The sequence below is a fragment of the Elusimicrobiales bacterium genome (assembly GCA_041651175.1).
GTDB lineage: Bacteria > Elusimicrobiota > Elusimicrobia > Elusimicrobiales > Elusimicrobiaceae > JAQTYB01.
Map to the genome: position 1 here is coordinate 1 of JBAZJT010000017.1, position 49,634 is coordinate 49,634.

Here is a 49,634-nt window from a genome sequence, read left to right on the forward strand (position 1 = left end):
AGAATTCTGCGCGAAGCGGAGGAAAAAGACACGGTAAAATCAATCAAAACGGGAGGCATGGCAAAAAATATCCCGACGGAGCCACGACGAGAGATTTCAGGCTCATTATTCAATTAGAAAATGCTGCGCATCCCGGCAAGCGCCTGGAGAAGAAGCGCCGTAAACTGCCGCTCGGACTGCGGGTTCTGGGCCGTTACAAGCTCCCGGTCCCGTACTGCGTGGCTGGTCCACGGCGCGCCGGCGTCAACCAGTCCGCCGGCCCCGGCCAGCGCCTGCGCGGGATAATAGGGCACCTCCCCCTCCAACCCGCCGCCGCTTTCCGCCTGTTTCTCCTCGTCGTTGGAGAACACGGCCATCTTGTAACCGCCATAAATCCATGTCCCGCCGCCAACCGAGGAAAGCAGCGCCGCCGGCCCGTGGCAAATCAGCGCGGTCGGCTTTCCCGCTTTGTGGAAAAGCTTCAGCAGCCGCCCCATATCCTTGTCCCGCGCCAGATCTTCCATAGGCGCATGCCCGCCGGGAACGAACATGGCCTTGAATTTTTCCGCCTCCGCTTTCGTGAAAGAACCCAGCCTGCGCGGTTGTTTAAGCCCCGCGGAAGACGAGGCAAAATTTTTGGCCTGCTGATATTCCTGTTCGGAGGCGAACCATTGCGCGCTGTCGCTAGACTTGTCCATCGCGGGTTCGGCGCCTGTGGGGTTGGCGAAAACCAACTCGTAGCCTGCGGCCTCAAGCGCTTGGGCGGGTCCCGCCAGTTCCGACAAAAAATAGCCGGTTTTATGCTGCTTGCCGTCTTTGAGCGTTATATGGTCGGCCCCGGACATCACGACCAGCACTTTCCCCTTGCTGCCGTCCGCCGCCGAGGCGGCGACCGCAGCCGAACAGATAAAAACGAGCGCCGTAATTTTTTTCATACCCTCCTATTTCCCCAAATGCACGACCAGGCTCTGTGTCATGGTGAAGTCGTTGTTTTTGACGCCGGCGAAAGGCCGGTTTTCATACTCGTCCGTCAGGCTTATCCTGAACGAAAGCTTGTCCGGCCTTATGGCGAACAGGATGAACGTTTCGTTATATATCCGGTAATCCGAAAAATCGGCGGTATCGCCGAAATAGATGAAATCCCCGCCCAGTTCGGCCAGTCCGCCCAGCGGAATCCTGAAATTGATCCGCCCGTTGGCGCGCAGCATGCTCTTGTCCGAGTTGTTGTCGTAGAGCGCATATTCGTAAGCCGGGCCGAACGCCAGCAGGAACTGGCTGAAAACCGCCGGCATGAAATTATGGAAGCACACCCCCGCGCCGCCGGTGTTTCTGCGCTTGAGGTCCAGGAATTTATTCCTGCCGTAAGACGCCCAGCCGTAAATATTGAGCGACGGCTTGACGGAGTAAATATAAAGCGCGTTGGCGCGCGCTTTGTCCAGCTTGGTTTCCCTGTCGAACTCGGTATACATCGCGTCGGCGTCTATGTAGAGCGTGTTTTTCAGGTTATAGCGCAGCCCGCCGTTGACGGAATAGCTGTCCACATTGCCCCGCAGATAGCTGCTGCCCGCGATAATATCCAACGTTTGCTTTTCCGCGCTTGTCCGGTATTCGGGCGGGACTACAAGCTGGTCGTCGGCGCGCATGAACTGCGCCATGCACGGGCCCGGCAGCGCCGAAGCCAGCAATGCCGATACAAGGAACCGTCTCATTACGGATATTGTACTCGGAATAACCAACCCGCGCATGGGCCGAAAGTCCCGCTCAATAATAAATCTCTTCGTTGGAACGGGTGATGGGCGGGAAGAAATCCTCGGGCAGCATCTGGGAGAGGATTTCCAGCGCCGAAGGCGAAATCTCGGATTCCTGGCCGGCTTTTATCTGCGTCAGCCGTTTGATTTCGTCCTTGTATATTATCGCGGCTTCCTTGAAATAGCCGTACAGGTCGGCTGCTCGGTCAAAACGGCCCAGCCGCTCGCAGACTATGCCGAACATGTAATGCACCGCCGGCGCGGCGCGGATATTGAAACGCTCGTTCATCTGCTTGTACTGCTCCCAGGCGGAATCAAAATGCAGAGAGAAGGGCTCGTCGTGATGGTCCCGCATCAGGTAGAGGAACATGTAGAGGTAGTATTCCTTAAGCCATTTCTGCCGCGGCTCGTTGGTGAGGAATTCCACCACCTTCGCATGATGCCTGCCTTTTCGCACCAGCGTCTCCACCACATAAAGCCTGAACTGGGCCGGCACGGCGGAAATATCCAGCGTGTCCAGCCGGGCCGCAGCCTCCTTGGTGGCGATATAGAGGTCCCATTGCGCCTTTTCCCATTTATAAACGGGCAGATGCTCCATCACCCTTTCGGTGAAGTCATTATTATGCCTGGCGGCGTAAGCGCAGGCAAGCTTCATGTAGGCGGGAAGAGGTATATCCGGCGCCCAGACGGCGGCGCCCTTTTTGACGTCCGGGGTGAGCAGCACATTGTCTGCGGCAAGATGGGCGGCGATGAAGGCGCTGGTTTCCGCCTCGCCCCAGGAGAGGAAGGGTATCATGTTGAGTATCTGGAGGGCGTCTATGCTGGCGTCGTAGCCGCCCGCGCCGGCGAAATCCGCGGCGGCGGCGGCGAGCAGTTCGCGTTTTTTGAGATCGTCCAGCTCGCCTATGAAAGTCTTGATAAGCTCAAAGTCGCGCGAGGCGGCCACCTTGCCAAGCAGGCGCGAGGCCAGTTCGGACGCATCCTCCGGCTGGTCGGCCTTGAAGTCAAAATACGCCATCACGGCGTCGCGCGCGGGCTTGGAGGTTACCGCGCCGAAAGCGTTTTCGCGGCGCTGTTCCCTGTCGGCCACGATGCGGCGGTAGCGGCGGAACACGAAAATAATCCCCACCACCGACACCACAAGCACCATGGAAAGCACTATCATATGCGTTACGCCGGCGCGGCGGTCCTTTTCGGCTATCTGCTGCTCCAGAACCACCCGCTCCATGGCGCGACGCACATCCGGCGTGTCCAGCGATTTGCGGGCATTTTCGTATTCGGCCAGTACGGCGGGAGGCGGCGCGCCCTGAGTGGACATTTTGGACGCGCGGCCCATTGACTGCTGGTAGCTGAGTATCCTGGAAACGTAGTCTTTGGCCTCCTGCGCTATGTCGCGGCCCCGGTTTTTGGGCGGCGCCTCGGACTGCGCCAGCGTGAAAGCAGCCACGGCATCGCTTAACCGCCCGAGCTTGAGCAGGCTGAGGCCGATATAATAATTCCACCGCATTTCCTCCGACATCGCGCCGAAAGCCTTCAGCAGGTCCGCCGGCTTGCCGGCTTCGTAGTAGGCCGACGCCAGCCACTGCGAGCATTCGGCATTGCCCGGCGCCGAAGAAAGCGAAGCCGCGAAGCTGTCTATCGCGCCGGCGCCGTCACCGGCGGCCAGCAGCCTTTTGCCGTTTTCAAAGCTCTCGGCGGCCTCGCGGGCGCGCCGTTCCCGCGAGGTTACGAAATAATCCAGTTCCTGAAGATAGCGGGAATACAGTTCCGGCGCGTTTATCTTGCCGGCAGCCGCATGCGTCTGGGCGGCGGCGTTCTTGCCTATCAGGTAGTAATTGACCGCCAGGGAATAATAGGCCCAGCCGGCCTTGCGGCGGTTTTTGCTGCGCAGCACGGGAACAAGGTCCTTGACGGCGGCGGCATATTTTTCGCTGCGCATCAGAATCCAGCCGCGGCCCAGCAGCGCGTCGTCATTGCGGGGGGCGATTTCCACGGCCTTGTTGGCGTCCTCCATGGCATGGTCAAAATCCCTGGAATCGGCATACAGCGAGGCGCGCTTGGCGTAATAAGCCGACAAAGCGCCCATTCCCGCCGGCGCGCTCCAGCCGGCAATGGCGTCGGAGCAGGCCTTTATCTGCACGGCCGGCGGAGCCGGCGCAAAGCAGGGCGAATTCTGCGCCTGCGCCGCGGCGGCAAATGCCAGTATTATCCCGCAGAGTTTCATAGACTTTCAGCTTCCCGCCAGCGGCGGCAGCAGAGTGCTCTCCAGATGCTCGTAGCGGGCTATGGCCTCTCGCACGAATGCCCGCTTCTGGTTGTATGTCCCCGGGAAGAAACTGCCCTTGAAGCCGGCTATTATAAGGTTCCGCAGTTGCCGCCGGCTCAGCCTGGCAGAGGTGGCGACCAGTTCCAGCTCCTTTGAAACCGTGGTGTTGGAAACCAGCCTGTTGTCGGTGCATATGGTAACCGAGAGGCCGGTCTCTATCATCTTGTGGACGGGATGCTCCTCCACGGATTTTATGTCGGGCGTGGTCTGGAGATTGCTGGTTATGCAGGCCTCAAGTCCGATTCTCTGGTTGGCGATATAATTGACCAGATTATCCACATACCGCTGGCGGTCTTTTATGGCGGGATCCTTGATTCTGTCCGCGGCAAACAGGAAAGTGCCGTGGCCTATGCGGTTGGCATGGCATTCGGTGATGGCCTGGAAAATGGATTCGGGACCGTAAGCCTCGCCGGCATGCACCGTTTTCCGTATAAACCGCTTGTGCGCGTACTGGTACGCCTCCCAATGGTCCACCGGCGGGAAACCGGCCTCTTCCCCCGCAAGGTCAAAGCCGACCACGGGCGCGTTTTCATTCTCCACCAGCAGCGTCATCGTGCGCGCCAGTTCCAGGGAGGCGGCTGCGAAAATCTCCTTCTTGCGGGCATGCTCCAGCACGCGCAGGAAATCCGCGAAATAGGGCGACATGCCTTTTGAGAACCGCCTCATCGCGCAGGCTATGATGCCGAAATGAAAAGGCAGGTCCCCGCCGCTTTTGACCGCCTCGGAATTATTATGCGCCTTGGCGGCGGCGCCCAGGCCGCGCGCGACGGCGCGCACCGCCTCGGCGACGGGCAGTTCCATGGCGGTGTGCAGTTGCGGGGCGAAGCGGACCTCCATATAGCGCACGCCGTCGGCTATATTATCCTCCACCAGTTCGGAGGCGACGCGCTCTATGTTCTCGGCCTTCTGCATGACCGCGCAGGTGAAGGCGAAGCCTTTAAGATACTCGCCCAGGTCTTTGTAGGCCGGCTTGAACACCAGTTCCTTGAGGCCGGCCTCCTCGTACGAGGGCAGCTTCACGCCTTCGGTTTTGGCAAGCTCTATAAGCGTTGCCAGCCGCAACGAACCGTCCAGATGAAGATGCAGGTCCGTTTTCGGGATTTTTCTTACGAAATCGGCGGTGATTTTTTCGCGCACATTATCCTCCTGAAATAAACAGCCCGTGCAGCCTGCCCCACGACGCGGCAAGCGCGGCGCATACCGCGGGCGCGGCCAGCGCGCGCAGCGCCCTGTTCCAGAACGGGTAGTTTATGTCCACAACCCGCAGGAAAAAAGCGGACGCCAGTATCATCGCAAACCCCGACACCCACAGGAACGGTGGAACAAGCCTCAGCCCGTTGATACCCAGAAACACCTGGCAGCCCAGCATAAGCAGCGAAGACGCCGTAACCGCGCATGTCATAACCCCGAACGACGCCGCGCCGAATATCCGCGCCGCGCGGAAACAGCCCAAAAAAACGCAAAGCGCGCCTGCGGCCAGCAGCGAGGCCGGCAGCCCGAACACCAGCCATGTAACCGTGTCCATGTTCTCGTCCAGCTTGAACCGGGCGAGGATGACGTGCTCCTTTACCTCCTCCAGCCTGCGGCTGGCAGCGGCGACGGCGCGCTCCCGCGCGCGGACAGCCTCCCCGCGTTTTGCGGCAAGCGACTTGCCGCGCTCTTCCGACTGGATGACAAAATCCACCGCGCCGGAGGACTGGCGGTAAAACTCCTTTTCCTGCTGCGTCATGCCGGCAAAGCGGGACCGGAGCGCGGCGTCCGCCCCCCCGATTTCCGGATTCTCGTCCGCGCCGGCGGGCATATTCCGCCCGGAATAAAGCAGCAAATCCGCCGCGCCCCCCGCACCCGGCATTCTGCTGCCGGCCATGCCCGGCAGATAGGACGACAGCGCCGCCAGCGCTATCATAAGGCACATGCTGACAAAAGCTCCGCGCATATCTATGTGAGGCTCAATAACCGCCGCCGCAAACCACGCGCGACGCCGGCTGTATGAAAGCGAAAAAATGCCCCGGCTTGTCCAGCCCGGTCTTTTTTATTATCAAATCCAGCATATCGCTGGCCTTGTCCGCCGGAACAGCAAGCAGGACCACCTGCTTTTCCGCGTCTATCAGCCTGCCCAGAAAGCCGAGTTTCTGGCGCAAGCCCGTTCCTCTGGCGTAAAAATAGGTGACGCCTTCCGCGCCCAGGGCGAGGGCGGCTTCTACCACCGCAGAGCCGTGCCTGCGCTGCACCACTATGGTTATGACCGCTTTTCCATATTCGCTGGACATGGCTCGCCCTCCCTTTTGCTTGTATTTTTGTATATAAGTGGCAGCAAGGTCAATAGAGCCAGCAGCGCGGCGGCAAAGCCGTATGTCAGATACGGATTGGAATACCGTATCTCAAAGGCCGCAACACCGCGGTCCGCGCAAACCCTCGTCTGCCCCTGCGGCGCGCGGGACAGCCTTACGCCGCCGGAAGCGGAAAAATTCTCCTGAAACAGCCAGTTGGCGATATAACAGCCGCCGGAGGAATCAGCCAGCCGTGCGGATACGGCATTGCCGGAAACGCGCAATCTCCCGGCGGGGAGGCGGGTTTGCTCATTGTAAAACAGCGGCAGGGCCGAGACGTCCTCAAACACCAGCCTCTCGTCCGTGGCGGCAAACAGCTTCAGCCCGTGCCGGGCGAAAAAGCCGGCGTTTTTTGCCAGCGCGGACGGCGGCAGTATATGCCACCGCGCGCCCCACAGCCGCAGCCGGGCCAGTTTCGCCTCGTCAAGCCCGGTCTGCGTTCCGGTATAGGGCGGGTTAAACGTCTCTTCGGAATTGCGCGCCGGGACCAGCGTGTCGTAGCCGGAAAACTGGTTCAGCTCAAAAAGCTGCGCGTAATCAAACAGCAGCCCGGGAATGCCGCGCTCCGCCGCCAATGGCCAGTCCAGCGGCGCCACCCTGCCGCCGGAAAACGCGGAGGCCAGCTCCTCCCGCGCGGGAATTTCATCCGTGTGCAGCCGGAACACCGCCCTGGGGCCCCAGTGATAAAACGCCAGCATGGAAAGGGCGTGGAGCGCAGTCAATGCCCATGCCGCCGTTTTGCGCAGCCGCGCCATGGCACAGGCCGCCAGCAGGAGCAGAAAAAAATCCGCGAAAAAAAGAATTTTGAAATGCCAGCGCAGCCGGTTGAACGGCGGGACCAGAAACTCGTACCAGCCGAACCCGCCCGCCGCCCACAGCAGGCAGAAAGCCGCCATCCCCGCGAAAATCAGCGGCTTCCGGTCTTCCCTGGCGCGGCGCAGCGCGAACGGGATAAGCACAAGCGGAATATATCCCAGAAAAGACAGCTTGTCCATCGCATAACTGCCCAATCCGCCGGAAGGCTGAGGCGAGAACGGCCAAAACAGCCCCTTAAACCACTGCAAAACCCGCAGATTGAAAGTGTTGAACTCCGTAAAGCCGAGAGAATGGGCGCGCTGCGCGCTCTGGCGCATCATATCCCACTGCGGCAGGATGGCGGGCATGGCCAGCATTACTCCCGCCGCCAGCGAAGCGGCCAGCAGCGTCCAGAATTTCCAATCCTTTTTGTCCCCCGCAAAAAACGCGAATATGACCGCGACAACGCAGCCGTAAAGCGGATACTGCGGATGATTCATCAGAAACAGCGCGGCGGTTGAGACGACAATCTCAACCGCCGCCATAAAATCCCTGCGGGCGCGCAGCCGCCACACCCCATGCATCAGCCACGGAAACCAGGCCGACGCCAGCCCGACCAGCCACCACGACGCCCCTGCAAAAACAACGAACGGGCAGAAAATCCAGCTTAACGCGAAAAAAGCGGCGGGCGCGGCCCCCAGCCCCAGCGACGAGGCGAAAACAAATGCCCCCAGCCCGCCAACCAGCAGGTGAAACGCCGCCAGCACATCAATCGCCGCCCAGTAATGGCCGAAAATTTTTTCGCTCGCCCAAACGGAAGCCGCCGCCGGCGGGTACAAAATCCCGCCGCAGCCCGCCGCCGGAATGCCCAGAAACTGATGGAAATTGAACTGCGCTATTTCGCCGCGCGCCGCCGCCCGGTACGCATGAACGTGGCAGGCCAGAAACTGGTCGCGGTTATCGTCCTGAAGGAAATAATACGGCGCGCGGGTTTCCAGCGCGGCCATGAAAACGCAGACCGCAGCCAGCAGCCCCGCGGCGAACGCCGCCAGTCTGCGCGAGGCAACTTCGGCAAAAAGCATCCGCTATTCCGCCCTTAAAGCGTCAGCCGGTTTGAGGTTGGCGGCCACCCAGGCCGGATAAATGGCGAAGGCGAAAGAGGTCAGCGCCGCCGCCAGCACCGACACCAGCGGTATCCAGGGCAGCATATGCCCGTCCATTCCCATCATCGTCTTCACAGGCCCGTTCCACAGCCACCCCAGGGCGGAGCCAAGCACGCCGCCTATCAGCCCCAGCAGCATGGCCTCCACCATGAACTGAAGCATTATGTCCCGGCGGCTGGCGCCTATGGCGCGGCGTATTCCTATTTCCTTGACGCGCGCAAACACCGTCGCCAGGGTAACATTCATTATGCCTATGCCGCCGGCGATGAAAGCCAGCATCCCCAGCGATATTTTAACCAATGCGTCCTGAAAATCGGAGGCGGCGCGTTTTTTTATCTCCTCCATCTGCGGGTCTATGATGAAATAGCTTTCGTCGCCGTAGCGGATTTTAAGAAAGTTCCTCACAAGCCGCAGGGATTCGCCATAAGCCCGCTCGCCGCCGGCGTCTATGTTCAGGGTTTCCACCCTGTCTCTGATAATGCCGTAGCGGGTAAGCGTGGTTATCGGCGCCAGGACTTTGGTGTCGGATTCGCGCATGTTCAGCATCGTGTAGGGGCGCCTGGAATAGGGCAGCTCGTCCAGCACGCCTACGACGGTGAAGGTTATTGCCTCCAGCTTTACCTGCCTGCCCAGCATGTCGTTATGGGAGACAATGGTGTCAAACGCGGCGGCATAATCCCAGCGCTTCCGCGCCGCCTTGCTGGAATCGCTGGACGGCGGCTCCACCGCCTTGTTTATCAGGACGCAGACGCGCATATTGTCGTCCATGTCCCGCTGGTTGATGAAGCGGCCCCGCAGGGTGTAGATAAAATCCCGCTTTATCCAATCCGGCGTAACCCCCAGCGAGCCCACGGCCATCCGCCTGCCGCCGTATTCCAGCGCGGTGTGCCAGTCCCTGCATTCCGGCGAAATCATGTAAAAAGACGGCGCGGCGGCGCGCAGCTTCTGAACGTCCTCATAGGACATTCTGGGCGGCGGGATATATTCATCGGCGTTGGAGAAGGCGCGCGCGTTGTTTTCCGTAACCCGCATGCGCGCCAGGCCGGATATTTTCTCCTGCTGGCGCAGCCGCTCCCGCGTGTAGCAAATGGCGGAAAACGCCTCTATGAAAACCACCGCCCCCACCGCGATGGCCAGAAAGCTCAGCACCGAGCGGGTCTTGTGCAGCATTATTTCCGCCAGGCCGGTTTTCAATGCTATAACAAGCGATTTCACTGTTCCATGACTCCGTCCCTCAGTTTGATATTGCGCGCGGCCATGCCGGAGAGTTCCCTGTCATGCGTTACCATCACTATCGTTATCCCGCCCCGGTTGAGGCCTTTGAGCAGCTCCATAACCTCGCAACTGGAGCGCGAATCCAGATTTCCGGTCGGCTCGTCGGCCAGCAGCAGGCGCGGCGAATTGGCCAGGGCGCGGGCTATAGCCACGCGCTGGCGCTCCCCGCCGGAAAGCTCCAGCGGGCTCTTCCTTTCCTTGCCTTTAAGCCCCACCTCGCGCAGCAATTCGTGCGCGCGGAGCTTCATTTCCCTGCCGGGCATGCCGGCATACATCAGCGGCAGGCACACATTTTCCAGCGCGGACAGCCGGTTCAACAGATGGAAGGCCTGGAACACGAAACCGATTTTGTCGCGCCGCGCGGCGGAGCGTTCCTCGTCCGGCATTGCGGCTGCTGGCCTGCCCTCCAGCAGATATTCCCCCCCGGTAGGCTCGTCCAGCAGGCCCAGAATATTAAGCAATGTGGACTTGCCGCAGCCCGAAGGCCCGGTTACGGCGACGAATTCCCCCGCCGCGATGTCAAAAGAGACTCCGCGCAGCGCGGGCCAGCCGGTTTTGCCGCCCTCGTAAATTTTGGCGAGACGGCTGCAATGAATCACCTTAGCGTCTCCGGCGCGGCGGTAAACAGCCTGTCTCCGGGCTTGAGCGGGCCGGCTATCTCCGCCTCGGTTTCGGAGCGCAGCCCCGGGAAAACCTGTATTTTCTCCGCCTCATAGCCCTCTTTCTGCCGGTGAACATAGCAATTGAGGCCTTCCTGGAAAAGCGTCTCTATGGGAGCCTTGAGCGCGTCTTTTTTAGCCTGTATATTGGCGGTAACCACCGCGCTCATGCCCACGCGCATTTCCTTTACAGGCTTGTCTATGCTGATTACCACGCGGAACACTTTTGACGCGCCTCCCCCGCCCCAGCCGTAGCTGTTTTTTGCTTCGGCCATCGGGGCCACCAGGTCCACCCTGCCGGAAAATTTGCGGCCCGGCAGGGAGCTGAAAGTGATGTCCACCGGCATAGCGGGCTTGAGCTTGTAAATGTCTATCTCGCTGATTTTAAGATTTACCGCCAGCGTGTTCATGTCCACCACGCGGCTGACGCAGTCCGACGCGGCGTTTATGCGCTTGCCGGCGCGGGTTTCGTCGCTGCTGTCGCCGTATCTGCCGACGCAGCGGGTAAGCAGCCCCGCGCGCGGCGCAAGTATCGGCACCGGCACGTACTGATCCGAATCCATGCGCTCGCCGCCCTTGAACATCATTATTTTGTCGCCCTTCTCCACATACTCGCCCTCTTTTTTGGCGACTTCTATGATAAACCCTTTGTTGGGCGGGAAAACATCCACTGAATCGCGCGAGACAAGCTCGCCGGCTTCCTGCATATCCAGTTTGAGATCGCCTCTGGAGACGGTTCTGATAAAATCGTTTATGTCCTGCCGGACGGACATTTTTTTGTAGCGCAGATACCCGAAATACCCGCCCGCGCCGCACAGCGCGATAACCGCCGCCCACACAATGGCTTTTTTCATGGCTGCTCCCATACTTTTTCGCCCAGCAGGGCGCGGCAACCGGCCAGCGCGACAGCCAGGTCGTTTACCGCGGTAATCTGGTTGTTGCTTATGTCCAGAAGCTTGGTCTGCGCGTTGTCCAGATCCAGGAAACCGGCATTGCCCTGGGAATACTCGGACAGATAGTTATCCGTCGTCTCCTGCTGCACCTTCACCTGGAATTCCAGCAGTTTGAGCGATTTGACCTTCAAAGCGATATCCTCCTGCGAGGAAAACACTTTGGTTTTCAGCGCGCGTATGGAATTTTCCACATCCAGTTCCGCGGATTTAAGCGCGGCGCGCTGCGAGCCGATGCTGAAATAATTCTGCGCGCCCATAAACCCGAATGGAAAATTCAGCGACAGCGTCATCCCGTAATTCGGGTTTCCGTCCCAGGAGCCGCCGGGCGTGCCCAGCACCCCCAGCGCGGATTTGTTATAGGAAGCGTCAAGGCTCAGCCGCGGATACTGGGAGCGTATGCCGGACTGCGTTTCCAGCCTTGTTTTATCAAGCGAGTTTTTCTGCCCAAGCAGGCCGAAATTGCCATCCAGCGCTTTTTTCAGATCGCTTGCGGGCAGGGGCAATGCTGTCCTGGCGCTTTCGGAACTGGCCGACACTGCCTGCGCGAAATCCGGTTGGGCGTCAATCAGCTCGTTGAAGGACAGCAGCGATTTGCGCGCGGCGGATTTGGCCTGCTCAAGCGCAAGCTCGCTTTGCAGCTTGTCGCTTTCGCTTTGCGTCTGCTCGTTGCGGCTTTTGGTGCCGGTCTGGTACTGCTCGGTGGTGTCCCTGTGCTGCCGCTCGCGCGAGGAGAGGTTTTTTTCGGCAATTCCTATGCGCTTTTGCGCGGCGTAAAGCGCGTAGAACCGGTTCAGCGCGTCCAGCGCGGCATTCTGTTTTGCCGTCCACAACGCAAGCCGCGCGGCGTCATAATCCAGCTTCGCCCTTTTCAGCTTCACCAGCGGCCCGTTGGCCGAATCGTAGAGGTTCCACGCCGCGCCGAGACCGGAAACCACGTCGGTTTTATTGAAGCGGAAGGCGGTGTTCTGGTTGTCGTAGAGCGAATTGGAGAAATCAAGCGACAGCGACGGCGCCGCCGCGTCCAGCACCGCCGCGCGGTAGGCATTCTCCGCGCCGGCAAACGTCTCCTCGGCGGAACGCACCGCCGGGGAACGCGCGAACACAGCGTCTATATAGGTTTTCGCCGAATACGGCTCCGCCGCGCGGGACGGAACGGCGAAAACAAGAAGCGCCAGCCAGAACAATCGCCGCATAAATCAGAAGTTGATTCTTTCTTTTTCTATCACCAGCGGACGCTTGAGAACGCGGGTGTGTATCACGCCCACATATTCGCCGATGATGCCGATGAAAAAAAGCTGCACGGACGAAAAGAAGAAAAGCCCGATAACAACCGGCGCGGTTCCTACCGAAAACTCGCGCCAGAAAATTATCTTGTAGACGAAGTATATGACAGCCACCGCCAGGCTGCACATTGACAGGATAAACCCTATATATCCCGCCAGCCGCAGCGGCAGCCGCGAATGGCTGGTTATGCCCAGCATGGCCATATCATAGAGCGTGTAAAAATTGTTTTTAGTAACGCCCCCCTGCCGCGCGGGCTGGACGTACTCTATCAGCGCCGGCTCAAAGCCGGTTTCGGCTATAAATCCGCGGAAATAGGGATACGGATCGTCCATCTGCCGGAAAATATCCATAACCCGCCTGTCGTAGAGGCCAAAGCCGGTGAAATTCCGTATCTGCTGCTCTTCCGACAGGTAGTTTATAAGCCGGTAATAAAATTTGCGGACGGCAAACATCAGCGGGTTTTCCCTGCTGGCTTTTTTGACGGCGGCGACTATTTTATACCCCTCTTCCCATTTTTTGAGGAGTTCGGGAATCAGCTCCGGCGGGTCCTGAAAATCGCAGACAAGCCCGATTACCGCATCGCCTTTGGCCTGCCTCAACGCATGACTGGGCGAGCGTATATGCCCGAAATTGCGGGTGTTGAAAATGACCTTTACGTTTTTATCGGCGGCGGCCAGCCGGCGCAGTATGCGCGGGGTAGCGTCCGAGGAGCAGTTGTCTATGAATATATGCTCGTAACAATAGGCGGGAAGCTTTGCCATCTCCTCTTTGACGCGGAGATAGAGCTTTTCCACGTTGTCTTCCTCGTTATAGCAGCCGGTTACAACGCTTATGAGTTTCATCCCGCCCTAATGATAACTTTTTCGCCCGGAGATTGCAAAAAAACGCCCCCGCGCGCGGCGCGGGAGCGTTTTCTCCTTCCTTAGAAACTAGCTAAGCAGCTCGTCGCACTGTCCGGAGCCGCCGGGGCAAGCCGCCGACGTCGGAACAGGCTTAAGCGGCATCGTTACGCTTATCGCGTAAATCCCGTAGCGCGGGGCAACCGTTGTGCTCATCGTGTGCCGCGTCATCGTAAGGGTATACGTCGGCGCGCCGCCGCTTCCCGCCGCCAGCGCGACAGCCGCCGTGAAATACTTCAACGTGATGGAGTTGGTGCTCATGTTCGGATACGAAATGTCCAGCTTGGTGAAATCGTTGCCGTACATCCCGCCGTTGCTGAGATACCGCTCCTGCGCCGATTTGATGGAAGACGCCAGCGCCATCGCCTCGCTGACCCGCGAGCGTTCCACCACCTTGAAATACTGCGGTATCGCTATAGACGCCAGCACGCCCACTATCAGAACCACCACCAGCAGTTCTATAAGGGTAAAACCCAGCCTCGCATTCTTACGCATACTGCCTCCAGACCTGATTTTTGTGAAGAGTCCCCCGCCTGACAAAAGCGAGTGCGCCCGGCGCGGCTCGAACGCGCGGCCTCCCGCTTAAAAGGCGGATGCTCTACCACTGAGCTACGGGCGCATGCTGAATAACTCTGTCAACAGCAGGTTATTATAGCATAAACCCGAAGCCGTAGTAATCCGCCTCTTAACTGAGAAGCTCGTCGCACTGTCCGGAGCCGCCGGGACAGGTCGCCGACGTCGGAACCGGTTTCAGCGGCATTGTTACGCTTATCGCGTAAACCCCGTAGCGCGGGGCAACCGTCGTGCTCAACGTGTGCCGCGTCATCGTCAACGTGTACGAGGGCGAGCCGCCGCTTCCCGCGGCCAAGGTGACAGCCGCCGAGAAGTACTTCAACGTGATGGAGTTGGTGCTCATGTTCGGATACGAAATGTCCAGCTTGGTGAAATCGTTGCTGTACATCCCGCCGTTGCTGAGATACCGCTCCTGCGCCGATTTGATGGAAGACGCCAGCGCCATCGCCTCGCTGACCCGCGAGCGCTCCACCACCTTGAAATACTGCGGTATCGCTATAGACGCCAGCACGCCCACTATCAGAACCACCACCAGCAGTTCTATAAGGGTAAAACCCAGCCTTGCATTCTTGCGCATACTACCTCCGTGTCAGATTATTTCCGCGCTCCGGCCACGCATAAGGCCGTCCGCCAACCCGCGCAACAACACCGCGGATTACGCGTCCGCACGCCCCGGCCCGCGAAGGCAAAGAACATATTTGCCCCGCGCGTGCCGCCGAACGCCGGATAACGCTGGCAGGAAAGTCCAAATCTGTTTGCCGCACGGGCCGACGCCCCGCCAGCGACGCCATCCCGTACTAATAGTATACCATGCCCTACACCGCTATTCCATAGCGCATTTGCAACGGGTTCCAAGCGGCCTGCGCTTGCCGGATATTCACTGCCGACCTTTCCCTTATTATTGCCTCCTGCATAAACCTGAAAATTTCAGTTGGCCGCGGGATTCGGCGAAAAATCGCTTCATACTGCCTTCACAAAATCATCCTTTCGTGCCGTGGGGCACGCGCCAGCCGCATCACAGTACGACATCACTCATTTTTGGAAAAACTGTGGTGTGTTAGTAAACGACGATGAAACCGGAATCAAACCACGAAACACACGAAAAGGGAACAAAAAAAGTTTCCGGGAGTTGTTCCCGCCTTGTTCCAGAGCCTTTTCGTGTGTTTCGTTCAATAGACTTGTCCCCCAATAGGCTTTATGGCAGAAATACAGGGTTTTGGCCCGCAGCGCAGCGGTGTGAGGCGCGCACACTACCGACGGGCGTGTGCAAGCCGAACACCGCGAAGCTGCGGGCAAAAAACCGAAATTTATGCCGTAAATGCTATTGGGGGACAAGTCTAATGGTAGACGCCGTTATTTTTGGCATTTGTTTCTTTACTTGCGCGGTTGTTTCCGGCAATCGGGGCAGCAAAGAATGGCATTGTGGAAAAAATGGGTGATGCCGTGCATTCCGGCGCTTGACAATCGGGACGCGCATCTGCTATAAAGTGAATGGTGATTCACCATTCATGCGGATAAACCCGCCGCACCAGGCTGGGTCCCGCGCGGTTTTTAAGCCGCCGCGGGGCCGGCATTTTGTTGTTTTCCGCGCTTGAAACCGGGGCCTTTTAATAGTAGTATGTGCCTTGATGAAAAGCGGCCTCTTTTTTTCCGTTTTTTTCGCTGCGGTTTCGGCAGCACCGGCACGGGCGCAGGGCATTGCGCTTCCGTCGGGCGGCGGGGTGAGGAACTTTCTCTCCGCGGCGGGAAATATGGAGGTTCCGGCGCCGGCGGCGCGGGAGGCGGGTTTTGCTCCGCGCTCCGGGGACGGGGACTCCGCGTGGAGCATGTCCAGTTTTTCCAGCGCGGCGGACGGGCTGGAGATATCCTATAAATACAGGAAGGGCGGCGGCGCCAAACGGCAGCCGCCGCTGGTGTTTATAGGCGGGCTTTCGCTGCAGGAAGTCTACGAGACGGTTTTTGCCGTGGAGGGCGCGCCCGCGCGGGACGAATACTGCCTGTGGATGCGCGCCCATTCCCCCACCGGCTGGAAATACACCCGCAGCCTTTTTGACTATGACGCGCTGGACATGGCGCGCCTTATCAACATCGCCGCGCGCGAATCCGGCTCCGGCAAGGTGACGCTGGTGCTGCATTCCTACGGCACCATGCTGTTCCAGCGGATGATGCAGCTGGGATACAACGGCGACGTGGCCGCTGCCATAGGCCATCTGAGCGGAACGCGGGTTATATTGTCCAACGGCGTCACCCATAAGAACAACGTGTTTGTCCCGCAGTTATGGGAATCCTATATGATGGCTTCCAATCTGGATAAATTCGTGCTGTGGCTGGACGGCTCGGACGATTACGCGGAATACTGGAAACACGCGGCGGAAACCAATCCAGCCATCGCCATGCCCACCAATTTCAACTATGCCGTATGGCGGGTGCAGCGCCAGAATTCCATCATGGCCGCAACCAAGCAGGGCGCGGACATGTCTATCGCAGACCTTTCGGAACCATGGGATGACCCGGACATAGAGCCTGTGCGCGCCTCGCTGCTGCGCACAGTGCGCCAGAACGCCGTCAATCCCGACTGGCGCGAGGCGCTGCTGCGCCGGTCCTACAACACCTCCCACGCCAATTTTGACGGCAACGATATGGAACTTCTCAAAAACAGCGGCATACGTACCGTATGGGTGGCGACCACCAAGGACCAGCTGCTGCCCTGGGCAAGCACCAAATTCCTTATGCAGCATCTGGGAATGGACGCGCCGAAAGAAACGCCGGAGGCGGGCTCCTCCTTCAAAAACTCCGAAGGCACGGCGGAGATGCGCATTTTCGACGGCGACCATTATTTCCCCCTCAAACACCCCCGCGAATTCCTGAAACTGATATACAGCGACAAGTAGCGCGAGGGTTGCCGCGCCCGTTCCCGGCGCGGCGCCGGGCCGGTTTTGGTATAATTGTAACAGAGCATGATTCAATCCCCCTATGCGGCGCGGGCCGGCGGCGTCAGGCATTATTACGGCCCCTATGCCATGTTTTCCGGCCTGTGGAATTCGCGCCAGCTGCTGCGCCAGTTCGTCCAGCGCGATATTGATTCCCGCTACCGCGGCTCCTGGGCGGGGTTGTTCTGGTCTGTCCTCAACCCGCTTACCATGCTGGCGGTGTATACCTTCGCTTTCGGCTATCTGATGCAGTCCAACCGCGCGCTGATTACGCGCGCGGCCATGGCGCAGACCGCGTTCAACATATTCGCGGGGCTGATAGTTTTCAATTTGTTTGCGGACGCGGTCAACCGTGCACCCTCGCTTTTCACCGCCAACGCCAATTACGTCAAAAAAGTGGTTTTCCCGCTGGATATGCTCTGCTGGATGGCCGTAGGCTCCGCCTTTTTTACCGCGATGATGAGCCTTGCCGCCCTGGCCGTGTTTTATCTCGTGGCGGAAGGACCGCTGCCGGTTACATTCGCGCTGGCGCCGCTTATTCTGCTGCCGTTCGCTTTCATCGCGGCGGGCGTGGTGCTGTTTTTGTCGTCGCTGGGGGTTTATCTGCGCGATGTGAGCCAGACTGTGGGCAATTTCATATCGCTGCTCATATTTTTAAGCCCGGTTTTCTACACCGAGACGCTGCTTCCGCTGCGCATACGGCCCTATTTCCGGCTGAACCCGCTGGTTTTCCCGATAACCGAACTGCGCAAAACCGCGCTGGCCGGGCAATGGCCGGATTGGGGCGGGCTTGCGCTCTACTCGCTGGCCGCCGCGCTGATTGCGTGGGCGGGCTTTGTCTGCTTCCAGAAAATGAGAAAAGGATTTGCCGATGTCCTCTGATACAGCGATACGGGTCTCCAACATCAGCAAGTGCTATCACATCTACGCCCAGCCGCAGGACAGGCTCAAGCAGGCCGTTTATCCGAAACTGCAAAAGCTGTTCGGGCGCGAGCCGAAAAACTGCTTCGCCGAATTCTGGGCCGCGCGGGATATTTCCTTTGAGGTGAAAAAAGGCGAGGTGCTGGGTATCATCGGCAGGAACGGCTCCGGCAAATCCACCATACTGCAGATGATAGCCGGCACCATCACCCCGACGGCGGGCGAAATCTCGGTCAACGGCAGGGTGGCCGCGCTGCTGGAACTGGGCGCGGGATTTAACCCGGAGTTCACCGGGCGCGAAAACGTCTACATGAACGCCGCGCTGATGGGCCTTTCGCGCGAGGAGACCGACGCGCGTTTTGACGCCATCGCCAAATTCGCCGACATAGGCGATTTCATAGAGCGTCCGGTGAAAACCTATTCCAGCGGCATGTATGTGCGGCTGGCGTTCGCGGTGGCCGTCCACGCCGAGCCGGACATTTTCATAGTGGACGAGGCGCTCTCCGTGGGCGATATCGCCTTCCAGAACAAATGCTACCGCAAGTTCAACGAGTTCAGGGAAAAGGGCATCTCCATACTCTTTGTCACCCACGATCTGGGCACCATCATAAAATACTGCGACCATGTGATAGTGATGGAAAAAGGCCGCCAGTACGCCTGCGGCGACGCGCGCGCGATGGCCGACGTCTATAAACAGTTGCTCATGCCCAATGAAAACGCCGCGCCCGCCCCGGACTGCGCGGACCCCGCCGATGGAGCAAAAAACTGTTTTGAAAAAAACCCAGCCTTCCTGGAATACGGCGACAAGCGGGCCGAGATAACGGACTGGGGCATCTTTGACGAGCAGGGCCGCCCCGCCCAGATAATAACCGACCCGCGCCAGAAATGCGAGATTTTCATGCGCATCCGGGCGCGCGAATCAATACCCGGGCTGATAGCCGCCTTTACCATAAAAGACATCAAGGGCGCGGAGGTTACCGGCACAAACACCTGGTACCGCGGCGACGTCATAGACGTTCGCGCGGGCGAGACCGTAGAGGTGCGCTTTCGCCAGAACCTGCCGCTTCAGACCGGGGGCTACACATTGAATTTCGGCTGCACCTCGCATGTGCAGGAGGGGCTGGCGGTGCATCACCGGCTCTATGACCTGCTGCTGCTGCAAGCCTCGTCCCACGAGCAATTTGTGGGCGTTTTCAACCCCGCCAGCGAAATAGAAATCCGCCGCAACTAACCGGAATTCAAGGCCTTCTGCTTCGGCAGGTAAATCTGGAAGACCGGGTTTTTGGTTTCGCCTATGGCCGGCTCATAATTATCCCGGACATACTGTTCAACGAGCGGATGTGTATTTTTGTAGCGCATCTCATCCCGGCCATCCAAAGGATAATCTATCACAAAAACAAATGCAGGGGCGGCCTGCCGTATCCGCCCGATCTCAGCCTTTTGAACTTTTTCTGATGCTGGCGTTATCGCGTATATTTCCCAGACAGGAGATTTGAGCTCGCAGGCCGCATACATGCCCGGCCATGACGGCGTTACAACAAACGGTTTCCCGGCGGCATATTTATCCACGATTTTGCCGAACAGGGCGATATTGGCTGCGGTTGGCCCGTCGAGCAGCAGGTTGTCTTTCCCAACTGCTGCATGCACCCAGTTGCGGTCACGGAAAGCCTGCCAGCCCGGATGCATTGGAAGCATAACGAGAATACTCACCGCCAGCACGCCGGCGTGCAGGATTTGCCGGGTCTCCTCCGGACACTCGGATATAAAAGCATAGGTTCCAAGCAGCAGCGGGAAAATGCCAAGAGCCAGATGCCCCACATCTGCGCGGGAAAACGTTCCTTTGTCTATGTAGGCGGTGTATGTCGGGAAGATGCCCCACATCTGCGCGGGAAAACGCGTAATGCGCATAAGGCACCGCCATAAACGCCGCGCCAAGAAACAAAGGCGTCACCGGGGTTTTATTTATACGCGCCCGAATCGCGCGAACTATACCGAACACGCCGAATGCCGCCATGCCCATAAACAACAGCCCGATAATCGTTCCTCGGATTGACTGGTACAACGGCAATTCGCTGAAAAAAGAAATCCATGGCCACGGTACCGGCAGGGGAATGTTGGTCGTTTTGGTTTCAATAATCAGCCGCACGCTGTCCCGGAAAGCGCCGTAAAAACCGGGCGCGGCCGCCAGAACCGCCAGCATGGGGCAATACCCCGCAACCACTCCGGACAGCCACCATGCAAAATTGGCATACCATCGGACCGCTCCGCCGCCCGCGCTCAAATAGGCCAATAAACACAGACTTCCTATAGCGCCGTAAACGCCATGGTTTCTGCCGAAAAAGGCCGCCAATCCCACCACAATGCCTGTCAAAAAATACCGGGCGGCGGACGGTTGCTCTGCCAAGTATGCAAGCACGGCCACCAGCGATATGGAAATCGTCGTATCAAACAATTTGTGCCGTGGAAACATCCACAACAAAAGAACTGCCGACGCCATAATCCAAAAAACGGAATTCTTGCGCTGCGGAAGGCGCGCCAGCGCAATCATGGCAACAAACAGTCCCACGGCCTGGAAAACAGCCGCAGCCACCCGCAGGGAAACAATTCCGTTATTGCCCGACAGCCGCATAAAAGCCGCGGTCCAATAATAGCGCCCCGGGTCATAGGAGGCGAAATCCCGGATAGGAACCTCCCCTGCAGCAACCCGCTGCGCGCCGTACCAAAGGTATCCTTCGTCGGACAAGTTGACGCCGGTTCTGCCTTGCAGCACAAACAATACAGTCACCAACGCGCACGAAACCAACGCAAAAAACAGCAGTTTTGAGCGCCAGGTGTTCAAATGTGTCATGGAATACCTCCGGTTCGCTAAAATCTCCGTATTCCGCTGTGACCGGCGGTCAACGCCCGGGTTTGCCTTTTACGTCCTGCGAGCGCAGGTATATCTGGGCTTCGTTGACGTATTTGTTGGTGAAACCGTCGCCCTCGGCCTGTTTTGCCACCAGGGCGCGCCGGTAGAGAATGGAGGCGGTTTTCCTGAAAGCCCGTGCGTCCGTCCAGCCCACGCCTTTGGACGCGGGCCAGATAAGCCGGTTCACTTCCTCTATCATTTTCCCGGCGCGGTCTTTGGGAATATCGCGCGCATATAGAGAGGAGATTTCGGCGCATTGCGCCGCATTGTCGCGGCAGAAAATATACCCGCGCAGCGCGGCGCGCACGAGGCGGCGCGCCGCGTCGCGGCCCCCGGAAGAGCCCAGCACGGACTCGGAAGTAAACAAGGCGTCCTGCGGCAGGAACAGCCCGGTGTCGTGAAGTTTGACGGCGGTAACGGCGGGCTCCGTGTCGGCGCGGACAACCCAGTCATAAGTCTGCGAGGATACCGCGTCAAAACGGCCTGAGGAGAACGGCTCGTCCTCCTGTATGCGCAGTATGCCCACATTCGCGCCCGGCGAAAGCCCCGAGCCGGACAAGGCGGAGAAAACCTCGGCCTCGCTGTCGCAATAACGCAGCGCCAGCCGGCGCCCTTTAAGCTCTTTGAGCGATTTAAGGCCGGGGCGCAGCGCGATTACCGCGCCGGAACGTTGGAAAATCTGCGCCACATTCACAAGCGGCTGGCCGCCGTCCCTGGCGATTATTATTTCCGGCAGCCTGTCCACGCCGAACTGCGCCTGGCCGGAAGAGACCATTTGCTCCGGCGAAGGGCCTTCCCCGGCGTGAAACTCCACGTTTAACCCCTCCTGCCTGAACCAGCCCTTCTCCCGCGCGGCGTAAAGCCCCGCAAACCGCGGATGATGGCTGCGGCCCAGTTCCACCGTAATGACGGAAGGCCGCGGCTGGGAGACCGCCTCGTCCTCCTGCCGCTCGCCGGAACAGCCGGACAGCAATGCCGCAAGCGCGGCGGCAATGATGGTTTTTTTCATCCGACCCCCGAAAGCGCGGGAATATATGTAACCGCCAGCAGCGCGCCGACCAGCAGCAGCCAGAAACTGAGCGTCGCGGAATACAGCTTTGACAGCGGCGCGTTAAACCGCCGGCTGGAAAGGAAAAGGTTCAATCCAAGCGGCGGAGTCATGTAGCCGATTTCCAAATTCAGCAGGAAAATTATGCCCAGATGCACCGGGTCTATGCCGTACTGCGCCGCCACCGGCGCGATTACCGGCACCACTATTATGATGGCCGAGAAAATCTCCACCATATTCACCACCAGCAGGAAGCAGTTGAGTATGGCCAGGAACATCGCCTTGCTCTGCACGAAGGAATGCAGCCAGCTAAACAGCCGGGACGGAACCTCCGCGTCAATGAGATAATTGGTAAGCCCCAGCGCGGTCCCCAGCACCACGAATATCGCCCCCACCAGCATCATGCTGCGCGCGGCTATGCCGGGAATGTCGCGGAACAGGCTCAGGTCGCGGCATATAAGCGTTTCAACAACCACGGCGTAGAAGGCCATCACGGTGGCGGCCTCCGTGGCGGTGAACCAGCCGCCGTAAATTCCGCCTATCACAAGGAAGGGCAGCGGGATTTCCCACGCCGCATGGCGCGCGGCGGTTTTAAGCGCGCTCCAGGAAAACGGCTCCCTTTTTATCCCGGCGCTGCGGCCCTGCAGCAGCGCGTAAACCGTCAGAATTGCGATAAGCAGCAGGCCGGGAACCGCCCCCGCCGCGAACAGCTTGTCTATGCTGACTTTGGCCACAAGCCCGTAGAGTATTATCGGCAGGCTGGGCGGGAAAAGCAGCCCCAGGCTGCCGGTGGTGGTCAAAAGCCCCAGCGTGAATTTTTCGCTGTAGCCGTGGCTGCGCAGCATGGGGTAAAGCAGCCCGCCCAGCGCGATGATGGTAACGCCCGATGCGCCCGTAAACGCCGTAAACAGCGCGGTGGAAATCAGCGCGGCGGCGGCCAGCCCGCCCGGCAGCCAGCCAAGCAGCGCGCCGGCCAGCGCAAGCAGCCGGCGCGGCGCGCCGGATTCCGCAAGAACATAGCCCGCGAAGGTAAAAAGCGGTATGGCTATCAGCGCGGGCAGGCTTGCCAGCCGCAGCATCTCCACGATAACCGCGGACATGTTTATTTGCGCCGTGTGGAAAGCGTAAAGCGCGCCCGCGCCGATTATGGCGAAAACCGGCGCGCCCAGCAGCGCCAGCGCCACAATGGCGGCGGCTACCAGAAGCGTCATTGCGGACGCTCCCTGAAAATCCCGGCGACGGAATGCAGCAGCATCAGCCCGAAACCCAGCGGTATGGCAAGCTCCGCAGCCCAGGCAGGAACATTGACGCTGCCGGCGGCGAACGCCGTTGTGCCGGCGGAGAATTCGTCTCTTATGAAAACGCAGCTTGCCGCCAGCAGCGCGGCGCAGGCCAGCGCCGCGAAAACCGCGCCCGACAGTTCAACCGCGCGGCGCGATTTGCCCGGCAGCATTTTGTGCATTATATCCAGCGCGAAATGCTGCCCTTCGCGCGAGGCCAGCGCCGCGCCCGTAAACCCCGCCCACAAAACCATATGGCGCAGCAAAGGGTCCAGCCACAGTATGCTTTGCGAAAATACCAGCCGCAGCAGCAGTTGCAGGAAGGAGAGCGCTATCATCAGCCCCACCAGCAGCGCGACGGCGAATTTCTCGGCTTTGACAAGCCGGGATTCAATCAGGAATATCCGTCCCATCTCTTATATGTTCGCATTTTTTGCCGGGGCAATCAAAATAAGCTGTCCGCGCGGCGCTATTTATGGGATAATATGAGCATGTTAAAACGTCTGATGAAGAAGATCAAGCGCACATTTGCGCCGCAATCCGGTTTTTACGGGCTCGGAATTGCTCCCAAACTGCTGGAAACGCTGGATAAGCTGGGTTTCCACACCCCCACCCCCATACAACGGCAGGCCATACCCGTGGCCTGTTCGGGCAAGGATGTCGCGGGCATAGCCCAGACGGGAACCGGCAAGACCATAGCTTTTGCCATTCCCATGCTGCAAACACTGGCGGCAAAGCCGGGCAAAGGCCTTGTGCTGGTGCCCACGCGCGAGCTGGCATTGCAGGTCAACGCCGTGTTCCGCCAGTTCGCTCCGGCCATGGGGATGAACACCGCCGCCCTGATTGGCGGCGAGCCTATGCCCAAACAGCTGCGCGATCTGGCGCGCAAGCCCAGAGTGCTGATCGCCACCCCGGGCCGCATGCTGGACCATATCGGGCAGGGCAACACCAGCGTAGGCGATGTCTGCGTCCTGGTGCTTGACGAGGCGGACCGCATGCTGGACATGGGGTTCGCGCCGCAGATAGACCGCATTCTGCGCGCCGTTCCCAAAGAGCGGCAAAGCATGTTATTCTCCGCCACATTGCCGATGGAGGTTATGAAAATCGCCTCCAACTACATGCGCCTGCCCGTGCGCGTGGAGGTGGCCCCCTCCGGCAGCGCGGCGGAACAGGTTACCCACGAATTGTTTGTGGTCAGCAAGCCGTCCAAAAACGTTCTTATCGGCAAACTGCTGGACAAATACTCCGGCAGCGTGCTGGTTTTCGTGCGCACCCGGCATAACGCGCGCCGCGTGGCGGAGGCGCTGTTAAACATGCGCCACAGCGCGGCGGAAATCCATTCCGACCTGACGCTGCCGCGCAGGAGAGAATCGCTTGAAGGCTTCAAAACCGGCAAATACCGCATACTGGTCGCCACCGACATCGCCGCGCGCGGCATAGACGTAACCGGCATAGAGCTTGTAATCAACTACGACCTGCCGGAGGACGAGGACAGCTATGTCCACCGCATAGGCCGCACCGGGCGCGCGGGCCGCAACGGCCATGCGATATCGTTTGCCATGCCGGACCAGCGCGACGAGGTTTCCCGCATAGAGCGGCTCATCCGCGCGCCGCTGCCGGTTTCCACCCATCCGAGCGTTCCGGCGGAGAAGTTCAGCGGAGCCAGCCGCGCCCGCTGCCTGGACGTGCCGCCGGGATATGTTCCGCCCAAGTCCATGAGCGCGCCCCCCAGGCCCGGCAAAAACAGCGTAATGAGCAGTTTCTGCCGGGGCCGCCGCCACTGAGCCGTTTTCCATAAAATTGAGCGCTGCGCCGCCGCCCCGCCCGCAAGGCCGGGGCGGCGGCGCGTAATTTCGCGCGTTCCGAAAGTCATGTTTCTTTCCGGCTTTCATGGTGTATAATGCTTCTATGAAAACCGAGAATTTGGGGAAAGACAAACTGTTCCTGTTCGCTTTAAGCACCTGCATCTGGTGCAAAAAACTAAAAATGCTTCTGGACCAGTTGGGCGCGGATTACGACTTCGTGTACGTGGACCAGCTTGACGGCGAGGAAAAGCAAAAGGCCGTGGAAGCCCTTCTGAAACACAATCCCGCCAAATCGTTTCCCACCCTGGTAGCCGGGGGCAAATGCATTATCGGCTATCAGGAAGAGCGCGTGAAGGAGCTTGTCTCAAAGTGCCCCCGGAACAAGTAGACGGCAACGAGGAGCAGGCGCGCCGGCTGGCCGCAAAACTGGCGGGCGACGCCGCCGGCGGCGGCTATTACCTGAACCCTGACGCGGATTTCACACTGGACCTTGCGCGCGGACTGGCGGTCAACCAGCGGCGGTACGGCTATCCCGCCTGCCCCTGCCGCATTGCCGACGGCGTCCGCGAAAAAGACCTGGACATCATCTGCCCCTGCAATTACCGCGACCAGGACATCGCCGAATACGACGCCTGCTACTGCGGGCTTTACGTCTCCAGGGCGGCGGCGCAGGGACGCGCGCCGGTGCGCTCCATACCGGAGCGGCGCCCGGCGGAGCGCGCCGCGGCAAAGCCCGCGCCCGCCGCAGGCGGCGTCAGGGTATGGCGCTGCAAAGTGTGCGGCTACCTGTGCGCGCGGCCCGGCCCGCCGGACGTGTGCCCGGTGTGCAAGGTGCCAAAGGACCGTTTTGAGCAGTTCCATCTGACGGACAAGGAGGGGGTATGACACGCGAGTTGTTCGCTGACAGAAAAGACGCCGCCACCCGGCTGCTTCAGATAATGGCGGCAAACGGCGTGAGGCTGAAAAATCCGATAGTCGCCGCAATCCCCAGGGGCGGCGTCGCCATAGGCTATTACGTGGCCAGAAGCCTCCAGGCCCCGCTGGAGACGCTGGCCGTGAAAAAACTGTCCTCGCCCAACAACCCGGAATTCGGCTTCGGTGCGGTGGCCGGCGGCAGGACGGTGGCGCTAAACACCGCGCTTGTAGAGGAACTGAACATTTCCGCAGACGACGTAAGCCGCGCCATAGACAATGCCGGCGCGGAAGTGCTGCGCATGACCGATATTTACCGCGGCGCGGCGCCGGTTCACGACATCGCCGGGCGCGACGTGGTGGTGGCCGACGACGGCATCGCCACCAGCTACACCATGCTGGCTGCGGTGCGCTGGCTGCGGGGGCGCAATCCGGCCTCCATAACCGCGGTAGCCCCGGTGGCGCATGCCGGCGCGCTCAAGCTGGTGCGCCGCGAGGCCGATGCGGTGTTTGCCGCCGTTACCGAAGACACGGCTTCCCTGGACGTAAGCCGCCGGTACGTCAATTTCTCCCGGCTTGACGATGAGGATGTGCTGGGCTATCTGGAAAAAAGCCGCTGCAACGCGCTTCGCGAAACCGCGGCGGTATAACCGCGCCGTAAAACCATTCCCCGGCCGCCGCCGCGCTTCGCGCGGCGGCGGCCTTTTTCCGCGCGGCAAAATGCTAAACTGATGGCATGAAACTGCATTTTTCCGGCGTGGGCGGCAACGGGATGAGCGCGCTGGCCCAGATGCACGCCATGTCCGGCGACGAGATCTCCGGCTCCGACAGGCTGCTGGACAGGGGCTCCGATAAGCTGCCCATATGGGACTGCCTGTCCGCGCTGGGGGTGAAGTTCACGCCGCAGGACGGCTCCGGCATAAGGGCGGGGCTGGACGCGCTGGTGCTTTCCACCGCCATAGAAAACGACAGCCCCGAAATCGCCCGGGCCCGCGAGCTGGGGGTAAAAACCATCCACCGCGCGGAACTGCTGGCGCGGCATGTGGCGCAATTCAAGACGGCGGCGATAACCGGCACCAGCGGCAAATCCACCACCACGGCGATGGTTTTTGAAATCCTGGAGCATGCCGGCATGTCGCCCTCTCTGATAACCGGCGGGGCGGCGCTGTCGCTGCAAAAGCGCGGGCTGTGGGGAAACGTGTTCCGCGGCAAATCGGATATACTGGTCATAGAAGCCGACGAGAGCGACGGCTCCCTTGTAAGCTACCGCCCGGCCACCGCCGCCATTTTGAACCTCACCAAAGACCACAAGGAAATAGACGTGCTGGCCGGTTATTTCAGGCGGTTCATGGACAACTGCGGCAGAACAGTCGTCAATGCCGACGACCCCGCTCTGGCGGAATTTTCGGCAAAGGCGGCGGCAACCTACGGCTTTGAAAAAGGCGGAATGCGCGCACGCATGACAGGAATGGACGGTTTCTCCTCGCGTTTTGAAATAAACGGCGTGAATTTCGAGCTGAACCATCCGGGGCTGCACAACGCGGCCAATGCGCTGGCGGCCTGCGCGCTTTGCGCCCAGTCCGGCGTGCCGCTGGAGACATGCGCGTCCGCGTTGAAAAGCTTCGGCGGCGTTTCCCGCAGGTTTGAAAGCGCGGGCAGGGCGCGCGGGGTGGAGGTCATAGACGATTTCGCGCATAACCCGGCCAAAATATCGGCCGCGCTGGCGGCGGCGCAGCTGCGCGGCAGGAGGGTGCTGTCTTTTTACCAGCCGCACGGTTTTGCGCCGGTGAGACTGCTCAAACGCGAACTGATAGAGGCTTTCGCCGCCGGGGTCAGAAAAGGCGACATCGTCTGGTTTCCCGACATCTATTACGTTGGAGGCACGGCGGACAAAAGCGTCTCGTCAAAAGAACTGGCCGACGCGCTTTCCGCGCGCGGCACAGACGCCAGATACAATCCCGACAAAAATCGCATAGCCGCCGAGATAGCCGCCGCAGCAGCAGACGGCGACGTGGTCATGGTGATGGGCGCGCGCGACCCGGATTTAAGCGCCTATGCCAAAACCGTGCTTGAGACAGTAGCCTCATCAAATTCTGCCAATTCTTGAAATCCCAAGCGCGGCCAGCGGCGACAGGCACAGCAGCGCTATGACCAGCTGGCTGGCGGGCGCGTCAAAGCGCACAGACAGATACAGCCCCGCCGCCGTGCAGGCCGCCGCTATGCAGGACGATATGAGCATGGCCTTCCCCATTCTCCGCGCCAGCAGCAGCCCCGCGCAGGACGGCGCCACCAGATACGCAAACACCAGCAGCGAGCCCCCCACTTTTGAACCGACAGCCGCCACAACCCCCAGCGCATAGAAAAACGCCAGCTCCCACGCTTTTGTGCGCACCCCCAGCAGCCGGGCCAGGTCCGCGTCCGTAAACACCAGCACAATGCGCGGCAGGAACACAATCAGCGCCAGCAGCGCCGGCAGCAGCACCGCAGCCGACAACGCAAGGTCCGCAGGTTTTGCCACCAGCAGGTTGCCCCACAGCAGGTCCTTGACCTCGTCAAGCCCGAAACTGCTGTAAGAGACCAGCAGTATGCTGCCCGCCCCGGCCAGCGCGAACAGTATGCCCATGACCCCGTCCTGCGATATGCGCCTTGCGCCGGAGGCCAGCGCCAGAATGCTTACGGCCACCGCGGTCGCCGCCACGGCGGCGGACATGGTTATGGCGCCGCCCCATGCTTCGGCGAAAACCGGCATGGAGGCTTCAACATGATGCAGCAGCAGAAGCCCGAAAGCCAGCCCGCAGGCCGCCACCTCCGAAAGCGCCATGCCTACGAAGGTGACGCGCTTGGTTATCACCAGCACGCCAAGCGCGCCGCAAACCGCCGCCAGTATCATGCCGGCGGCCAGCCCCGGGGCGAAAAACTTCCACAATGCGGCCAGTTCAGACATAAGACTCCTTTATTTTCCCCAGCATTGCGCCACGGGCGACGGTTATTTCGCCATGCTCCACCAGCAGGCAGGTGTCGGCATACTTAAACACCGCGCCTATGGCGTGGCAGACAAGCAGCACGCTCATGTTTTTTTCCGAACGCAGGCGGCAGAGATGCTCCAGAATATCCAGCTCGGAGGGTTTGTCCACCTCCGAGGTCGGCTCGTCAAGGCAGATGAGGCTGTGGGAATAGCACAATGCCCTGGCGATAAGAACCTTCTGGCGCATTCCGCCGGAAAGGTCGCGGTAATTCATGTCCCAGCGGCCGTCCAGCCGCACCTCGCGCAGCGCCTGTCTGGCGGTTTCCACGTCCCCGCTGTCCGGCCTTTTGTGCCAGGCCATATGGCCGAACCGCCCCTGCAGCACAACATCGCCCACGGTCAGCGGATATATGGAATCCAGCTTCCAGCCCTGCGGCACGTAGCCGGGAGGATTCCCGCCCAGGTTGAGTTTGACCTCGCCCGCCAGCGGCGGCAGCAGGCCCAGAATGCCCTTGAGCAGCGTGCTTTTGCCCGCGCCGTTGGGCCCCACTATCGGCCAGAACACGCCGCGCGGCACCGACAGGCTGACGTTTTCCAGCACCGGTGTCCGCCCGTAGCCGAAACTGGCGTTGACGCATTGCGCCAGCGGCTGGCCGGCGGCGGCGTCCCCGATGGACGCCGCCGCCGCTACGCCCTGATTGCGGAGGCCGTTCATTTCGCGGCCCCCCCCGCCGCCCCATACCCCGCTTTTCTGAAAGCTTCCAGCACCTGGCCCACGGTGTAATCCCAGCGCTGCTCTATGCTGGCCACGGTTTTTGGGCTGCCGACGGCGGGGGAAATGTCAACCGCCACGGCTCCGGTGTTGCGGGCGAGGGTTTCCACGAATTTCTTCGCGTCCCACGGGTCATAGAGTATGACCCGGCAACCCTGCGCCTTCATTTTCTCCGTAAGGTCGGACAGATACTGGCCCGACGGCGTTACGCCGGGTTTAGGCTCTACGGTGCCGGTCTCGTCCAAACCGTAGCGCTGCGCGAAATAGCGCAGGCTGGAGTGGTAAATGACCACTTTCGCGCCTTTCCACGGAGCCATTGCATCCCGCCAGCGGGCCAACGCTTTCTCATACCCCGCCGCCCACGCGGCCTGATTGGCGGAGTAATAGGCGGCATTGGCAGGGTCAGCCTCCGCCAGCGCGTCTTTTATGTTGACGCTGACACGCAGCATCGCCTGCGGGTCGTAGTTGTAATGCGGATTGCCGGCTGGATGCACATCGCCCTCAAAGCGCGTCAGCTTCCGGTCCGGCACGTCTATGATGTCTATGCCCGGATAGGCATAGAAGTGGCGTTTGCCGCCCGGCACTATATCCCGGTTACGGGACTGCTCCACTATCGGCTGAAGCCACGCTTTGGTAAGCTCAAGGCCCGCTTCAATGAACACATCGGCCTTGCTAAGCTTCATTATGAAGCTGGGCTTCGGCTCCTGGAAATGCGGGTTCTGATACGGGGCCACGAAATTCTCCGAAGAGACTTTGTCCTTTCCTATCTGTTCCGCGAGATAGGAAAAGTCAGACAGGTCCGTATACACCTTCAGCCTGCCTCCGGCGGAGGCGGCGCCGGAGCAGACAAGCAGCGCAAACGCTGCCGCGACGATTGTTTTAAGTCTTTTCATTGCATTCTCCTCAATCAGAATTTATGCGGCGGATGGAAGCCGATTATGAAGGTGGCCTGCACCAGCAACTCGTTGGCGTGCCGCTTCATGCCGTCCTCATTGAAATCGCTGTAGCGGTATTGCAGCCGCCACCGCTGGAATTCAGACGGGGTGTAGGTGAAATAAGCCGAGCCTTCGTAGCTCATGTCGTTATAGCGCGCCGCGGTCGGGTCAAAGAGTCTCTGCCCCGACCAGTCGGCGCGCGCGCCGAAAGCCCAGCGCTTGGGGATGAACTCGTACTCGGCATACGCATAGCCGCCCTGCGGGCTTATGGGCGTGTCGTATACATTGCCGGAGCCGTCCACGAAATGCTGGGTTTCGTTCCACCAGATTTGCTCGGCCTGGGCGGTGAACTTGCGCATATCCGGCCAGACGTAGCGGAATTTGGCGTCCACGCCGCCGAATGTCGTTTTGGACCCGTTCCCGGCGTTTACGCCGCGCGCGAAGTTGCCGCCCACCAGCAGGCTGGCCTCGTCGGACAGCGGGAAAAAGTTAGCCCAGCGGGCTATATAGGCGCGCTTTTTCCAGTCGCCGTTTCCGGTGTTCTCCCATATGCCGGAGGAGGGCGGCGTCATATTCACAGCCTCGTCCGAGCCTATGCGGTCGCCGTTGGCCATGGCGACGGTAAGCTCCGAATAGAGGTCCCACGGGTTTGGCAGCAGCCACGAGCCTTCAACGCCGGTGTCGCCGTATTCCCCGCCGAAGAGACGCTCCAGCACAAGCGGCCTGTCAACCTGCGGCAGGTCATGCGTATGGTAGGTGTTGAGAATGCCGTAGGGCATGAAGAACTTGCCGGCGCGCATTTTGGTTTTCAGCGGCAGCTCAAACAGGGTGGCGTAGGCTTCCTCAACATTCAGCGCCTCGCCGTCGGAGCAGCCGACGAAATCCAGCCGCCCGAAAGCGTCCACGTACTGCGTCGCTATCAGCTCGGCCCCGCGCATTTTGAAGCGGTTGGCGTCCGGCTCGCTTTTGCGGAAGCCGGAGGTGAAGCGTCCGGTGAAATCCATCACCACCCCGATATCGGGGTTCATGGATTGCGTGCCGGCGGTTTTTGTGCCGAAATCCTGCGCCCATAAAACGCCGGGGCAGGACAGAATCAGGCAGAGAATCGGAATCTTCCTCATACACCTCCTTATGCAACTATGGAAGCGGCTTTATCGCAATGCCGCCCATGCGCGCGGAAAGCCGCGCGGGTTTACGCTGCAACCGGTGTGTAATAAGGAGGCGCTCTTCCGAAGTAAGGGAGTGTGCGGGAAAAGAAAACGGCTGCCGTTTGCGGGACAGCCTCCGCCGGCGCGGTTTGAGGTTTTTCAACATGCGGCGCGGCGTCAAGCGAGGCGGACGAGAGCGTCATGCAGACCGCGCAGCCGTCGGAACCACCCTCGCCGTCGCCGCAGCTATGCGCGAATACATGGCCTATGGCCGCCAAAGCCGCCGCGAACAAAACGGCGAAAGCAAGCCTTTTGGCAAGTCTTGTCATTACATCATCACCAGCGCGTCCGGCCTGAGCACCATAAGCAGCCCCAGCAGCAGCATCAGAATTCCGCTTACGGCCTTGAGAACCTTGGCATGGGTTTCCGTCATCCTGAAGCGGCCCAGAGTGAAGACAAAAGCGCCCACTATCGCCGCCAGCGGGATGACATAGGCGATGTTATATATGCCCATGTAGAAATATTTCGCCGCAAAGCCGGTCTGTTTTACGGACAGCACCCGCGTGAAAATGGCGGGCAGGCCGATGGTGCAGCCAAGCTCCACGAGATTCACAAATAGCGCCAGCACTATGGTGGCGGCAACAGCCACGGCAGTGTTCCTCTCGTTGATTATAAGCCGCATTCTGGCCATCAAAGTCGGCTTTGCGCTTTCCGGTATCATCAGCGAAACGCCTTGCTTGAAAAAGAACACCTCTTTGATGTTGACAAGCCCCATCGCCACGGCTATGGAACCCAGAAACGCGGTAATCCAGCGGCTGCCGCCTATGACCAGAAACAGGTTGAACCAGGCCGCCATGAACGCGAAATACACCACAGCGGAGGCCGCCACGAATATGCCCCCCACCATCAGCATTTTCCGGGGCGACTGCGTGTGGATGAGCAGGCTCATCAGCATTACCAGCACCCACATGGCGCAGGGGTTGAGCCCGTCCAGCAGCCCCAGCACGAAGCTGAACTGCGGCATGGACACCGCCGCCGGATTTATGCTGCCTATGAAGGGAACCGCTATCTCCTGCGCGGACTGTTGCGCGGTTTTGCCGGACGCCTCGTCCAGCGCGGCCAGCAGCCCCGCCTCGCTCTGCCCGCGCACGAAACCCACCAGCAGCCTGCCGCCGATAAAAAACGCCGGCACACCCGCCGGCCCGGCCTTGTGCCCGGCCAGATACCCCGCGAACAGTTCCCTGTTTTCCGCGGAGCGTTTTATCTCGTATTTAGAGACCTTCAGCCCCGGATAACGCGCGCCAAGGCCGGAGAGCCATTCCATAGCCTGATGGCAATGCGGACAATCCCAGGCGTAAAACAAAACCACTTCCGGCCCGCCCGCCGCAGGCTGAACCGGCGGCGCGGTTTTTATCTTGGCCGCAGAGGATGCAGGGGAGGGCGCGGTCCCGGAAGACGGCGCATTATGAAAACCGAAAGGGAACAATCCGAAACCCGCCCGCGCATCCGGCGAAGTCCGCGCGGAGTCCGCGCCGCAGGTGCCGGAACTGTTGGCGGAGCAGGAATCGTCCGCCGCCGCGCCGGCGGATTGAAAAACCGCCGCAAAAACGGCTATCGCAAGGACACGTATGAGTTGACCGAGCATATGTTTCAAACCGCCTGCCGCGCCATACGGAACTGCAAAACAGCCTCATCCGCAGCACCGCAAGGCGACACCATATTTTACCCATTTCCGCGCCCGCAGGCGAGTCTTGACCCTGAAAATCAGGCCTTGACTTGTGCGCGGGAAGGGGTATACTATACCAGGAGCACGGTGAAGTTGCAGTGCGGCGGTTCTTGGAACACAGTCTTCTCGGCAATGCGCGTGTGCGCATGTGCGCTGGAGAGGAGTAAGTTTTTTTATTGGAACCGCGGTCGCAAACTGTGCAGCGGGAACACACTTAAGGAGGAGTTATGAACAAACACGGAGCGACGCTGGTTGAACTGCTGGCGGCTGTGGGAGCCCTGGCAGCGATGGCGCTGACTATAGCGGCCATGTCCGGGATGGTGGCGACTTCCAACGCATCCATGGACAAGAACGCGCTTGCCCTCAGCCAGGCAAACGTGGCGCTTGAAACCGTCATAGACGGAGTTAAGAATTCCCCCGTACTGCCGGGTTCCATACCCAAGACGGTGGCACAGATACACACTTGCACAGATGGTCCCAGCCCGGGCGGCGGCTGCAATGCGGCGGAATCGGGAGACAATTGCTTCGGCTACGACCATGCGCAATGCCCCACCCATAATATCACCGTCACCAACTACACCAGAAGCCTGTGCTTCAAGGTGGCCTCCGGCGGGTCCGCTGTTCAGTACATGTCCCCGGACAAGAAAACAATGCAGTCCGTGTTCCTGAAAGACAGCACGGTGGTGCATGCTCCGGACATGGGCAAATACAGCGCCTCAAACCCCGACACCTATCAGGTGCTGGCCAGCAATGTGGGCAAGCTGTCGTTCTCCAGCGGGGCCGATGCGCGGCTGACGATGAGAATATCGCTGGCGAGCGCGTCTTCGTCCTCCTCCAGCGGCAAGAGCCTGTCGGGAGCGTCCAGGAAGGCCCTTTCCGGCTCTGACGGAAGCAGCAGCGACGGAAGCACGACTGCCGCCACGGAGCAAAGCGACCTTCAGACCTCCGTGCTGCCGGACAGCGCCAACGGCCAGACGGCACAGAATGTGGTGAACTAGGTTCCGGGCCGCGCTGTAAAGGAAGGCTCGCTCCGGCGACAGCAGCAGTGGATATTCAGGGCGGGAGCTATGCAAACGCATAGCTCCCGCCCGCGTTGTTTCCCGACACGCGCGCGCGTTCCAGGCAGCAGCAGCGACGCGCAAAGCCGCAGCCCTTCAAATGCTCCGTCATCCGGCGCACGCCGTAGAACGGGGTGTCGGTATACTGCTCGTCGAGAAGCCGCATCAGCGTAATGTCGCGCGGCTTCGGTTCCGCCGGTTTGTAATGCAGCGTCGACCAGCTTATGCCCAAAAGCCGCGCCTGCTGGCGCATGCTTAACCTGAAAACTTCAGTAGCCCGTGCTTTTGCCAATGAAAGCCGGGAATGTTTTTGTGCCTGATTTTAGTGGACACAAATACAGTTATTTCTCGGCAGGAGGCATTGCCGATAACGCCCCTAAGTATTGCCGATATTTTGCCGATAACTGGTAGGCACGGTTTCTGTTGGCGGCGTTTTTGACGGTTAGAATGGAGGCTTCCGTCCATTCCTTGAGGAGCAGCCGAGTCATACGGTCTGATAGTCCCAGCAGCTTTGACACATCACTGGCAGATATGGTCTCCGTCTGCACGAATAGGCCCAATACGGCTCTGGCACGCTTATCCAGTTTACGCAGCGGCCCAGGCTCCGCCTTGATGCCTTTTTGAGCCAAGGCCAAGGCTTCTTTGTGCACCGATTGAAACACCTGCGCTAGAGTCTTGGTAAAATACTCCAGCCAAGGAGTCAGTTCAGCATCCGCGCGGCCTTCGTAGTAGTTATGATGCGGGTGGACCGAAAGCGCATTGTAGTAGCCATTCAGGTCGCGTGCATGGTGTTCTTCCAGCGATATAAAGCCGTTTAGGCCATACCCGCCGCGATGCAGGATAAACGTGGCTAAAAGCCGCGCAGTGCGGCCATTCCCATCGTAATAGGGATGGATAGTGACAAACTGGTAATGAGCCATACCGGCGATTATTGGGGTCGGAACGCCGTCCTTTTCAGCCTTGTTTACCCACTTCACCATGTCCGTCATCAATTCGGAGACATCTTTTGATTCCGGAGGCAAATAGATGATTGCATTGCTTCCGGCTTCGCGTATGACGTTCTGCCCGTCCCGATAAGGCGTAGGCTTGGCGCGCTTGCCATACTCAACGAGCGCGTGGATTTGGCGGATTAGCTCTTCCGTGACTGGCTTACCAGCATCTGCCCATTCCTCAACTCGTAAAAGCGCGTTCCAGTAGTTGCGGACTTCTTTTACATCGCGTTCCCGGCCATGAAAAGAAACCTTGGCGTTTTGCAGGACTTCCTTAGCTTCTGCAAGCGTCAGTCGATTGCCTTCAATACGCGTGGAATAATGGGTGGAACGTAGCCTTGCCTGCTCACGGAGAGCGGTTTCAATAGCAATGGGGATGTGCATGCCGGACAACGCTGCCTTAACAAACCCTATGTCCATTAAGGCCCGCGCTATCGGATTAGTAATGGCAAAATTCGGTTTAAACATGTCTATATATCAGTCTACAATTTTCCCGCAAGCCCAGCCAGCCGACAAAATCATTGAGCGAAACACACGAAAAGGCTCTGGAACAAGGCGGGAACAACTACCGGAAACTTTTTTGTTCCCTTTTCGTTTGTTTCGTGGTTTGATGCCGTTTTCGCTGTCGTTTGCCAAATACACCACGGCTTTTCAAAAAACGGGGGATACCGTATTGATAATTATGCTGGAAAAAAAAGCGGTTTCGGTGTATAATTCTCATATATGCCCGTACTGATGGAAAACGCCAGCACGGATCGCCGGAAATACCAGAGGATAGACACGCTTTATGTGGTGCGCTGCGAACGCGCGCCTTCCGTGCAGGACAACGGCCTGGCCGCAGAATCCGTGACAAAAAATGTCAGCGCGGGCGGACTGCTGTTTGAGTCCCGCATGCCGTTTGCCATCGGCGACCGGCTGGACATGGAAATCAAGTTCCACGGCCCCGACGGCGGGGACGAGAGATGCTCCGCCTCCGGCGCGGTGGTGCGGGTGGAAAGGCTGGACGAATGGAGCTACGACATCGCCGTGTCATTTACCGAAATAGACAATATCGCGCGCTGGAAGCTGATGAAAGCCGTCTACAATGAGCAGCCATAGCGGCGAGGAAATAGAATTCAAATGGGCGGTCTCGTCCCCGAAGCAATTCGGGGATTTTTTACGCGCCGCCGCCGCGCTGGGGGCCGCGTCCGCCCCGCCCCGCCGCGTTAAAAACACGGATTATTATCTGGACACCGCAGGCCGCGCGCTTGAAAAATCCGGCGTTACCTGCCGGCTGCGCGCCTCCTCCGCGGGGTTTGAGCTTACCGAAAAATCCGCTTCAAGAATAAAAGGCGGGCTGGCCCGCCGCGCGGAGCATAATTTCCCGCTGCCCGGCGTAAAGGACGCGCGGGGCGCGCTGGAGCTGATACGCTCGGTTTACCGCCATCCGGCGGCCAGGGGCAGGACACTGGAAACGCGGTTCCGCATTGAAAACGGCAGGCGGCAGTTTGCGCTTTCGCTGCCGGGGAAATTCCGGGCGCAGGCCTGCTTTGACAATGTCATGATTTTCGCCGGGCCCAAAACCGTGGGCATGAGGGAGATAGAGCTTGAATTCAAAAACGGCAGGCTGCGGAAATTCCTGGATTTCTGCCGCGCCGTCACGGAAAAATCGGGCCTGAGCCCCGCCAGAATGTCCAAGGTCGCCACCGCCCGCGCCGCACTGAAATACCTGCATTGAGAGGATACCTATGGAAGCCGCTCTGGATAAAATCAGTTCTTACGTGTGGGGGCTGCCGCTCATAATACTGCTGTTCGGGACGCATCTGTTCCTCACTTTCCGGCTGGGATTTATTCAGAGGCATCTGCTGCGCGCCATCAGGATTTCCTTCAGCTCCAAAAAAGAGGGCGACGGGGAAATATCGCATTTCGCCTCGCTTATGACGGCGCTGGCCGCCACCATCGGCACCGGCAATATCGTGGGCGTGGCCGCCGCGGTGGCGGCGGGCGGGCCGGGAGCGGTGCTGTGGATGTGGCTGACCGGCGTCTTCGGCATGGCGACAAAATATGCCGAGGCGCTGCTGTCCGTCAAATACCGCGTCGCGGACGCACAAGGCCGCATCTCCGGCGGGCCGATGTATGTGCTGGAGCGCGGCCTCGGCTGCAAATGGCTGGGAACGGCTTTTGCCGCGTTCACCGCCGTGGCCGCGTTCGGAATCGGCAACATGGTGCAGTCCAATTCCATAGCCGGGCTGGCAAAGGAAACCTTCAACATAAACCCGGCGCTCTCCGGCGCCGTGCTGTGCGCGCTTACCGCGCTGGTCATTCTGGGGGGCATCAAATCAATAGCCGCAATCTGCGAAAAACTGGTGCCGGTCATGGCAATCGGCTATGTGGCGGGCTGCCTCTACATACTGGCGGCGAATTTCGGCGCGCTGCCGGGGACAATCGCGCTGATATTCAAAAGCGCGTTCTGCGGCCAGGCGGCGCTGGGCGGGTTTCTGGGCGCGGGCGTCAAAGAGGCCATGCGCTACGGCATCGCGCGCGGGCTTTTTTCCAACGAATCCGGGCTGGGCAGCGCGCCGATAGTGGCCGCCGCCGCGCAGACCCGCAGCCCCGTGCGGCAGGCGCTGGTATCCTCCACCGGCACGTTCTGGGACACCGTGGTCATCTGCCTGCTGACGGGGCTTGTCGTGGTCGGCTCCGGGCAGTGGCAGGCGGGGCTAAAGGGTGCGGCGCTAACCAGGGCGGCGTTCGGCTCCATACCGCATGTCGGCGCGTTCATACTCAATTTCGGCCTTTTCACTTTCGTGTATTCCACCATACTGGGTTGGGAGTATTACGGCGAGAAGGCGGTGGAATACCTCTTCGGGCCCAAAGCCGCCTTCCCCTACCGGCTGGCCTGGGTGGCGGCGGTGATGGCGGGGGCGGTGGTGTCCATGCCGGCGGTCTGGGCTTTCGCCGACATCGCCAACGGCTGCATGGCGCTGCCGAATATAATATCGCTGCTTGCGCTGGCCCCCGTCGCCGCGGCGGAGACCAAGAGCTATTTCGCCGCGCCGGACTCCGCGTCGGACTAAATTTGATAAGATTAGCATGAACGGGCCGCCAGGCTCTAAAGGAGACGCGATGAAAATACTCATTCTCGGCGTGAACGGTTTTATCGGGCACCACCTCACCAAAAAAATTCTGGACGCCACCAACTGGGAGGTCTACGGCATGGACCTGTCGGCGGACAGGCTAAAACCCATGCTGGACCACAAGCGCTTCCATTTCGCCGAGGGCGACATCTCCGTCAACCGTGAGTGGATAGAGTTTCACGTCAAGAAATGCGACGCCGTGCTGCCGCTGGTGGCGATAGCCACGCCGAAACTCTACATCAAGGACCCGCTGCGCGTTTTTGAGCTGGATTTCGAGGAAAACCTCAAAGTCGTGCGCTATTGCGTTAACCACAAAAAGCATCTGATTTTCCCCTCCACCTCCGAAATCTACGGCATGTGCCCGGACGAGGAATTTGACGAGGACAAGTCCAATCTGGTCGTCGGGCCGATACGGAACCAGCGGTGGATATACAGCGTCTCCAAGCAATTGCTGGACCGCGTCATCTGGGGCTACGGGCAGAAGGCGGGGCTGCGCTTTACCACGTTCCGTCCCTTCAACTGGATAGGCCCGGGGCTGGACAGCCTCAACGCCGCCAAGGAAGGCTCCTCCCGCGTGCTGACGCAGTTCATGTGGAATATACTGACCGGCAAGCCGCTGCATATAGTAAACGGCGGCGCGCAGCGGCGCTGCTTCACCTATATCTCCGACGGGGTGGACGGGCTTATGGCCATACTCTCCCACAAGGGGGACGACCATATCGGCGAGATATTCAATTTCGGCAACCCGGTCTCCGACATCTCCGTGCGCGAACTGGCCGAGACTCTGATGCGGCTCTACAACGCGCATCCGCTGCGCCCTAAAAACCTGCCCGCGCCGCGCATAGAGGACGTCTCCGAGGAGAATTACTACGGCAAGGATTACCAGGACATGGCGCGGCGCAAGCCGGCCATAGCCAAGGCCCGGCGGATACTGGGCTGGCAGCCGAAAGTGGGTTTTGAAGACGCCGTCTCGCTGACGCTGGATTATTACCTCAAGCTCTATCACGAAAGCCTGTCGGAAACCGAGCTGGAGGATAATGCCGAGCTGTAAAATCTCGCTGAAACTGGATATAGACACGCGCCGCGGAATGGAAGAGGGCCTGCCGCGGCTGCTTGGCCTGTTCGCGCGCAGAAAACTGCGCGCGTCTGTTTTTTTCAGCTACGGCCCGGACGAAAGCGGCAAAGCGGTAAAACGGATTTTCACAAAAAAGGGTTTTCTCAAGAAAATGTTCCGCACCAATGCGGCGAAGCTTTACGGGTTCAGGACCATGCTCTACGGCACGCTGCTGCCCGCGCCGCTTACCGCCGCCGCGCTGCCGGAACTGGTAAAAAGAACCCGCGGCGAGGGGCATGAAACCGGCGTCCATGCGTGGAGCCATGTCCGCTGGCAGGACGAGCTGGACAATCTTTCGCGGGAGGAAATCTCGCGCGAGTTAGAGCTGGCCGTCCGCGCGCACCGCGAAATAACAGGCGCGGAACCGGAAGGTTTCGCCGCGCCGGCATGGCAAATCAGCGCCGCCGCGCTGGAGGCGCTCTCCGGCTACGGCTGGAAATACATTTCAACCGCAAGGGGCAGCGCCCCCGCGCGGTTTGCCGTCAACGGCGCGCCCGCCGCCTTCCCGGAAATACCGACCACAATGCCCACTTTGGACGAAATACTGGCCTGGAACGATATGACCGAGCAATCCGCGCTGGAGCATTTGTCCGGCTGCGCCAAACCGGACGCGCTAAACGTCTACACCCTGCACGCCGAGGCCGAGGGGCTGGCCTATCTTGGTTTTTTTGAAAAACTTCTGGAGCGCTGGTCCGCCGCCGGCTGCGAATTCGCCACCCTGGCCGAAACCGCGCGCGGCATAAACCCGGGCGGCATTGCGGCCTCCCCCCCGAAACGGGGCGAACTGCCGGGCCGGGCCGGAACCGTGGCTGTCTGCTGATATGGACTGCGAAACCCTCTCCGCCAAATATAAAAGCTATATGCCGGACGGGGACGTCGGCCTGCTGGAAAAGGCGTATCTTTATTCCGAGGAGGCGCATTCGGCGCAGAAGCGCGCCTCCGGCGAAAAATATTTCATCCACTGCTACGCCGTGGCAGACATACTGCTGGATTACAAGCTGGACCTGCCCACCGTCTGCGCCGCGCTGCTCCACGACGTGCTTGAGGACACCGCGATATCGGTGGAGCAGTTCCAGAAGGAATTCGGCGAGGAAATCACCCGCCTGGTGCAGGGCGTAACCAAGATAGAGAAATTCAAATTCTCCTCAGCCGACGAGGAAACTGCCGAGAACTGGCGCAAGATGCTCATGGCTATGGCGGCGGACCTGCGCGTTATCCTGATAAAACTGGCGGACCGGCTGCACAACATGCGCACGCTGGAATACCTGCCGCGCGAGCGGCAGGAGGCCATCGCATACGAGACCATCACCCTCTACGCGCCGCTGGCGCAGCGGCTGGGAATGTTTGCGCTCAAGGCGGAACTGGAGGATTTGTCCTTCCGGGCCCAGCACCCGCAGGAATTTGACGACCTCTCCCGCCAGCTGGAAAGCACGCAGCAGCACAGGCTGCAAATCCTGGAAAGCTTCAAAGCGGAGCTGGAAAAGCATCTCGCCCAGCACGGTATCCCGCACCGCGTGCTGGCGCGCACTAAAAACGCCTATTCGCTCTACCGCAAGATGAAAACCCAGAGCCGCTCCTTTGAAGACATACAGGATTCGCTGGGCGTGCGGATAATAACCGACTCCGTGGCGGACTGCTACGCGCTGCTGGGCTTTGTGCATTCGTATTTCAAGCCGGTGGCCGGCTCTTTCACCGACTATATCGCGCTGCCCAAGATGAACCTTTACCAGAGCCTGCACACCACGGTGGTTTCCTCCACCGGAAATATCGTGGAGGTGCAGATACGCACCGAGGAGATGCACCGCACCTCCGAATACGGCATAGCCGCGCACTGGCGCTACAAGCTGGGCAAGGCGGGCCGCGACGCGCATTTTGACGAGAAAATCAACTGGCTGCGCCACTGGATAGAATGGCTGCAGGACCTGACCAGCCCCCGCGAATTTCTGGAAAGCCTGCGCACCGACATGGAATTGCAGCAGGTGTTCATATTCACCCCGAAGGGCGAGGTGAAGGCGCTGCCCAAGGGCGCGACCCCGCTGGATTTCGCGTTCATGGTGCATTCGGAAGTGGGCGAGCATTGCTTCGGCGCCAAGATAGGCGGCAAAATGGTGCCGCTGGATTACGAGCTTAAAAGCGGCGACATCTGCGATATTCTGACGCGCAAAAACAGCTCGCCCCGGCCCGACTGGCTTAAAATGGTCAGGACGGGGCGCTCGCGCTCCAAAATCAGGAAATACCTGCGCGAGCATGGTTTGGGAGAGGAGGTCTAATGAATAAAAGCGAGGCGGATTTGCTAGCGGAAGCAGCCGCGATATGCGGCAGAACCCCGGGGATGCCGCAGCCCCCGCCGCCCGGAGTTCCGCTCACCCCCCAGGCGGAAGCCGCACTGATATCCTCCAGATGCTGGAGCTGCCACTGCATCATAAGCATCTCGGACAACTACTGCCGGCACTGCGGCAAGGGCCAGGGCGACAATATCCCGTGGCGGTACAAGCACCAGGGAATAATATTCTACACGCTGATTATCGGCCCGTTCTCGCTTGTTTTCGTGTGGAAATCGCCGCTGCTGTCCAGAACCGCCAAAATAGTCTACACCGTGCTGCTCTGCGCCGCCACCTGGTTGCTGTACACTAAAATCAAGGACGCCGTTTACACGGCTATGTCGGCCTACACCGGCTCCCCGGACCTGTTCAGCGGCGGAATGTAACGCCCCTCAAAATCAAAGCCCCCATCCGCCGCTGGCGGACGGGGGCGCTGTTTTGCAGACTCAATATCAACTGGGCGGATTGCCCACCACGCAGATGCTGGTCGAGCTTTTGCCGTAGCTTTTGACTTCCGCGAAGATCTTCTTTGACGCCTCCAGCGAAACGCGCACGCAGCCGTGCGAGGCCGGGCGGCCCAGCTTGCTCTCGGACTCGGTGGCGTGAACGGCGATATTGCCGTTGAAAAACACCGAATTGGGCATGGGCGCGTTGCCGTAAAGCGATGAGCGGTGATGCGCGTCCAGGAAATCCGGCCTGTAGCATCTGCCGCTGCCGGGGGTGCGGTGGCCCTTCACGCCGGAGGATATAAGGAACCGCTCGCTAATCGTGGGCGAGACTATGGTCAGATTCTGGTCCGAGAGATTGACCAGTATCCGCACGCTGGCCCGCTGCGCCTTGTCATTGGGGATAAGCTGCCGGACAAGCGGCTCCTCATCAAGCCCGAAGGCGGCGCCGACTTCCCAGGGGTCGCGCTCGTCTATAAATCTGCCGGGGTTGGCAAACGCCTCGCGGCGCAGCCGCTCAACCGCGGAAGGCTCCAGCTTGAAACCCTCCACAGCCTCGCTCATGCCGGGCACATCCGGCGCCTGCCATTTTTCGCCGCCGGGCAGCAGCCTTGACGCAACTCCGGCTTTGCCGCCGTCAAAAATTCCCTCAACCGCCTGCGCGCGCGCCGCGGGAACCGCAACGGCGGCAATGGCCGCGCACACGACAATTTTAACGATAGTTTTCATTCATGTCCTCCCTTGTGATGTAAATTATCGCACAAGCCCGTTTTGCGCGCATGAGCCTAAAGTCCCATGCCGGTTTGGTATGGACGGGAGGGCGCGGCGTTTTATATAATAAATGGAGAGAGGTAGACTGCAATGAAATCAGGCATTCATCCGAGATATGTCATATCAACCGTAACCTGCGCTTGCGGCAACAGTTTTGTCACCCGCTCCGTGAAACCGGAGATAAAGCTGGACATTTGCGCGGCTTGCCATCCGTTCTTCACCGGCAAGCAGAAGCTGCTCGACACCGCGGGCCGCGTGGAGAAATTCCAGAAACGTTTCGCCGCCACCGAGGGCAAAACGATAGTGCGCGAGAAAAAGGCCGCCGTCGTGGTCAAGACCGGCGTTACCAAGGCGCGCAGCCTTAAAACCACACCGCACGCCAAGCCCATGGACGCTAAAGCCGCCAAGGCCGCCAAGAAATCAGAAAAGAAAGCTGCCAAACCGGACTCCGCGCCCGCGCCGGCAAAATAGACGCATTCCGCCGAACCGCCCGCTTTTCATGAAAGCGGGCGGTTCGGATTTTTTAGAGCCTGTCTAAAATCTTCATTCGTCGCGAAACCGGCGATTTCGGCCTGCGGCGAAGCGGCGCGAGGCGCGCGCACTGCTGAGAAGCCGTGCGTAAGCCGAGTGCCGCGAAGCGGCAGGCCGAAATCGCCGGTTGCAGCAGAATACGGAGAGTTTAGACAGGCTCTTATGGATACTTCCCGTTTCATAGCGGAATGCAGGGATATAGAAACCAAACTCTCCGCCGGCAATATCGCGCCGGAGGAGTTTGCCGCGCTGTCAAAGCGGCACGCCTGGCTTAAACCGCTTTCCGACAAGCTGGCCGCTCTGGCCAAACTGGAAAGCGACATTGCCGGCGCGCGCGAGATGGCCTCCGGCCCGGACCGGGAACTGGCCAAACTCGCCGCCGAGGATATAGCCCTGCTGGAAGCCGAAAAGCCGCCGCTTGAGGCGGAAATCAAGACCCTGCTCATCCCGCCGGACCCCAAAGACTCCAAAAGCGTCTATCTGGAAATCCGGCCCGGCGCTGGCGGCGACGAGGCCGCGCTATTTGCCAGCGAACTGCTGCGCGCCTATACCCGTTTCGCGCAAAACAAGGGCTGGAAGGCCGAACTGCTGGAATTCACGCCGGCGGCAACGCCGAAAGGCTGCAAATTCGCCTCGCTTTATATAAAGGGCGAGGGAGCCTATTCGCTGCTGCGCGAGGAGGGCGGCGTCCACCGCGTCCAGCGCGTGCCGGACACGGAAGCGTCGGGGCGGGTGCACACTTCCACCTGCACGGTGGCCGTCATAGCCGAGGCCGACGATGTAGACATCGTCATCAATCCCCAGGATTTGCAGCTGGACACCTGCCGCGCCGGCGGCGCGGGCGGACAGAACGTAAACAAGGTGGAGACCGCCGTCCGAATCACCCATCTCCCCACCGGCATAGTGGTGCAGTGCCGGCAGGAACGCTCGCAGGGCCAGAACCGCGAGCGCGCCATGAAAATGCTCAAGGCCAAGCTGGCCGCCATAGCCGAGGAAACCAAGCAGCGCGAACTGGCCGCCGCGCGCAAGACGCAGGTCGGCACCGGCGACCGCTCCGAGAAAATCCGCACCTACAATTTCCCGCAAAGCCGGGTAACGGACCACCGGCTGGAGCGATCGTGGCACAACATAGACGAGATAATGGAAGGCAGCTTTGAAGAGATTTTTGACGCCCTCAGAAAAGCCCGCGTTGAGGAAAGGCTCAAAGAGCTGCAATGAGCTTCTCCGCGAAGGCGCGCTCCGCCTGCGCTCCGCCGGCATAACCGAGCCGGAGCAGAATGCGCAGTGGCTTTTGTCGCTGGCGGCGGGCATTCCCCGGCTGAATCTGCTGGCATTCAGCCATAACATCCCCCCCCGGCAATCCGCGGAATTTTTCAGGCTGATAAAAAAGAAAGCCTCCGGCCTGCCGCTGGCCTATATCGCGGGGGAACAGCCCTTCATGGGCATGAGTTTCCGCATAAGCCGCCATGTCCTGATTCCCCGGCCTGAAACCGAGGGGCTTGTGCGGCTGGCCCTCAAAATCCTGCCGCCGAAGGCGGACATCCTTGAAATCGGAACCGGCAGCGGCTGCATAGCCTGCTGCCTGGCAATGGCGAGGCCGCGCGCGCAAATAACCTCCTGCGACATTTCCGCGCGCGCGCTTTCCGTGGCCGCCACCAACGCGCGCGCGCTGGGCTGCGGAGTGCAATTCATCAAAAGCGATTTGTTTACGCGCGTAAAAGGAAAATTTGACGCAATCATCTCCAACCCGCCTTATGTCAGGACCGGCGATATCAACGCCCAGCGGGAGCTGGAATACGAGCCGCGCGCGGCATTGGACGGCGGGGCGGACGGGCTGGACTGCATGCGCAAAATCGCGGCGCGCGCAGCCGGATTTATAAATCCCGGAGGGTTTTTGCTGCTTGAAATCGGCTATAATCAGTGGGAAGCCGTCCGGCGCATGCTGGCTGCGGGCGGCTTCGGGAAAATCCGCGCGTTCAGGGACGATTGCGGGATAAAACGTTTTGTCATGGCCAAAATCTGATGGATGCGTTCATAATCAACGGCGGCGCGCCGCTAAAGGGCGGGGTAAAGGCGGACGGCTCCAAAAACGCCGCGCTGCCGGCATTGCTGGCCTCCTTGCTGACCGACGGGGAATGCGCCGTCTCCGGCATGCCGCCGCTGCGCGACATCCGCACGGCCCTGCGGCTGCTGGAGGCCCTGGGCAAAAAAACGGTTTACGAAAACGGCGCGGCGCGCATACTCTGCGGCGGCAAAACCGCCACGGACGCGCCCTACGACCTGGTAAAGCAGATGCGCGCCTCCGCGCTGGCGGCGGGGCCGCTGCTGGCAAGGTTCGGGCGGGCGCGCGTTCCGCTGCCCGGCGGCTGCGCCATCGGCCTGCGCCCGCTGGACATTCACATAAAGGCTTTTGAACGGCTGGGCGCCAGCGTCCGGACACGGGACGGCTGCCTGGAACTTTCCGCCCGGAAACTGGAAGGCGCGCGCATAAAATTCCCCTTCCCCAGCGTGGGCGCCACTGAAAACGCCATGCTCTGCGCCGCGCTGACCCCCGGTCTTACCGTGCTGGAAAACCCCGCGCTGGAACCGGAGATAGACGATTTGATTTCCTGCCTCAACGGGATGGGCGCCTTCATCCGCCGCGAGAAAAACGGGGATATTTCCATAAACGGCGTCAAAAAGCTGCGCGGCGCAAACCATGCCGTCATGCCCGACAGGGTGGTTGCCGGAACCTGCCTTGTGGCCGCCGCGGCCACCGGCGGGGAAATAGACATCTCGGATTGCAGGCCGCGGGACATGCGCGCGCTGCTGGCGGCCCTGGCCAAATCCGGCGCACGGATAAAGACCGGCGCAAATTCGGTATCGCTGAAAGCCCCCAAAAGCAGGCCGCTGCCGGCGGGCATAACAACCAGGCCGCATCCCGGATTCCCCACCGATTTGCAGCCGCAGTGGATGGCCTACATGTGCCGCGCCGCCGGCTGCTGCCGGGTGCGCGAGACCATATTTGAAAACCGCTTCATGCACGCCGCCGAACTTGCGCGCATGGGCGCAGACATTCGGGTGAAGGGAAACTGCGCCGCCATAAGCGGCGCGGCGCGGCTATCGGGCGCGGAGGTGATGTCGTCTGACCTGCGGGGCGGGGCCGCGCTGGCCGTGGCCGCGCTGTCCGCCGGGGGCCGTTCCGTGGTGCAGCGGGTGTACCACATAGACAGGGGCTATTTCCGGCTGGAAAACACATTTTCCGCGCTGGGCGCGGACATAAGGCGGGTGAACTTATGAACGAGAGAATGAAACTGCTGTCCTCCATAATCAGCAAACTGCGCGCGGCGCTGCCGGAAGGCGAGGCCGCGCTGTGGCAGGCCTTCATCAAAGCGATGAGCGAGGCTTTCCGCTGCGAGGCCGCCAGCTACTTCAAGGCCGATACCGAACACCGGACGCTGACGCTGCAATACGCGCTGGGCGTCTGCGCCGGAGAGGTAACCGACATGACCATAGGCTACGAGGGCGTGGTCGGCTCCGCGGCGATAAACCTCAAGCCGATAATAGCAAACGACGTCTCCAAATCCCCCGAATTCTGCGACAAGCTAGACAAGTCCACCGGCTTTCAGACAAGGGCCGTGCTGTGCGCGCCGGTTATAAACACGGGCGAGCTGATGGGCGTTATAGAGCTTATAAACCCGCAGTCCGGCTCGTTTACCGACGCGGATATGGAACTGGCAGGATTTCTGTGCCTTTCCGTGGCAAGGGCAATTTCGGAAATGCGCAATTCGCCCTGAGAACCCGCCAGGAACTTCCGCCTCCCGCCGCGCGCGGAGCGCCCGAAATTAAAAAACCGACATTAAAAGAGGCGACATTATGGGGACTGTTTATTCCGACATAAGCCGCACTGCGGGACATACGCCGCTGGTGCGCATCAACCGCCTGACGGAAAATTCCGGCGCGACCGTGCTTGCGAAGCTGGAATCGCGCAACCCGCTTTCCAGCGTCAAGGACCGCGTGGGAGTCGCAATCATAGACGATGCGGAAAAGCGCGGCCTTATAAAAAAAGACACCGCAATAATAGAGCCCACCAGCGGCAATACCGGCGTCGCGCTGGCGTTCATTTGCGCGGCGCGCGGATACCGGCTGATACTGACAATGCCAGACACCATGAGCGCCGAAAGACGGCAGATTCTCAAAATCCTCGGCGCAGAGCTTGTGCTTACCGAAGGCGCCAAAGGGATGAAGGGCGCGGTGGAAAAAGCCGAAGATCTTAACAAAGCCATCTCCGGCAGCATCATCGCCGGGCAGTTTTCAAACCCCGCCAATCCCGAAATGCACCGCAACACCACGGCGCGTGAAATCCTGGACGATACCGGCGGCAATGTGGACTATTTCGTCGCCGGAGTGGGTACCGGCGGCACGATAACGGGGGTGGGCGAGGTTTTGAAGGCGAAAAACCCGGCGGTAAAAATAGTGGCGGTGGAACCGGCGGATTCCCCTGTGCTTTCCGGCGGCAGGCCCGGCCCGCATAAAATACAGGGCATAGGGGCGGGATTTATACCCGCGGTGCTTAACCGGAAAATAATTGACGAAATCGTAACTGTAACCGCCCCGGACGCCGGCGACACCGCGCGCCGCCTGGCCCGGAAAGAAGGCATTCTCGCCGGCATTTCCGGAGGCGCGGCCATGTGGGCGGCATTGCAAATCGCGCAAAGGGAGCAGGCCCGCGGCAAAACCATAGTAACCGTGCTGCCGGACACTGGCGAGCGTTATCTTTCCACTTGGCTGTTCGGCAATGCCGCATAGCGGCTCCGGTCATTGTAAAAAAAACTGTTTCGTGGGATAATATGCCAAACGGAGGCAATTCATGACAAAATCAATCATAATGGCGGCGCTTGCCGCTTTCGCCGCGCCCGTGTGCGCGGCGGCAGGTCCTGCCGCAGGCGTCCCGGCGGCATTGAGCATAACCCGTTCCGGCATAGCTAAAACGGAAGTGTCAATGCCCGGCGCGCCGCGCGCCGCGGCCAACCCGGAGGCCGGACTGGCCTTCGCCAGAAACGTAATCACGCTCAAGGCGGCGCATGCGCCCGCCTCCGGCAAGGCCACCGTGGTAGCCAGAATAAAGTATCCCCCGCTGCGCGACGTGCATCTGACACCATCTATTGGCTTTACCGCCGCAAAAAAAACAGAGGTATACGTTTCCGGCGCGGGAGCGTCCAACTGCGTGTCCTCCGCCCATAACTGCGACGGGGTGAACAAGTATTACGTCATATTCAACACATCCGGCAGGATATTCGGCGCCAATGCCTATCATCTGGCGACTTCCGGCAGCAAAGATATCCTGTTTCCGGGAGAGACGGAGCCCTGCACGGTCAGCATCCAGCCGGACATATTCACGCCCGCAAACAGCATCGTGGACGTAACGCAGAACGGCAGTTCGCTGTTCCGCGCCACAGCCAAGCAGGTGGGAGAGGCCGTGTCCGCCAAAGGCACGCAATTGACGCTTAGCCAAAAATACGTCCTGTTCTACGGCACCGACTTGCTGGAGGACCAGTATCTGGACGTGCATTTCGCCGGCAAGGACAAGACGTCTTTCATATTCGTCCCCGCCGCCGACGCCATGAAGAACTACTTCATGCCGGAATCCGCGGTTACCCGGGAAGGCGTCACCTTCCAGGGCTTTGAAAGCGGCTATATATTCAGGAAGACTGCGGACGGGTATCTGGAAATACTCTCCCGCTGAAATGTTCCGCACGCAAAACGCAAAGCGCGCGCCCGCACGGGCGCGCGCTTTGCGTTTTGCCAGGAAACTGCAGTTGGACAGCGGAATATTCGGCGGGCGGTTCAGCATTTTCTAATTGAATAATGAGCCTGAAATCTCTCGTCGTGGCTCCGTCGGGATATTTTTTGCCATGCCTCCCGTTTTGATTGATTTTACCGTGTCTTTTTCCTCCGCTTCGCGCAGAATTCTG

The 49,634-nt window shown here is 59.9% G+C and carries 51 protein-coding genes, 1 tRNA gene and 1 pseudogene; 24 read left to right on the forward strand and 29 right to left on the reverse strand.

Features of this window, described 5'->3' with window-relative positions:
- Positions 1-113: 113 nt before the first annotated feature.
- The 15 genes from WC421_09275 to WC421_09345 form a co-directional block, all read right to left on the reverse strand.
- Positions 114-914, reverse strand: a complete 801-nt coding sequence (locus WC421_09275; protein MFA5162425.1) for a type 1 glutamine amidotransferase domain-containing protein — start codon at positions 912-914, stop codon at positions 114-116.
- A gap of 6 nt (positions 915-920) precedes the next feature.
- On the reverse strand, positions 921-1,688 hold the full coding sequence (locus tag WC421_09280; GenBank protein MFA5162426.1) for a DUF481 domain-containing protein: 768 nt from the start codon (positions 1,686-1,688) through the stop codon (positions 921-923).
- Positions 1,689-1,740: 52 nt separating this feature from the next.
- A complete protein-coding gene (locus tag WC421_09285) occupies positions 1,741-3,951 on the reverse strand; it encodes a tetratricopeptide repeat protein (GenBank protein ID MFA5162427.1) in 2,211 nt (736 codons plus the stop codon).
- Positions 3,952-3,957: 6 nt separating this feature from the next.
- Entirely contained in the window at positions 3,958-5,190 is a 1,233-nt protein-coding gene (locus WC421_09290) for an adenosine deaminase family protein (protein ID MFA5162428.1), read from the reverse strand.
- Position 5,191: 1 nt separating this feature from the next.
- Entirely contained in the window at positions 5,192-5,989 is a 798-nt protein-coding gene (locus tag WC421_09295) for a hypothetical protein (GenBank protein MFA5162429.1), read from the reverse strand.
- A 13-nt stretch (positions 5,990-6,002) separates the two neighbouring features.
- Positions 6,003-6,323, reverse strand: coding sequence for a P-II family nitrogen regulator (locus tag WC421_09300; GenBank protein ID MFA5162430.1), 321 nt, complete (start codon positions 6,321-6,323; stop codon positions 6,003-6,005).
- Complete coding sequence (locus WC421_09305) at positions 6,293-8,260, reverse strand: hypothetical protein (GenBank protein ID MFA5162431.1); 1,968 nt, start codon at positions 8,258-8,260, stop codon at positions 6,293-6,295. Before WC421_09305 ends, WC421_09300 begins: the two co-directional genes overlap by 31 nt.
- 3 nt (positions 8,261-8,263) lie before the next feature.
- Positions 8,264-9,556 (reverse strand): ABC transporter permease, encoded by a 1,293-nt coding sequence (locus WC421_09310; GenBank protein MFA5162432.1) that lies wholly within the window; start codon positions 9,554-9,556, stop codon positions 8,264-8,266.
- A complete protein-coding gene (locus tag WC421_09315) occupies positions 9,553-10,215 on the reverse strand; it encodes an ABC transporter ATP-binding protein (GenBank protein MFA5162433.1) in 663 nt (220 codons plus the stop codon). The genes WC421_09310 and WC421_09315 overlap by 4 nt, the downstream gene beginning before the upstream one ends.
- Positions 10,212-11,129, reverse strand: a complete 918-nt coding sequence (locus tag WC421_09320) for an efflux RND transporter periplasmic adaptor subunit (protein ID MFA5162434.1) — start codon at positions 11,127-11,129, stop codon at positions 10,212-10,214. The genes WC421_09315 and WC421_09320 overlap by 4 nt, the downstream gene beginning before the upstream one ends.
- Positions 11,126-12,421 (reverse strand): TolC family protein, encoded by a 1,296-nt coding sequence (locus WC421_09325; GenBank protein MFA5162435.1) that lies wholly within the window; start codon positions 12,419-12,421, stop codon positions 11,126-11,128. Before WC421_09325 ends, WC421_09320 begins: the two co-directional genes overlap by 4 nt.
- A gap of 3 nt (positions 12,422-12,424) precedes the next feature.
- A complete protein-coding gene (locus WC421_09330; protein ID MFA5162436.1) occupies positions 12,425-13,354 on the reverse strand; it encodes a glycosyltransferase family 2 protein in 930 nt (309 codons plus the stop codon).
- 87 nt (positions 13,355-13,441) lie between these two features.
- Positions 13,442-13,906, reverse strand: a complete 465-nt coding sequence (locus WC421_09335; GenBank protein ID MFA5162437.1) for a prepilin-type N-terminal cleavage/methylation domain-containing protein — start codon at positions 13,904-13,906, stop codon at positions 13,442-13,444.
- Positions 13,907-13,958: 52 nt separating this feature from the next.
- A tRNA-Lys gene (locus WC421_09340) sits at positions 13,959-14,030 on the reverse strand.
- 66 nt (positions 14,031-14,096) lie between these two features.
- Entirely contained in the window at positions 14,097-14,561 is a 465-nt protein-coding gene (locus WC421_09345) for a prepilin-type N-terminal cleavage/methylation domain-containing protein (GenBank protein ID MFA5162438.1), read from the reverse strand.
- Between the two features lie 1,174 nt (positions 14,562-15,735).
- On the opposite strand from WC421_09345, the gene WC421_09350 reads away from it, so the two are divergent.
- From WC421_09350 to WC421_09360, 3 genes are all read left to right on the forward strand, one after another.
- Complete coding sequence (locus WC421_09350; GenBank protein MFA5162439.1) at positions 15,736-16,875, forward strand: hypothetical protein; 1,140 nt, start codon at positions 15,736-15,738, stop codon at positions 16,873-16,875.
- Positions 16,876-16,941: 66 nt separating this feature from the next.
- Positions 16,942-17,796, forward strand: a complete 855-nt coding sequence (locus WC421_09355) for an ABC transporter permease (GenBank protein ID MFA5162440.1) — start codon at positions 16,942-16,944, stop codon at positions 17,794-17,796.
- Complete coding sequence (locus WC421_09360; GenBank protein MFA5162441.1) at positions 17,786-19,066, forward strand: ABC transporter ATP-binding protein; 1,281 nt, start codon at positions 17,786-17,788, stop codon at positions 19,064-19,066. The genes WC421_09355 and WC421_09360 overlap by 11 nt, the downstream gene beginning before the upstream one ends.
- Here WC421_09360 and WC421_09365 read toward each other — a convergent pair.
- Genes WC421_09365 through WC421_09385 form a run of 5 tightly spaced genes read right to left on the reverse strand, consistent with a single transcriptional unit; the run spans position 19,063 to position 23,484 of the window.
- Positions 19,063-19,521, reverse strand: a complete 459-nt coding sequence (locus WC421_09365; protein ID MFA5162442.1) for a hypothetical protein — start codon at positions 19,519-19,521, stop codon at positions 19,063-19,065. The genes WC421_09360 and WC421_09365 overlap by 4 nt on opposite strands.
- Positions 19,493-20,683 carry a hypothetical protein gene (locus tag WC421_09370; GenBank protein ID MFA5162443.1) on the reverse strand — a complete coding sequence of 397 codons (1,191 nt, stop codon included), beginning with the start codon at positions 20,681-20,683 and terminating at the stop codon, positions 19,493-19,495. The genes WC421_09365 and WC421_09370 overlap by 29 nt, the downstream gene beginning before the upstream one ends.
- Before the next feature lie 49 nt (positions 20,684-20,732).
- On the reverse strand, positions 20,733-21,752 hold the full coding sequence (locus WC421_09375) for an ABC transporter substrate-binding protein (protein ID MFA5162444.1): 1,020 nt from the start codon (positions 21,750-21,752) through the stop codon (positions 20,733-20,735).
- Positions 21,749-23,002 (reverse strand): TRAP transporter large permease subunit, encoded by a 1,254-nt coding sequence (locus WC421_09380; GenBank protein ID MFA5162445.1) that lies wholly within the window; start codon positions 23,000-23,002, stop codon positions 21,749-21,751. Before WC421_09380 ends, WC421_09375 begins: the two co-directional genes overlap by 4 nt.
- Positions 22,999-23,484 carry a TRAP transporter small permease gene (locus tag WC421_09385; protein MFA5162446.1) on the reverse strand — a complete coding sequence of 162 codons (486 nt, stop codon included), beginning with the start codon at positions 23,482-23,484 and terminating at the stop codon, positions 22,999-23,001. Before WC421_09385 ends, WC421_09380 begins: the two co-directional genes overlap by 4 nt.
- 93 nt (positions 23,485-23,577) lie before the next feature.
- Here WC421_09385 and WC421_09390 point away from each other — a divergent pair, with 93 nt between their 5' ends.
- The 5 genes from WC421_09390 to WC421_09410 all read left to right on the forward strand — a co-directional run bounded on the left by WC421_09390 (position 23,578) and on the right by WC421_09410 (position 27,895).
- On the forward strand, positions 23,578-24,855 hold the full coding sequence (locus WC421_09390; GenBank protein MFA5162447.1) for a DEAD/DEAH box helicase: 1,278 nt from the start codon (positions 23,578-23,580) through the stop codon (positions 24,853-24,855).
- A 124-nt stretch (positions 24,856-24,979) separates the two neighbouring features.
- Entirely contained in the window at positions 24,980-25,264 is a 285-nt protein-coding gene (locus WC421_09395; protein MFA5162448.1) for a glutaredoxin family protein, read from the forward strand.
- Positions 25,246-25,761, forward strand: a complete 516-nt coding sequence (locus WC421_09400; protein MFA5162449.1) for a ferredoxin-thioredoxin reductase catalytic domain-containing protein — start codon at positions 25,246-25,248, stop codon at positions 25,759-25,761. Before WC421_09395 ends, WC421_09400 begins: the two co-directional genes overlap by 19 nt.
- The gene (locus WC421_09405) at positions 25,758-26,438 is read left to right on the forward strand and encodes a phosphoribosyltransferase family protein (GenBank protein MFA5162450.1); all 681 of its coding nucleotides are present in this window, start codon (positions 25,758-25,760) and stop codon (positions 26,436-26,438) included. Before WC421_09400 ends, WC421_09405 begins: the two co-directional genes overlap by 4 nt.
- An 86-nt stretch (positions 26,439-26,524) precedes the next feature.
- The gene (locus tag WC421_09410; protein MFA5162451.1) at positions 26,525-27,895 is read left to right on the forward strand and encodes a Mur ligase family protein; all 1,371 of its coding nucleotides are present in this window, start codon (positions 26,525-26,527) and stop codon (positions 27,893-27,895) included.
- Here the strand turns inward: WC421_09410 and WC421_09415 are convergent.
- From WC421_09415 to WC421_09440, 6 genes are all read right to left on the reverse strand, one after another.
- Positions 27,875-28,732, reverse strand: coding sequence for a metal ABC transporter permease (locus tag WC421_09415; GenBank protein ID MFA5162452.1), 858 nt, complete (start codon positions 28,730-28,732; stop codon positions 27,875-27,877). The genes WC421_09410 and WC421_09415 overlap by 21 nt on opposite strands.
- A complete protein-coding gene (locus tag WC421_09420; protein ID MFA5162453.1) occupies positions 28,725-29,468 on the reverse strand; it encodes an ATP-binding cassette domain-containing protein in 744 nt (247 codons plus the stop codon). Before WC421_09420 ends, WC421_09415 begins: the two co-directional genes overlap by 8 nt.
- Positions 29,465-30,418, reverse strand: coding sequence for a metal ABC transporter substrate-binding protein (locus WC421_09425; protein MFA5162454.1), 954 nt, complete (start codon positions 30,416-30,418; stop codon positions 29,465-29,467). The genes WC421_09420 and WC421_09425 overlap by 4 nt, the downstream gene beginning before the upstream one ends.
- A gap of 14 nt (positions 30,419-30,432) precedes the next feature.
- Entirely contained in the window at positions 30,433-31,581 is a 1,149-nt protein-coding gene (locus WC421_09430) for a hypothetical protein (protein MFA5162455.1), read from the reverse strand.
- Between the two features lie 71 nt (positions 31,582-31,652).
- On the reverse strand, positions 31,653-31,937 hold the full coding sequence (locus tag WC421_09435) for a hypothetical protein (protein ID MFA5162456.1): 285 nt from the start codon (positions 31,935-31,937) through the stop codon (positions 31,653-31,655).
- On the reverse strand, positions 31,937-33,253 hold the full coding sequence (locus tag WC421_09440) for a hypothetical protein (protein ID MFA5162457.1): 1,317 nt from the start codon (positions 33,251-33,253) through the stop codon (positions 31,937-31,939). Before WC421_09440 ends, WC421_09435 begins: the two co-directional genes overlap by 1 nt.
- A 308-nt stretch (positions 33,254-33,561) precedes the next feature.
- Between WC421_09440 and WC421_09445 the strand changes: the two genes are divergently transcribed.
- Positions 33,562-34,332 carry a hypothetical protein gene (locus WC421_09445; protein ID MFA5162458.1) on the forward strand — a complete coding sequence of 257 codons (771 nt, stop codon included), beginning with the start codon at positions 33,562-33,564 and terminating at the stop codon, positions 34,330-34,332.
- Positions 34,333-34,399: 67 nt separating this feature from the next.
- Here the strand turns inward: WC421_09445 and WC421_09450 are convergent, their stop codons facing one another.
- Both WC421_09450 and WC421_09455 read right to left on the reverse strand, forming a co-directional pair.
- On the reverse strand, positions 34,400-34,645 hold the full coding sequence (locus WC421_09450; GenBank protein MFA5162459.1) for a hypothetical protein: 246 nt from the start codon (positions 34,643-34,645) through the stop codon (positions 34,400-34,402).
- A gap of 88 nt (positions 34,646-34,733) precedes the next feature.
- Positions 34,734-35,801: a Fic family protein gene (locus WC421_09455; protein MFA5162460.1), complete on the reverse strand. Its 1,068-nt coding sequence runs from the start codon at positions 35,799-35,801 to the stop codon at positions 34,734-34,736.
- Between WC421_09455 and WC421_09460 the strand changes: the two genes are divergently transcribed.
- From WC421_09460 to WC421_09495, 8 genes are read left to right on the forward strand one after another with little or no spacing between them, the layout of a single operon-like run.
- Positions 35,794-36,117 (forward strand): hypothetical protein, encoded by a 324-nt coding sequence (locus WC421_09460; protein MFA5162461.1) that lies wholly within the window; start codon positions 35,794-35,796, stop codon positions 36,115-36,117. The genes WC421_09455 and WC421_09460 overlap by 8 nt on opposite strands.
- Positions 36,105-36,479 (forward strand): PilZ domain-containing protein, encoded by a 375-nt coding sequence (locus tag WC421_09465; protein MFA5162462.1) that lies wholly within the window; start codon positions 36,105-36,107, stop codon positions 36,477-36,479. Before WC421_09460 ends, WC421_09465 begins: the two co-directional genes overlap by 13 nt.
- Complete coding sequence (locus WC421_09470; protein ID MFA5162463.1) at positions 36,466-37,098, forward strand: CYTH domain-containing protein; 633 nt, start codon at positions 36,466-36,468, stop codon at positions 37,096-37,098. The genes WC421_09465 and WC421_09470 overlap by 14 nt, the downstream gene beginning before the upstream one ends.
- A 10-nt stretch (positions 37,099-37,108) precedes the next feature.
- Positions 37,109-38,437 carry a sodium:alanine symporter family protein gene (locus WC421_09475; protein ID MFA5162464.1) on the forward strand — a complete coding sequence of 443 codons (1,329 nt, stop codon included), beginning with the start codon at positions 37,109-37,111 and terminating at the stop codon, positions 38,435-38,437.
- A 49-nt stretch (positions 38,438-38,486) separates the two neighbouring features.
- Positions 38,487-39,548: a bifunctional UDP-4-keto-pentose/UDP-xylose synthase gene (locus WC421_09480; GenBank protein ID MFA5162465.1), complete on the forward strand. Its 1,062-nt coding sequence runs from the start codon at positions 38,487-38,489 to the stop codon at positions 39,546-39,548.
- A complete protein-coding gene (locus WC421_09485) occupies positions 39,535-40,431 on the forward strand; it encodes a polysaccharide deacetylase family protein (GenBank protein MFA5162466.1) in 897 nt (298 codons plus the stop codon). The genes WC421_09480 and WC421_09485 overlap by 14 nt, the downstream gene beginning before the upstream one ends.
- Positions 40,432-40,471: 40 nt before the next feature.
- Entirely contained in the window at positions 40,472-41,881 is a 1,410-nt protein-coding gene (locus WC421_09490; protein MFA5162467.1) for a RelA/SpoT family protein, read from the forward strand.
- A complete protein-coding gene (locus WC421_09495; protein MFA5162468.1) occupies positions 41,881-42,318 on the forward strand; it encodes a hypothetical protein in 438 nt (145 codons plus the stop codon). Before WC421_09490 ends, WC421_09495 begins: the two co-directional genes overlap by 1 nt.
- A 66-nt stretch (positions 42,319-42,384) precedes the next feature.
- Here the strand turns inward: WC421_09495 and WC421_09500 are convergent, their stop codons facing one another.
- Positions 42,385-43,107 (reverse strand): L,D-transpeptidase, encoded by a 723-nt coding sequence (locus WC421_09500; protein ID MFA5162469.1) that lies wholly within the window; start codon positions 43,105-43,107, stop codon positions 42,385-42,387.
- Positions 43,108-43,239: 132 nt separating this feature from the next.
- Here WC421_09500 and rpmE point away from each other — a divergent pair.
- The 7 genes and pseudogenes from rpmE to WC421_09535 all read left to right on the forward strand — a co-directional run bounded on the left by rpmE (position 43,240) and on the right by WC421_09535 (position 49,405).
- A pseudogene (gene rpmE, locus WC421_09505) lies at positions 43,240-43,428 on the forward strand (50S ribosomal protein L31).
- A gap of 414 nt (positions 43,429-43,842) precedes the next feature.
- Positions 43,843-44,898 carry a peptide chain release factor 1 gene (gene prfA, locus WC421_09510; protein ID MFA5162470.1) on the forward strand — a complete coding sequence of 352 codons (1,056 nt, stop codon included), beginning with the start codon at positions 43,843-43,845 and terminating at the stop codon, positions 44,896-44,898.
- Complete coding sequence (gene prmC, locus WC421_09515; protein ID MFA5162471.1) at positions 44,870-45,703, forward strand: peptide chain release factor N(5)-glutamine methyltransferase; 834 nt, start codon at positions 44,870-44,872, stop codon at positions 45,701-45,703. Before prfA ends, prmC begins: the two co-directional genes overlap by 29 nt.
- Positions 45,703-46,959, forward strand: a complete 1,257-nt coding sequence (gene murA / locus WC421_09520; protein ID MFA5162472.1) for a UDP-N-acetylglucosamine 1-carboxyvinyltransferase — start codon at positions 45,703-45,705, stop codon at positions 46,957-46,959. The genes prmC and murA overlap by 1 nt, the downstream gene beginning before the upstream one ends.
- Positions 46,956-47,456, forward strand: a complete 501-nt coding sequence (locus WC421_09525) for a GAF domain-containing protein (protein ID MFA5162473.1) — start codon at positions 46,956-46,958, stop codon at positions 47,454-47,456. The genes murA and WC421_09525 overlap by 4 nt, the downstream gene beginning before the upstream one ends.
- A 79-nt stretch (positions 47,457-47,535) precedes the next feature.
- The gene (gene cysK / locus WC421_09530) at positions 47,536-48,468 is read left to right on the forward strand and encodes a cysteine synthase A (protein MFA5162474.1); all 933 of its coding nucleotides are present in this window, start codon (positions 47,536-47,538) and stop codon (positions 48,466-48,468) included.
- A gap of 61 nt (positions 48,469-48,529) precedes the next feature.
- Complete coding sequence (locus WC421_09535) at positions 48,530-49,405, forward strand: hypothetical protein (protein ID MFA5162475.1); 876 nt, start codon at positions 48,530-48,532, stop codon at positions 49,403-49,405.
- Positions 49,406-49,634 lie beyond the last annotated feature (229 nt).

Excerpts from the sequence above, each read along its gene's own strand:
- WC421_09410 (MFA5162451.1), top strand. The coding sequence starts at position 26,525 with ATGAAACTGCATTTTTCCGGCGTGGGCGGCAACGGGATGAGCGCGCTG.
- WC421_09490 (MFA5162467.1), top strand. The coding sequence starts at position 40,472 with ATGCCGGACGGGGACGTCGGCCTGCTGGAAAAGGCGTATCTTTATTCC.
- WC421_09535 (MFA5162475.1), top strand. The coding sequence starts at position 48,530 with ATGACAAAATCAATCATAATGGCGGCGCTTGCCGCTTTCGCCGCGCCC.
- WC421_09295 (MFA5162429.1), bottom strand. The coding sequence starts at position 5,989 with ATGCGCGGAGCTTTTGTCAGCATGTGCCTTATGATAGCGCTGGCGGCG.
- WC421_09465 (MFA5162462.1), top strand. The coding sequence starts at position 36,105 with ATGCCCGTACTGATGGAAAACGCCAGCACGGATCGCCGGAAATACCAG.
- WC421_09305 (MFA5162431.1), bottom strand. The coding sequence starts at position 8,260 with ATGCTTTTTGCCGAAGTTGCCTCGCGCAGACTGGCGGCGTTCGCCGCG.
- cysK (MFA5162474.1), top strand. The coding sequence starts at position 47,536 with ATGGGGACTGTTTATTCCGACATAAGCCGCACTGCGGGACATACGCCG.
- WC421_09480 (MFA5162465.1), top strand. The coding sequence starts at position 38,487 with ATGAAAATACTCATTCTCGGCGTGAACGGTTTTATCGGGCACCACCTC.
- prfA (MFA5162470.1), top strand. The coding sequence starts at position 43,843 with ATGGATACTTCCCGTTTCATAGCGGAATGCAGGGATATAGAAACCAAA.
- WC421_09380 (MFA5162445.1), bottom strand. The coding sequence starts at position 23,002 with ATGACGCTTCTGGTAGCCGCCGCCATTGTGGCGCTGGCGCTGCTGGGC.
- WC421_09420 (MFA5162453.1), bottom strand. The coding sequence starts at position 29,468 with ATGAACGGCCTCCGCAATCAGGGCGTAGCGGCGGCGGCGTCCATCGGG.
- murA (MFA5162472.1), top strand. The coding sequence starts at position 45,703 with ATGGATGCGTTCATAATCAACGGCGGCGCGCCGCTAAAGGGCGGGGTA.
- WC421_09455 (MFA5162460.1), bottom strand. The coding sequence starts at position 35,801 with ATGGACATAGGGTTTGTTAAGGCAGCGTTGTCCGGCATGCACATCCCC.
- WC421_09415 (MFA5162452.1), bottom strand. The coding sequence starts at position 28,732 with ATGTCTGAACTGGCCGCATTGTGGAAGTTTTTCGCCCCGGGGCTGGCC.
- WC421_09360 (MFA5162441.1), top strand. The coding sequence starts at position 17,786 with ATGTCCTCTGATACAGCGATACGGGTCTCCAACATCAGCAAGTGCTAT.
- WC421_09445 (MFA5162458.1), top strand. The coding sequence starts at position 33,562 with ATGAACAAACACGGAGCGACGCTGGTTGAACTGCTGGCGGCTGTGGGA.
- WC421_09370 (MFA5162443.1), bottom strand. The coding sequence starts at position 20,683 with ATGACACATTTGAACACCTGGCGCTCAAAACTGCTGTTTTTTGCGTTG.
- WC421_09300 (MFA5162430.1), bottom strand. The coding sequence starts at position 6,323 with ATGTCCAGCGAATATGGAAAAGCGGTCATAACCATAGTGGTGCAGCGC.
- WC421_09275 (MFA5162425.1), bottom strand. The coding sequence starts at position 914 with ATGAAAAAAATTACGGCGCTCGTTTTTATCTGTTCGGCTGCGGTCGCC.
- WC421_09320 (MFA5162434.1), bottom strand. The coding sequence starts at position 11,129 with ATGAAAAAAGCCATTGTGTGGGCGGCGGTTATCGCGCTGTGCGGCGCG.
- WC421_09385 (MFA5162446.1), bottom strand. The coding sequence starts at position 23,484 with ATGGGACGGATATTCCTGATTGAATCCCGGCTTGTCAAAGCCGAGAAA.
- WC421_09330 (MFA5162436.1), bottom strand. The coding sequence starts at position 13,354 with ATGAAACTCATAAGCGTTGTAACCGGCTGCTATAACGAGGAAGACAAC.
- WC421_09395 (MFA5162448.1), top strand. The coding sequence starts at position 24,980 with ATGAAAACCGAGAATTTGGGGAAAGACAAACTGTTCCTGTTCGCTTTA.
- WC421_09435 (MFA5162456.1), bottom strand. The coding sequence starts at position 31,937 with ATGACAAGACTTGCCAAAAGGCTTGCTTTCGCCGTTTTGTTCGCGGCG.
- WC421_09430 (MFA5162455.1), bottom strand. The coding sequence starts at position 31,581 with ATGAGGAAGATTCCGATTCTCTGCCTGATTCTGTCCTGCCCCGGCGTT.
- WC421_09405 (MFA5162450.1), top strand. The coding sequence starts at position 25,758 with ATGACACGCGAGTTGTTCGCTGACAGAAAAGACGCCGCCACCCGGCTG.
- WC421_09485 (MFA5162466.1), top strand. The coding sequence starts at position 39,535 with ATGCCGAGCTGTAAAATCTCGCTGAAACTGGATATAGACACGCGCCGC.
- WC421_09335 (MFA5162437.1), bottom strand. The coding sequence starts at position 13,906 with ATGCGTAAGAATGCGAGGCTGGGTTTTACCCTTATAGAACTGCTGGTG.
- WC421_09390 (MFA5162447.1), top strand. The coding sequence starts at position 23,578 with ATGAAGAAGATCAAGCGCACATTTGCGCCGCAATCCGGTTTTTACGGG.
- WC421_09325 (MFA5162435.1), bottom strand. The coding sequence starts at position 12,421 with ATGCGGCGATTGTTCTGGCTGGCGCTTCTTGTTTTCGCCGTTCCGTCC.
- WC421_09460 (MFA5162461.1), top strand. The coding sequence starts at position 35,794 with ATGTCCATTAAGGCCCGCGCTATCGGATTAGTAATGGCAAAATTCGGT.
- WC421_09285 (MFA5162427.1), bottom strand. The coding sequence starts at position 3,951 with ATGAAACTCTGCGGGATAATACTGGCATTTGCCGCCGCGGCGCAGGCG.
- WC421_09345 (MFA5162438.1), bottom strand. The coding sequence starts at position 14,561 with ATGCGCAAGAATGCAAGGCTGGGTTTTACCCTTATAGAACTGCTGGTG.
- WC421_09365 (MFA5162442.1), bottom strand. The coding sequence starts at position 19,521 with ATGCATCCGGGCTGGCAGGCTTTCCGTGACCGCAACTGGGTGCATGCA.
- WC421_09525 (MFA5162473.1), top strand. The coding sequence starts at position 46,956 with ATGAACGAGAGAATGAAACTGCTGTCCTCCATAATCAGCAAACTGCGC.
- WC421_09450 (MFA5162459.1), bottom strand. The coding sequence starts at position 34,645 with ATGCGCCAGCAGGCGCGGCTTTTGGGCATAAGCTGGTCGACGCTGCAT.
- WC421_09470 (MFA5162463.1), top strand. The coding sequence starts at position 36,466 with ATGAGCAGCCATAGCGGCGAGGAAATAGAATTCAAATGGGCGGTCTCG.
- WC421_09475 (MFA5162464.1), top strand. The coding sequence starts at position 37,109 with ATGGAAGCCGCTCTGGATAAAATCAGTTCTTACGTGTGGGGGCTGCCG.
- WC421_09355 (MFA5162440.1), top strand. The coding sequence starts at position 16,942 with ATGATTCAATCCCCCTATGCGGCGCGGGCCGGCGGCGTCAGGCATTAT.
- WC421_09280 (MFA5162426.1), bottom strand. The coding sequence starts at position 1,688 with ATGAGACGGTTCCTTGTATCGGCATTGCTGGCTTCGGCGCTGCCGGGC.
- WC421_09375 (MFA5162444.1), bottom strand. The coding sequence starts at position 21,752 with ATGAAAAAAACCATCATTGCCGCCGCGCTTGCGGCATTGCTGTCCGGC.
- WC421_09425 (MFA5162454.1), bottom strand. The coding sequence starts at position 30,418 with ATGAAAAGACTTAAAACAATCGTCGCGGCAGCGTTTGCGCTGCTTGTC.
- WC421_09440 (MFA5162457.1), bottom strand. The coding sequence starts at position 33,253 with ATGCTCGGTCAACTCATACGTGTCCTTGCGATAGCCGTTTTTGCGGCG.
- WC421_09495 (MFA5162468.1), top strand. The coding sequence starts at position 41,881 with ATGAATAAAAGCGAGGCGGATTTGCTAGCGGAAGCAGCCGCGATATGC.
- WC421_09500 (MFA5162469.1), bottom strand. The coding sequence starts at position 43,107 with ATGAAAACTATCGTTAAAATTGTCGTGTGCGCGGCCATTGCCGCCGTT.
- WC421_09350 (MFA5162439.1), top strand. The coding sequence starts at position 15,736 with ATGGAGGTTCCGGCGCCGGCGGCGCGGGAGGCGGGTTTTGCTCCGCGC.